This is a genomic window from Peribacillus alkalitolerans (genome assembly GCF_010882125.1).
Taxonomy (GTDB): Bacteria; Bacillota; Bacilli; order Bacillales; family DSM-1321; genus Bacillus_BN; species Bacillus_BN alkalitolerans.
Map to the genome: position 1 here is coordinate 296,535 of NZ_JAAGVZ010000003.1, position 57,671 is coordinate 354,205.

General features: G+C 38.4%; 57 protein-coding genes (1 of these 57 only partly in view). 17 read left to right on the forward strand and 40 right to left on the reverse strand.

Annotated elements, in window-relative coordinates:
- Positions 1-815 precede the first annotated feature (815 nt).
- The 9 genes from G3O09_RS05785 to G3O09_RS05825 all read right to left on the reverse strand — a co-directional run bounded on the left by G3O09_RS05785 (position 816) and on the right by G3O09_RS05825 (position 11,328).
- The gene (locus G3O09_RS05785; protein WP_163100526.1) at positions 816-2,147 is read right to left on the reverse strand and encodes a polysaccharide biosynthesis protein; all 1,332 of its coding nucleotides are present in this window, start codon (positions 2,145-2,147) and stop codon (positions 816-818) included.
- 365 nt (positions 2,148-2,512) lie between these two features.
- A complete protein-coding gene (locus tag G3O09_RS05790) occupies positions 2,513-4,468 on the reverse strand; it encodes a polysaccharide deacetylase family protein (protein ID WP_163100527.1) in 1,956 nt (651 codons plus the stop codon).
- On the reverse strand, positions 4,465-5,460 hold the full coding sequence (locus G3O09_RS05795; protein ID WP_163100528.1) for a phosphotransferase family protein: 996 nt from the start codon (positions 5,458-5,460) through the stop codon (positions 4,465-4,467). The genes G3O09_RS05790 and G3O09_RS05795 overlap by 4 nt, the downstream gene beginning before the upstream one ends.
- Before the next feature lie 48 nt (positions 5,461-5,508).
- Complete coding sequence (locus G3O09_RS05800; RefSeq protein WP_163100529.1) at positions 5,509-6,642, reverse strand: glycosyltransferase family 4 protein; 1,134 nt, start codon at positions 6,640-6,642, stop codon at positions 5,509-5,511.
- A 2-nt stretch (positions 6,643-6,644) separates the two neighbouring features.
- The gene (locus G3O09_RS05805; RefSeq protein ID WP_163100530.1) at positions 6,645-7,298 is read right to left on the reverse strand and encodes a hypothetical protein; all 654 of its coding nucleotides are present in this window, start codon (positions 7,296-7,298) and stop codon (positions 6,645-6,647) included.
- An 84-nt stretch (positions 7,299-7,382) separates the two neighbouring features.
- Positions 7,383-8,006: a hypothetical protein gene (locus G3O09_RS05810; protein ID WP_163100531.1), complete on the reverse strand. Its 624-nt coding sequence runs from the start codon at positions 8,004-8,006 to the stop codon at positions 7,383-7,385.
- 503 nt (positions 8,007-8,509) lie between these two features.
- A complete protein-coding gene (locus G3O09_RS05815) occupies positions 8,510-9,304 on the reverse strand; it encodes an ABC transporter ATP-binding protein (RefSeq protein ID WP_163100532.1) in 795 nt (264 codons plus the stop codon).
- 3 nt (positions 9,305-9,307) lie between these two features.
- On the reverse strand, positions 9,308-10,300 hold the full coding sequence (locus tag G3O09_RS05820; protein WP_163100533.1) for an ABC transporter permease: 993 nt from the start codon (positions 10,298-10,300) through the stop codon (positions 9,308-9,310).
- Between the two features lie 23 nt (positions 10,301-10,323).
- A complete protein-coding gene (locus G3O09_RS05825; protein ID WP_163100534.1) occupies positions 10,324-11,328 on the reverse strand; it encodes an ABC transporter substrate-binding protein in 1,005 nt (334 codons plus the stop codon).
- A 538-nt stretch (positions 11,329-11,866) separates the two neighbouring features.
- Here G3O09_RS05825 and G3O09_RS05830 point away from each other — a divergent pair.
- Genes G3O09_RS05830 through G3O09_RS05840 form a run of 3 tightly spaced genes read left to right on the forward strand, consistent with a single transcriptional unit; the run spans position 11,867 to position 13,811 of the window.
- Positions 11,867-12,424, forward strand: coding sequence for a bifunctional transcriptional activator/DNA repair enzyme AdaA (locus G3O09_RS05830; RefSeq protein WP_163100535.1), 558 nt, complete (start codon positions 11,867-11,869; stop codon positions 12,422-12,424).
- A gap of 9 nt (positions 12,425-12,433) precedes the next feature.
- Positions 12,434-13,345 (forward strand): DNA-3-methyladenine glycosylase family protein, encoded by a 912-nt coding sequence (locus tag G3O09_RS05835; protein WP_163100536.1) that lies wholly within the window; start codon positions 12,434-12,436, stop codon positions 13,343-13,345.
- Positions 13,338-13,811, forward strand: coding sequence for a methylated-DNA--[protein]-cysteine S-methyltransferase (locus G3O09_RS05840; RefSeq protein WP_163100537.1), 474 nt, complete (start codon positions 13,338-13,340; stop codon positions 13,809-13,811). The genes G3O09_RS05835 and G3O09_RS05840 overlap by 8 nt, the downstream gene beginning before the upstream one ends.
- A 52-nt stretch (positions 13,812-13,863) precedes the next feature.
- Here G3O09_RS05840 and G3O09_RS05845 read toward each other — a convergent pair whose 3' ends face one another.
- The 3 genes from G3O09_RS05845 to G3O09_RS05855 form a co-directional block, all read right to left on the reverse strand.
- A complete protein-coding gene (locus tag G3O09_RS05845; RefSeq protein ID WP_163100538.1) occupies positions 13,864-14,580 on the reverse strand; it encodes a BsuPI-related putative proteinase inhibitor in 717 nt (238 codons plus the stop codon).
- A gap of 111 nt (positions 14,581-14,691) precedes the next feature.
- Positions 14,692-15,204 carry a hypothetical protein gene (locus G3O09_RS05850; RefSeq protein WP_163100539.1) on the reverse strand — a complete coding sequence of 171 codons (513 nt, stop codon included), beginning with the start codon at positions 15,202-15,204 and terminating at the stop codon, positions 14,692-14,694.
- On the reverse strand, positions 15,176-15,667 hold the full coding sequence (locus G3O09_RS05855) for a hypothetical protein (RefSeq protein WP_163100540.1): 492 nt from the start codon (positions 15,665-15,667) through the stop codon (positions 15,176-15,178). Before G3O09_RS05855 ends, G3O09_RS05850 begins: the two co-directional genes overlap by 29 nt.
- A gap of 637 nt (positions 15,668-16,304) precedes the next feature.
- Here G3O09_RS05855 and G3O09_RS05860 point away from each other — a divergent pair.
- Entirely contained in the window at positions 16,305-16,754 is a 450-nt protein-coding gene (locus G3O09_RS05860; protein ID WP_163100541.1) for a GNAT family N-acetyltransferase, read from the forward strand.
- Between the two features lie 181 nt (positions 16,755-16,935).
- Here G3O09_RS05860 and G3O09_RS05865 read toward each other — a convergent pair whose 3' ends face one another.
- Entirely contained in the window at positions 16,936-17,886 is a 951-nt protein-coding gene (locus G3O09_RS05865) for an NAD(P)H-dependent flavin oxidoreductase (protein ID WP_163100542.1), read from the reverse strand.
- A gap of 73 nt (positions 17,887-17,959) precedes the next feature.
- Here G3O09_RS05865 and G3O09_RS05870 point away from each other — a divergent pair, with 73 nt between their 5' ends.
- Both G3O09_RS05870 and G3O09_RS05875 read left to right on the forward strand, forming a co-directional pair.
- Positions 17,960-18,481: a gamma carbonic anhydrase family protein gene (locus G3O09_RS05870; protein WP_163100543.1), complete on the forward strand. Its 522-nt coding sequence runs from the start codon at positions 17,960-17,962 to the stop codon at positions 18,479-18,481.
- Positions 18,482-18,548: 67 nt separating this feature from the next.
- A complete protein-coding gene (locus tag G3O09_RS05875) occupies positions 18,549-19,052 on the forward strand; it encodes a DinB family protein (protein ID WP_163100544.1) in 504 nt (167 codons plus the stop codon).
- A gap of 45 nt (positions 19,053-19,097) precedes the next feature.
- Here G3O09_RS05875 and G3O09_RS05880 read toward each other — a convergent pair whose 3' ends face one another.
- The 14 genes from G3O09_RS05880 to G3O09_RS05945 all read right to left on the reverse strand — a co-directional run bounded on the left by G3O09_RS05880 (position 19,098) and on the right by G3O09_RS05945 (position 32,614).
- Positions 19,098-20,333, reverse strand: a complete 1,236-nt coding sequence (locus tag G3O09_RS05880; RefSeq protein WP_163100545.1) for a sensor histidine kinase — start codon at positions 20,331-20,333, stop codon at positions 19,098-19,100.
- A 169-nt stretch (positions 20,334-20,502) separates the two neighbouring features.
- Positions 20,503-21,375, reverse strand: coding sequence for a phenylacetic acid degradation operon negative regulatory protein PaaX (gene paaX, locus G3O09_RS05885; protein WP_163100546.1), 873 nt, complete (start codon positions 21,373-21,375; stop codon positions 20,503-20,505).
- Positions 21,376-21,687: 312 nt separating this feature from the next.
- Positions 21,688-22,464: an enoyl-CoA hydratase-related protein gene (locus G3O09_RS05890; RefSeq protein ID WP_163100547.1), complete on the reverse strand. Its 777-nt coding sequence runs from the start codon at positions 22,462-22,464 to the stop codon at positions 21,688-21,690.
- 1 nt (position 22,465) lies between these two features.
- Positions 22,466-23,674, reverse strand: a complete 1,209-nt coding sequence (locus G3O09_RS05895) for a thiolase family protein (RefSeq protein ID WP_163100548.1) — start codon at positions 23,672-23,674, stop codon at positions 22,466-22,468.
- 1 nt (position 23,675) lies between these two features.
- Positions 23,676-24,539, reverse strand: coding sequence for a 3-hydroxyacyl-CoA dehydrogenase (locus G3O09_RS05900; protein ID WP_163100549.1), 864 nt, complete (start codon positions 24,537-24,539; stop codon positions 23,676-23,678).
- 146 nt (positions 24,540-24,685) lie between these two features.
- A complete protein-coding gene (locus G3O09_RS05905; RefSeq protein WP_163100550.1) occupies positions 24,686-26,203 on the reverse strand; it encodes an aldehyde dehydrogenase family protein in 1,518 nt (505 codons plus the stop codon).
- Positions 26,204-26,226: 23 nt separating this feature from the next.
- The gene (locus tag G3O09_RS05910) at positions 26,227-27,000 is read right to left on the reverse strand and encodes an enoyl-CoA hydratase-related protein (RefSeq protein WP_163100551.1); all 774 of its coding nucleotides are present in this window, start codon (positions 26,998-27,000) and stop codon (positions 26,227-26,229) included.
- 125 nt (positions 27,001-27,125) lie between these two features.
- Positions 27,126-27,905: an enoyl-CoA hydratase/isomerase family protein gene (locus tag G3O09_RS05915; RefSeq protein ID WP_163100552.1), complete on the reverse strand. Its 780-nt coding sequence runs from the start codon at positions 27,903-27,905 to the stop codon at positions 27,126-27,128.
- Positions 27,898-28,206, reverse strand: coding sequence for an EthD family reductase (locus tag G3O09_RS05920; protein WP_163100553.1), 309 nt, complete (start codon positions 28,204-28,206; stop codon positions 27,898-27,900). Before G3O09_RS05920 ends, G3O09_RS05915 begins: the two co-directional genes overlap by 8 nt.
- A gap of 328 nt (positions 28,207-28,534) precedes the next feature.
- Positions 28,535-29,044, reverse strand: coding sequence for a 1,2-phenylacetyl-CoA epoxidase subunit PaaD (paaD, locus tag G3O09_RS05925; protein WP_163100554.1), 510 nt, complete (start codon positions 29,042-29,044; stop codon positions 28,535-28,537).
- Positions 29,045-29,073: 29 nt separating this feature from the next.
- On the reverse strand, positions 29,074-29,877 hold the full coding sequence (gene paaC, locus G3O09_RS05930; RefSeq protein WP_163100555.1) for a 1,2-phenylacetyl-CoA epoxidase subunit PaaC: 804 nt from the start codon (positions 29,875-29,877) through the stop codon (positions 29,074-29,076).
- On the reverse strand, positions 29,874-30,215 hold the full coding sequence (gene paaB, locus G3O09_RS05935; RefSeq protein ID WP_163100556.1) for a 1,2-phenylacetyl-CoA epoxidase subunit PaaB: 342 nt from the start codon (positions 30,213-30,215) through the stop codon (positions 29,874-29,876). Before paaB ends, paaC begins: the two co-directional genes overlap by 4 nt.
- Before the next feature lie 25 nt (positions 30,216-30,240).
- Positions 30,241-31,152 carry a 1,2-phenylacetyl-CoA epoxidase subunit PaaA gene (gene paaA, locus G3O09_RS05940; protein ID WP_163100611.1) on the reverse strand — a complete coding sequence of 304 codons (912 nt, stop codon included), beginning with the start codon at positions 31,150-31,152 and terminating at the stop codon, positions 30,241-30,243.
- A gap of 133 nt (positions 31,153-31,285) precedes the next feature.
- The gene (locus G3O09_RS05945) at positions 31,286-32,614 is read right to left on the reverse strand and encodes a phenylacetate--CoA ligase family protein (RefSeq protein WP_163100557.1); all 1,329 of its coding nucleotides are present in this window, start codon (positions 32,612-32,614) and stop codon (positions 31,286-31,288) included.
- Positions 32,615-32,813: 199 nt separating this feature from the next.
- Between G3O09_RS05945 and G3O09_RS05950 the strand changes: the two genes are divergently transcribed.
- Positions 32,814-33,284, forward strand: coding sequence for a GNAT family N-acetyltransferase (locus G3O09_RS05950; RefSeq protein WP_163100558.1), 471 nt, complete (start codon positions 32,814-32,816; stop codon positions 33,282-33,284).
- A 40-nt stretch (positions 33,285-33,324) separates the two neighbouring features.
- Here the strand turns inward: G3O09_RS05950 and G3O09_RS05955 are convergent, their stop codons facing one another.
- The 5 genes from G3O09_RS05955 to G3O09_RS05975 form a co-directional block, all read right to left on the reverse strand.
- The gene (locus G3O09_RS05955; RefSeq protein WP_163100559.1) at positions 33,325-34,134 is read right to left on the reverse strand and encodes a PP2C family serine/threonine-protein phosphatase; all 810 of its coding nucleotides are present in this window, start codon (positions 34,132-34,134) and stop codon (positions 33,325-33,327) included.
- Between the two features lie 168 nt (positions 34,135-34,302).
- The gene (locus tag G3O09_RS05960; protein ID WP_163100560.1) at positions 34,303-34,695 is read right to left on the reverse strand and encodes a Gmad2 immunoglobulin-like domain-containing protein; all 393 of its coding nucleotides are present in this window, start codon (positions 34,693-34,695) and stop codon (positions 34,303-34,305) included.
- Positions 34,696-34,720: 25 nt separating this feature from the next.
- Entirely contained in the window at positions 34,721-35,386 is a 666-nt protein-coding gene (locus G3O09_RS05965; protein WP_163100612.1) for a DUF2642 domain-containing protein, read from the reverse strand.
- A 21-nt stretch (positions 35,387-35,407) separates the two neighbouring features.
- A complete protein-coding gene (locus G3O09_RS05970) occupies positions 35,408-36,763 on the reverse strand; it encodes an arsenic transporter (RefSeq protein ID WP_163100561.1) in 1,356 nt (451 codons plus the stop codon).
- Between the two features lie 605 nt (positions 36,764-37,368).
- Positions 37,369-38,829 (reverse strand): PAS domain-containing sensor histidine kinase, encoded by a 1,461-nt coding sequence (locus tag G3O09_RS05975; RefSeq protein ID WP_163100562.1) that lies wholly within the window; start codon positions 38,827-38,829, stop codon positions 37,369-37,371.
- A 159-nt stretch (positions 38,830-38,988) separates the two neighbouring features.
- Here G3O09_RS05975 and G3O09_RS05980 point away from each other — a divergent pair, with 159 nt between their 5' ends.
- Together G3O09_RS05980 and G3O09_RS05985 are read left to right on the forward strand one after the other, a co-directional pair.
- Positions 38,989-39,339, forward strand: a complete 351-nt coding sequence (locus tag G3O09_RS05980; RefSeq protein ID WP_163100563.1) for an ASCH domain-containing protein — start codon at positions 38,989-38,991, stop codon at positions 39,337-39,339.
- Between the two features lie 2 nt (positions 39,340-39,341).
- Positions 39,342-39,782 (forward strand): hypothetical protein, encoded by a 441-nt coding sequence (locus G3O09_RS05985; protein ID WP_163100564.1) that lies wholly within the window; start codon positions 39,342-39,344, stop codon positions 39,780-39,782.
- Positions 39,783-39,807: 25 nt separating this feature from the next.
- Here the strand turns inward: G3O09_RS05985 and G3O09_RS05990 are convergent, their stop codons facing one another.
- Together G3O09_RS05990 and G3O09_RS05995 are read right to left on the reverse strand one after the other, a co-directional pair.
- The gene (locus G3O09_RS05990) at positions 39,808-40,185 is read right to left on the reverse strand and encodes a YbaN family protein (protein ID WP_205439612.1); all 378 of its coding nucleotides are present in this window, start codon (positions 40,183-40,185) and stop codon (positions 39,808-39,810) included.
- Positions 40,186-40,228: 43 nt separating this feature from the next.
- Positions 40,229-41,758 carry an MDR family MFS transporter gene (locus G3O09_RS05995; RefSeq protein WP_163100565.1) on the reverse strand — a complete coding sequence of 510 codons (1,530 nt, stop codon included), beginning with the start codon at positions 41,756-41,758 and terminating at the stop codon, positions 40,229-40,231.
- A gap of 702 nt (positions 41,759-42,460) precedes the next feature.
- On the opposite strand from G3O09_RS05995, the gene G3O09_RS22885 reads away from it, so the two are divergent.
- On the forward strand, positions 42,461-42,949 hold the full coding sequence (locus tag G3O09_RS22885) for a hypothetical protein (protein WP_420850332.1): 489 nt from the start codon (positions 42,461-42,463) through the stop codon (positions 42,947-42,949).
- 565 nt (positions 42,950-43,514) lie between these two features.
- On the opposite strand, the gene G3O09_RS06005 is transcribed toward G3O09_RS22885, so the two are convergent.
- The 5 genes from G3O09_RS06005 to G3O09_RS06025 form a co-directional block, all read right to left on the reverse strand.
- Positions 43,515-44,795, reverse strand: a complete 1,281-nt coding sequence (locus G3O09_RS06005; protein ID WP_163100566.1) for a purine/pyrimidine permease — start codon at positions 44,793-44,795, stop codon at positions 43,515-43,517.
- Positions 44,792-45,679, reverse strand: a complete 888-nt coding sequence (locus G3O09_RS06010) for a DMT family transporter (protein ID WP_163100567.1) — start codon at positions 45,677-45,679, stop codon at positions 44,792-44,794. Before G3O09_RS06010 ends, G3O09_RS06005 begins: the two co-directional genes overlap by 4 nt.
- Positions 45,680-45,752: 73 nt before the next feature.
- Positions 45,753-46,979 (reverse strand): amidohydrolase, encoded by a 1,227-nt coding sequence (locus G3O09_RS06015; RefSeq protein WP_163100568.1) that lies wholly within the window; start codon positions 46,977-46,979, stop codon positions 45,753-45,755.
- Positions 46,980-46,996: 17 nt separating this feature from the next.
- Positions 46,997-48,232, reverse strand: a complete 1,236-nt coding sequence (locus G3O09_RS06020; protein ID WP_163100569.1) for an amidohydrolase — start codon at positions 48,230-48,232, stop codon at positions 46,997-46,999.
- Positions 48,233-48,361: 129 nt separating this feature from the next.
- The gene (locus G3O09_RS06025) at positions 48,362-49,936 is read right to left on the reverse strand and encodes a glutathione ABC transporter substrate-binding protein (RefSeq protein WP_163100570.1); all 1,575 of its coding nucleotides are present in this window, start codon (positions 49,934-49,936) and stop codon (positions 48,362-48,364) included.
- Positions 49,937-50,149: 213 nt separating this feature from the next.
- On the opposite strand from G3O09_RS06025, the gene G3O09_RS06030 reads away from it, so the two are divergent.
- From G3O09_RS06030 to G3O09_RS06060, 7 genes are all read left to right on the forward strand, one after another.
- Complete coding sequence (locus G3O09_RS06030; RefSeq protein ID WP_163100571.1) at positions 50,150-51,049, forward strand: ABC transporter permease; 900 nt, start codon at positions 50,150-50,152, stop codon at positions 51,047-51,049.
- A gap of 17 nt (positions 51,050-51,066) precedes the next feature.
- Positions 51,067-51,987, forward strand: coding sequence for a nickel ABC transporter permease (gene nikB / locus G3O09_RS06035; protein WP_163100572.1), 921 nt, complete (start codon positions 51,067-51,069; stop codon positions 51,985-51,987).
- A 12-nt stretch (positions 51,988-51,999) separates the two neighbouring features.
- A complete protein-coding gene (locus tag G3O09_RS06040) occupies positions 52,000-52,998 on the forward strand; it encodes an ABC transporter ATP-binding protein (RefSeq protein ID WP_163100573.1) in 999 nt (332 codons plus the stop codon).
- Positions 52,999-53,010: 12 nt separating this feature from the next.
- On the forward strand, positions 53,011-54,003 hold the full coding sequence (locus G3O09_RS06045) for an ABC transporter ATP-binding protein (protein WP_163100574.1): 993 nt from the start codon (positions 53,011-53,013) through the stop codon (positions 54,001-54,003).
- Between the two features lie 100 nt (positions 54,004-54,103).
- Entirely contained in the window at positions 54,104-54,913 is an 810-nt protein-coding gene (locus G3O09_RS06050; protein ID WP_163100575.1) for a sensor histidine kinase, read from the forward strand.
- Complete coding sequence (locus G3O09_RS06055; RefSeq protein ID WP_163100576.1) at positions 54,891-55,595, forward strand: response regulator transcription factor; 705 nt, start codon at positions 54,891-54,893, stop codon at positions 55,593-55,595. Before G3O09_RS06050 ends, G3O09_RS06055 begins: the two co-directional genes overlap by 23 nt.
- Positions 55,582-56,904: a sodium:solute symporter family transporter gene (locus G3O09_RS06060; RefSeq protein ID WP_163100577.1), complete on the forward strand. Its 1,323-nt coding sequence runs from the start codon at positions 55,582-55,584 to the stop codon at positions 56,902-56,904. The genes G3O09_RS06055 and G3O09_RS06060 overlap by 14 nt, the downstream gene beginning before the upstream one ends.
- 34 nt (positions 56,905-56,938) lie before the next feature.
- Here the strand turns inward: G3O09_RS06060 and G3O09_RS06065 are convergent, their stop codons facing one another.
- Positions 56,939-57,671 carry the 3' portion of an APC family permease gene (locus G3O09_RS06065; protein ID WP_163100578.1) on the reverse strand. Its footprint extends 605 nt past the window's final position, so 733 of the gene's 1,338 nt are visible here — the last part of the coding sequence; its start codon lies off the right edge, out of view; its stop codon occupies positions 56,939-56,941.

Here is a 57,671-nt window from a genome sequence, read left to right on the forward strand (position 1 = left end):
ACACTCCACCTCTTATAACTCTCACTCTTCACACCTGCTGGATTCCAAGTTTAATAGCGCCGCCATTTTATCCACGACTAAACCCATTTATCCTTCACTCACCACCGGATATCCTGCACTTTCGAAGGTTTTACCCTGCACTTTTGAAAATTTATCCTACACTTTTTACGAATTCATTAAATTTATCCATCACTTGACCTTCGATATCCACTATTTATTCATTTTATCCTCCACTTAAATTACGTTATCGGTCACTTTCCCCAGATTTCAAACACTCCACCTTATTATTCCATCACATAGAAGGTCACTTCTCTGCACGCACATATCCCATCTATAAAAAGATTTCCCACCCAAACCAAACGAGGTACGACCATTCAAGAATTTGATATCACTTTAGAAAATCAAAATGGTCATTATTACAAAAGTCCAAACCCACATTAGTATGTTTCAACGGACTGGGAGGGAGTTCCATAGATCGCTTCACACTTGATCTTTCTATTTGATAGTCCTGGACATGGAAAATCATCTCCATTAAAGAATGAAGATGATTACCTTTTTTCCAATCGGTTTTATCCATTATTAAATCAATTTTTTAAAGAGCCTTTTTCCAAAGCCTATCCTTTTATCGTTGTATCTGTGCTTTTATGACTCTCCACTTTGCCTGCAAATTTGGATATAGCCAGGGAAATCGGTATCACCCAAAAAAACATTTAAGATGTATCGATCATTCCCATCCCGAATTCAAATCATTTGATTCAATTGAACGCCTCAATTAGAGTTGCACGTGAAAATAAAAATTGGTTCGAATCGAGGAATTAGTAAGCTTCATTTCTAGTATCCCTTAACCAAATCGAAATCCCTAGCTTATTGCAAATCGTAAAATAGTGCATCAGCGCGAGCAATACCGCCCCCATGTTCATACCAAGGATAATTCCTTGCATATTTAATGATGCTTGGGAACCTAAGAAGTACATCATTGCGAAGGAAATGACGTGGGACCAGACCACGTGAAAAAATGCATCTTTAACCATACCCAGTCCGATTAAATAAGCCTGCATCGGGATGATGAAAAAGTGAAACAAGAAATAAGGCCATAGCAGTTTTAGATAAAGAGCGGCTGCAGATGATGAGAAAAAAAGAGCCGTTAACGGTTCCGCGAACACATACATAATGAAAACCGCAGGGACTCCATATATCAACGTAAACCACATAGAGTGCTGTAAAAGAGTGGTAAGTTTTCGAGTGTCATTCTTTGAATATGAATCGGAAACATTCGGAATCAGCATGACCATTAACGAATGGGCAATAAATGTTGGGAAGAATCCAATTGTCATGGCTACCCCCATTAACATCCCAAAGTGTTCGGTTGCCGCCACGGCTCCAAATCCTGCAGCTATTAGGGCGGATTGAATCAAAAATGGCTGGATGGCATTAGTGATTGCATGGAAAATACGGACTCCCACAGTCGGAAGTGAAACCGCAAGTAGCTTTTGGCGTGCATGATCACCAGTCATAAACAACGTATTTTTAGCCTTTCTCATCGTTTGCATATGAATGATGAATAAGCTAATCAAATATAAGAACACAATAAGCTCGCTACCAACGAATGCACACAAAGCAATCAGCAATGACTTTTCTTGGTTAAATTGGAAAAAATTAAAGATAAAAAAGAGCATGCCGAACTGAAAAACCTTCCTGAGGAAGTTTGAAAAGGCGATTTTCCCCATTTGCTGCACACCCATGAAGTAACCCCTTGCAATAGATGAGAATGCCGCAATGGGAATCAGGCCAATGATTAACCATTTTACATACGGATTAAACTCATCCAATACGGAAGAAAATGAAAATACGAGTGTAGCTATCACCATGATGATCAGCATGACCACTCTTGCTAGCTTAATAGCGTGTTGCAACAAGTTATAATGAAGCTGCTGTTTGTTTTCAGCAATGAACTTCGAAATCGAAATCGGCAACTCCAAGCTAGCCAAAATAAAGACTAAGAAAATAATTGGTAAAATGGACATATATAGGCCCATCCCCTCTTCTCCTAGCTCTCTGGCAAGAATCATATTTACAAAGAATTCTACACATTCGCTAAAAAATGCAGCCACGACTAGCAAGATGGTCCCTCTAAAAAAGGATGTCATACTGCCTCCCCCTAATAACTATTTCCATGACATAAAAAGGTTCACTTTAAAAGGATATGAGACAAGTCTTTAGATTATTTTTAATTACGTAATTTAAATAGAAGGAAAGTTAAAATAAGAAATGGAGATAAATATTATCCTGTCACAGTTTCCTATCTTACAAGTGAGATAAAGGGAGGCAGTCTAATAGCTGACGGGAATGAAACATAGGGAGTGAAGTTTTTCAAAATTGAAGGACTTAGTCCTTTAATTCGAAACCTAATTAAACAATATTTTCAATAATAAAAAGGCTTGTAGAAACGTTTCTACAAGCCTTTTCCAAGAACTTTTTGCCTATCTTAGTTAGCCTACAATGTGAAAATATTTTATGCTAAGTCAACCCCTAAACTAAGGGAAACTGTAGGTGAGGTTACCTTTTTGGTCAATGAAAATCCATGTCCGAATATGGGATTACGGGAAAGATCCCATTTTGAATCAGCACTATTAGATTGGACCCAAGTAAAGTTGTCTCCATTCTTAAAGCCACGTTTTTCTGTCTTAGAATATGGGACTACTTTGGACCGTCCTTCTCTCAACAAGCGAAGGTAATCTGGAGATAATCCAAAATCAATGGATAGAGGGAGTATATTAGAAGGAATATTTTCATAACGAACTTGAACCTGTCTTTCTCCTTTTTTGAGAGAAAAACGCTTGATCATGCCAAAGGCAGCACTGTTCTTTTGATTGTTGACGAGTACTATTTCAACTTGTTCACTTTCTTTAATATCTATAGATGCCACTTTATAAGAATCGTGTTCAAAACCGACATCTGCCAAAGCTCCTGGATGGTTAATGGGAATATCCATAAAATCGTTTAGCTCTGATAACCAATTCCAATCATCTGTTGGATTACCAATCACTAGGGCACCTTTATCGTCAGAAAAAGAAAACATGTAGACGATCCGTCCTCCATATTGAGGTGTAATCACGAGTGCACAGGCTTCATTTCGCAAAATGAGTTCCTCATATCCATCGCCATCTATATCTTCAACATACGCCCAAATTCCCTGATGAGGATTGTTATCTTGTTCCCATTCCACGGCTTTTAGCAATACATGTGATGCACGTGCATGACTTGCCAGTGTACATGCCCATGGTGCTGGAGAACCAATGATAGAATTTCCTTTTGTTACAACACTTAAGTCAGTGTGAATACTGTTAGGGGCATCATGCCAACCTGTTTCATACGTGCAAGCTAGTAGATGTTTTCGTGCTAACTCAAGTAATGGGGATTCTTTTTTCATGCGGGAAGAGAGGTCTAGCAGTTTCGACCAGGTATTATTTATCATCTCCTGATAAGGTAACCATTTTTCGGAAGTGGCCCACCCCATGTAATCTTCACCTGCTCCGAAATCTTTCTCCAATTCTTTATACGTACCTGGACCTAATGGAATTGGAGAACGGATATTGCTGGACATTAACCACTCCTGAAGAAAAACCGGTTTCACATCGTTCCTCTTGATAAGCCACTTTAAAAAGCAACGATATTGCTCGATTGCCATACCATTCCATGGAGGAATTGCAGCTGCCTTTTCCATGTCATCACCATAAATAGCAATCACGTCCCTACCATTTTGAACTTCTTTAAGAAGTTGATCCATAAGCACATTAAGGTTTTGTTCATTTTCAGGATGATCAAACAAGAGATTCAACCGTATGTCAATGGACAATGGCAGGCCTATTAGATCTTTCCCATCCTGGATATAATAAGCTTCAAACATTTCTGGATTGAATGTATGCTCTTTATCAAATCTGTCTCTTGCAGCTTTCGGTAAAAACAAGCGATCATCTACTAGAGTATATTTATAGCCACCATTATCAAGCTTGTTATCTGTAAGAATATCTACTAACTGTTCGGTATTCCAAACACGTTCTGGGACCCAGAAGCCTGAAATATCTGAAGGAGGTACATCAAGCCACTTATTGATTAACCTTAGCTCTTCTTGGATTTGATAATAATTATGTTCTTGATCAAATAATGTCATGATATTTTGTGCGTAAGTAGACCCAATAATTTCGATTAAACCTGACTCTCGTAAATCAGCAATCTCTTTTAGAAACAGAGGATCGTACCATGCACAGGCTTCAATTAGAGTTCCACTAACATGTAGATGAAAGGGAACATCATATTGAGCATGTAAATCAAGAATTGCCCGCAAACCACTAGAAGCATCTGTCGGTCCTAATATGGTAGCTAAATCTGTCCGATTATCGTACCCATTTGTAATCAAAAATTGATTAGCATGATGGACAATGGCGAGAGGAACGAAAGGCTTACTCAACTAAAACCTCTCCCTTGCAGGGAAAGCTCACATTCACCCAAAAATGCATCAACAATATCAAGCTTTCCTGTGTTGAGTACACATAATTCATAGTGTAGACTTTCAAACAATGATCTCGCACGATACAAATAAAATCGTTTATAATATTCTCCTTTCATGTGTTCAGGAAAATCATTTAGATATGTTTCGAGAAAACTGATTACAAAAGGTTGGTATTGATAGAAATTACCTTCTTTTAAAATTCCCCTAATCTGTACTTGGCATGAGAGATAGGCAACATCCCAGGCTGGGTCACCGAAAAAATGGTGATCGAAATCAATTGCTGTCACATGCTTTTCGTCCACAAATAAATTCTTTAAATGGAAATCACCGTGTAGCATGACTGGTTGGACATTCCAAGGTTTTGCTGATTCTTCTTGCAAACTAATATATAAAGCTTTTAATCTATTTTCCTTTTCTGGCAAAAGGAGTGCAAGATCCTTATAGAATCTGGTTAAATCTACTTTGCCCCTTGTCTGCTTCATTTCTCTTAGCATCGTCGCAGGAATGTCATGTAGATGCTTTAGCCAACTAGCAACACGTGAAGCAATTTGTATGTTTTCCGTGCTTTCTCCCAAATAGTCATTCAGTGCCTTACCAGGTGCTTTTGACATAAGGAGAAAACTATAAGATTCAATATAAGCGATAGGTCGAATGATAGTATAAGCAGGTTCATTGGCCATCCCATTGGCCCATAAATATTTTAATACTTGATAACTTGCAATTCCTTTTTCCTGATCAGAATAGATCTTCCCAATTAAAAATTCTTCTTCCTTTTTTCCCTCTTCATTTAAATAGGTTACTTGATATTCCAAAATCCATTTTCGCAATTTAGCAGTAGAAGATGTAAGAATAACTGATAGTACCTGTCTATTTTCTTGTCTAAAACAATCATCGTAAACGTAAGCAATTTCTTCCATTGAGGGAAGCGAAGGGTTATTATTATTTGACATATTTCCACCCTCTTTATTTTTAACATTTATTTAACTGTAAAAAGTTTATTAAGATCCTGCTAGTTTTAAATATAAGGACTTAGTTTCATTCGCAATATTCGACCATGATAGTTGAAGTACTTCCTTTGCCCCTTCTTCTCCAAGTGCTTTCCTCTTCTCCGGATCATTAAGCAATTGGATGATAGACTTTGCTAGTTCGTGGGGTTGTCCTGGCTCCACGTATTCAACATGTTCGACAACTTCCCCTGCCCCAGTTGTGGTTGTTATGATGGTAGGTAAACCTGAAGCCATCGCTTCTAACACGGTAATCCCGAATGGTTCTGAAACAGCCGGTAACACAAAAAGGAACGCGTTTTTATAGCAATCAAGCATTTGATCCCCATACACACCGCCTGTAAACTCAACACGGTTGGAAATTTTCCATCTCTTAGCAAGACGACGCAAACGCTTTAACAAATCTCCATCTCCTGCAATCATAAAGCGGATATCTTGACGTTCATCAAGAACTATTCTTGCAGCTTTTAAAAAATCCTCAGGTCCTTTTTGACCAGTTACCCTTCCCAGAAACAAAATGTGACCATCTGTTCTTTCGTAATCACGGTCCCTCATAACTTCAAAGGATGTGGTGTTAATTCCGTTATATATAACTGTAATATTATCTGGGTTTGCATTGTAATGAAGAACTAGATTTTGTTTCATCCGTTTTGATACAGTAATGGTATGGTCCGCATTCATCAAAGCCTCTTGCTCAATAGCTAATATACCAGGGTGAACTGGATTTCCTGCTGCACGGTCATATTCTGTGGAATGTACGGTCCAGACGAGCGGTATATTGTATTTCTTAGAAAGCTGCAATGCCGCAAAAACCCCCATCCAGTCATGCGCATGAATGATAGCTATGCCCTCTGGATTAAACGTTTCTTCAAGACGGTTCTTAAATTCCTTTACCATATCCCAAATTGCACTTCCATGATAAGAATTCGATTTGCTCGAATGATGAGTCATAACATTTTGCAACGTCATCCCATCAGGAATATCGAATTTTTCTGTTGATAGAGCAGGGAGATAAAAGTCGACGCTAACTCCAATTTTTGTCAAGGCTTGTACAAGTTGTTGACAATGAATACCCAGTCCTCCCGAAAATTGAGGTGGATATTCCCAACTGATCATTGCAACCTTCACTTTTACTCTCCCTCCTTCTTTTTAGGTCTTTTTGCTTTTGAAACTCCTTCACTAAATTCAGGATGTGCCTCCCATTGCTGAAACAAGGTTGGATTAATCTCTTTTACGAAAGCTAAGAATGCATCCACTTGTGTCCCCATCCCTTTAATCAACCTCTTTGGCAACACATTTCCTAAAGTGAATTTATGCCGTAGATTTGTAATCTTAAAGCTGCCATCGGGTAACATATAGATATATTCCAAAGAATGATCAATGCGTTTGTAACCTACAGCTTTAAAATCTTCAAGTAATTGAAGAAGCTTGTTTGTTAATTCTTTGGTAATAGGATGTTTTGTTAAATGCTCTGCAACTGTAGGTGCTTGAATATGTTCCATCACTACATAAGCTGGACTCCAACCGTATATTTTAGGAGTAAGCCCTAACTTATCCCCTAATTGATAAGCTAGAACCTCTTCCTCCGCCTCCCCAATTTCTTTGTAATATCGTACACAACGATGATCATCAATTTTAAAGGTAGCTCCTTTTTTGTCTAAACTAATTAAAGGTAAATCTGTAGGATTGTCCACCATCACATCTTTTGATTCACGTTTTGTGACCTTGATTTTACTAATTTCAGAAATAATTACTTGTTGATCTATATTAGATCCCATATTCATTTTAATAACCTGCCTTTCTATTAATAGTGATTTAGACCCTATCTAGTAGATAGGAAAATTAGAAGGAAAAACTATAAACAAGCATTAAACTTCTTGTCTTACTCTTTCCATCACTGCTCCAAAATCCGGGTGGTTCACCCAGATGTTGTACCAATCTGGACTTAATTCCTTTGAAAATTTAAGGAAATCCTCAGCATACTTCCCCATATCCCTAAGTAGTTTGTCTACTAAATAAACTGGTTTTTCTTTAATGATACTTACCACATCAATGATTTTTAATGTTTCACCAGGTAGTACGAAAATGTGTCGGCCGGGATGGTCGAATCTGTTATATCCTGCAACTTTGAAAGAATCTAATAAATCTATGATTTTTTTGCTTAATTCTTTTGTAAGGGGGGTTTGCTGTAAATATTCATATAAAGAAGGCGCGTTAAAATATTCCATAACAATAAATCGATCTCCCCAAAAATATAGATTTGGACAGATGCCTACTTTTTGCCCTAATTGCAATGCATGAAGTTCATCCTGATAATCCTTGTCATTGCTGTAAATTTTGACACATCGTTGGTTGTCAATTTGAAAAACTGCTCCCTGGTGTCCTTTCCCTACAAGTCTAAATCTGGATTGATTGTCGACTTCAACACTGCCAGATATGCGCCATACACGGATTTGATCAAGCTTGTCCAACAGTTCTTTCTCTAGTTTCATGCTTAGCCTCTCCTTTTGTAAATTTTTTGTAAATCAATAGATTTCTAAATAAGATATGTAAGATGAGTTGGTAGTGTGTTAGACAAACTATCTATTTTCGAGGTTTTTCTATTATTTTTTCCAAGTAAATTGAGATATTGATAGACGTAATAGGAGAAGACTTAATATAGAGTTTGTATTAGTAAATTACCTTCTAATTTGGAAATCAATAATAAAGGTATAACTATATCCTCTTAAGAAAAGGCTCATTTATGTATAAGCAAACGGTTAATAAACAGGTTGCTTGGAGCGGAAGGTGCGAGACTCCTGAGGGAGCAGCGGGACAGGTGAGACCCCACAGGCGCAAAGCGCCGAGGAGGCTCACCGCCCGCCCCGCGGAAAGCGAGCATCTTGGAGCTGCAATCAACCATTCCATTGTTAAATAGCAACAAAGTTTACGAAAACAGCCTAAGAAAAAAAGAAGGATGAGCTGTAAAAAAAGCTCATCCTTCTTCTCTTATTAATTATGATAGCAACGCACGATCACTCGTCATCTGCGTTCCTCGTATTTGTTGGAATTCTTGTAGAAGCTGTTTAACGGTCAATTGCTTCTTCTTCACTTCATCAACCTGCAAAATGATTTGGCCTTTATCCATCATGATTAGTCTATTACCAAGGTCAATGGCTTGCTGCATATTGTGGGTCACCATCAATGTAGTTAGATTATATTTTTCTACTATTTCCTTGGTCAGTCTAGTAATCAGTTCTGCCCTTGACGGATCTAGAGCGGCTGTATGTTCATCCAATAATAGAATAGCAGGTTCCGTAAACGTGGCCATCAATAGAGACAGTGCTTGACGTTCCCCACCAGATAACAAACCTACTTTTGCATTGAGTCGATTTTCCAAACCGAGATGGAGCGTTTCAAGTACTTCCTTGAAATACTCCCGTCTACTCTTGGTTACGCCTCTTCTTAACGTCCGGGTTTTATTCCGTGAATAGGCCATCGCCAAGTTCTCTTCGATTGTCATTGTCGGAGCTGTTCCAGCCATTGGGTCTTGGAATACCCGACCAATCATCTTCGAACGCTTATACTCCGACATCAAAGTCACATTCGTATCGTCGATTGTTATGGATCCTATATCTGGAAGCATCACGCCTGAAATCATGTTCATTAAAGTGGATTTCCCTGCACCATTACTTCCTATGATGGTGACAAAATCACCCTGTTTTAAGGATAAATGAATATGATCCAAGGCTACTTTTTCATCTGGAGTACCTTCATTAAATATTTTATGAATCCCATTTAAATGCAACATGTTTTATGCCTCCTTCCCATTTGGCACGATTGGAAGAGAGTTCATTTCTTTTAATCGTTGCGTTTTTCGCTTTTTCTCACGGTAACTATCCATTAATTTTGGGATGATGAGTGCACATATAACAATGGTGGCCGTAATCAGCTTCATATCGCCAGTTTCCAGAAATTCGACTCTTAAAGCAAGCGCTACAACGATTCGATAAATGATGGCTCCTCCAATAACGGCAAGCGTTACACGGGCAATCGTTTTAGTTCCAAAAATCGCTTCACCGATGATGACCGATGCCAAGCCAATGACAATCATCCCGATACCCATTCCAACGTCAGCGAATCCACCATATTGAGCAACTAGGGCCCCAGAGAAAGCGACTAGTGCATTTGAAATCCCCAAGCCAAGTATCACGAGGATATTCGTATTGGCGGACAAGCTTCGAATCATCCGTTTATTATCGCCTGTAGCTCGTATCGCTAGTCCGATTTCGGTTTTCAAAAACAGGTCAATAATCAACTTGATAGCGAAGGTTACAAAGAACATTGTTATTAATATACTAAATGTTTTTGGTGCAATTCCTAATGGTGACAATACAGAACTTAAAAAAGGATCTAAGCCCGTTTTTTCAAAGAAATCTCGGATACTTGTAAACATTGTATCTGAGTTCAATAATGGTACATTGGATTTACCCATGATTCTTAAATTAATCGAATACAAGGCAATCATCATTAAAATCCCTGATAATAATGCATTGATTTTTCCAAACGTATGAAGAACTCCTGTTAAACACCCTGCTACAAATCCGGCAATCATAGCAAGCAAAGTTGCGGCTAATGGATTGACTCCATTCATGATTAATGTGGCAGCGACGGAAGCTCCAGTTACGAAGCTCCCATCCACTGTTAAGTCAGGAAAATCCAAGACCCTGAAAGATAAATACACCCCAAGTGCCATGATGGCATAGATTATTCCTGATTCAAACGCTACATATATCGCAGTCGGCACGATGTATCCTCCTCTTCTATCCTTTACTCACCTGTATAAAACTCACCGATTTCTGACCAGCTATCTTCCACTTTCAGACCTTGCTTTTCAGCTGCATCTTTATTGATCATCAGCTTTAAGCTTTGAGGAAGCGCAACTGGAATTTCAGAAGCCTTTTTCTTACCTTTCAAAATTTCAACAGCCATTAATCCTGTTTCGTATCCAAGATCCATATAACTAAATCCACTTGCAGCTACAGCACCTTTTTTCATTGAATCTAGCTCACCAACAAATAATGGGAGCTTGTTATCGTTTGCTACACCAATGACAGATTCTAATGCAGAAACTACTGTATTATCTGTAGGAACATAAATAGTATCGACGCGGTCGATTAAAGACTCAGCAGCTTGTTTAACCTCTGCTGAAGTGGATACTGAAACCTCAACGATGGAAGCACCAGCCTCTTCAGCCACTTTTTTTACTTCCTCTACTTGTACTACTGAGTTTTGTTCACCAGAGTTAAAAATCACACCGATTTTCTTAGCTTTGACTTGGTCCACCATAAAATCAACCGTTTTAGAAATAGCTTCCGGATGGCTGTCTGTTGTTCCTGTAATGTTGTCACCTGGCTTATCCAACGCTTCAACCAATTCAGCACCAACAGGATCCGTCACGGATGTGAACACAATCGGGATATCCTTCGTTGCATTCAATGCACTTTGTGCGCTAGGTGTGGAGTTCGCAAAAATTAAATCGACTCCATCGCTTACAAAGTTGGATGCAATAGTGGCGTTGTTGTTTGGATCTCCTTGTGCTATTTGGACATCGAATTTAACATTGTCCCCTTCTTTAAAACCATTTTCCGCCAGAGCTTTCTTAAACCCTTCGAATGCTGCGTCCAACGATGGATGCTCAACAATCTGAGTAACCCCAATTGTATAAACCTTGTCCTTCTTATCACCAGATGAAGTGTTGGAGCTTCCACAACCACTTAGAACAAGAGCCCCTGCCATTAATAGAGATGATACAACACCCAATTTCCTTTTCATAAAAATCCCCCTAATTATGTAAAAATAGTATTCATACCAACTGTGAAATAGGTTATCTAGTAATCCCTAAGCCATTAATATGAGTATGTAACGTGTAATGCAAATATGATTATAATGAGGACTATCGTAAATTTAACGTAATGTTAACACGAATATTCCAAAAATTCAATCTAATAATTTTCTCACTAAAACGCTTTACTGCAATAAAGTTGATGTTGTATTACAAAAATACATACGGTTCCTTTTCTGAAAGGCACTTGATTTTAGTAGCACTTGAATACAAAAAGATACCGTGAGGATAGATAGGAAACTGAGACTTTTATAAAGAATATTAATCAACATGAGCAATATAGAAAAAATGGGAAATAGTGCCCCTTTTTTCGTTCACAGTATTAAGACCATAATAGCAAGAAACAAGACGAAATCATGTCATTCGCTTGATAAAGTGGTCTATACAATATTGTACTTTGCAGCTACTCCTTTACTCTTTTCTAATAGAGGTACTAAGGACATTTGATAAAGAAAGGCAGGAAGTAAAATGGCGGAATTACTTCTTTCTTTTGAAGAAATGTGGGAAAAAATAATGGCTTGTGACAGTTCATATGATGGTTTATTCTTTACAGCTGTCAAAACAACAAAAATTTACTGTCGACCTTCCTGCAAATCTAGGAAACCGAAAAAAATAAATGTGGACTTCTATTCGACTATCGAGGAGGTCGAAAGGGCTGGTTTTCGAGCATGCAAAAGATGCCAGCCAAATTCGGATCATCCTCCTCAAATGGAAATAGTCAAAGAAGTGATGTCATTTTTGGTTCAAAATTATAAACAGAAGTTAGTTTTACAGGACATTGCCCATCATGTAGGTGTAAGTTCCTATTATTTGGAGCGTTTATTTAAACAATTGACATCAGAAACCCCACGTACTTATTTGGAAAAAGTCCGTATCGATAAAGGGGCTCACCTTCTTAAGAACACGGAATTACCTGTCCTCGAGATTTGCTATGAGGTTGGTTTTCAAAGCCCTTCAAGTTTTTATTCAGCATTTCGAAAAAACAAACATTGTTCTCCAAGTGTATATAGAAAACTTAAAGAATAGAGGGTAACTATGCTTTTAGAAGATCAGCAAGTGATTGACAAACAATGGTATATTAAATTGGTACCTCCTGCAGAATTTAGTTTCTCAGAGTGTTTAACATTTCTAGGTCGGTCATCACAAGAGATTTTGCACGTGCTGATGGACGATGCCTTTTATAAATTAATTAAGGTTCATGATGAATCTATCCTAATAAAGGTCTTCAGAGAGGAACATTATTTAAGAATAGAATTTCCTGCAACGATCCCGAATCAGGAGTTTCGGCTCCTAGCTGCACAATATGTGTGGGAATTATTGGATTTAAGTCAGGATTTACAATCGTTCTATAAAGTCGCAAGGAAGGACCCGATACTCTCTCCTTTGATCAAAAAACATTTTGGTTTACGCATCATTGGGATTCCTGATTTATTCGAAGCATTATGCTGGGCGATCATGGGTCAACAAATCAATTTATCCTTTGCCTACACGTTAAAAAGAAGATTCGTGGAGAACTTTGGTGAAAAATTCACTTATAAAGATGAATCGTATTGGCTGTTTCCTACACCTGAAAAAATAGCTCAGCTCGACATTTCTGAACTGACCTGCCTGCAATTTACTTCTAGAAAAGCGGAATATATCCTTGGCATAGCAAAATTGATGGCAGAAGGCACGTTAACTAAAGAAGAGTTATGTCATACTGACGCCCAACAATTATTACTGAACATACGAGGGGTAGGCAAATGGACTGCCGATTATGTACGGATGAAATGTTTATTAGACCCCTCCGCTTTTCCAATCGCTGATGTAGGGCTTCACAATGCGATAAAGGCACAAGTAGGATTGGACAAAAAACCAACCATAGAAGAAATCGAAGAAATGGCTTTCAATTGGAAGGGTTGGGAAGGTTACGCTACCTTTTACTTATGGAGGTCACTATATGATTGAGGAATATAAAGCATATTATAATTCCCCTATAGGGATTTTAGAAATTATCGGGACAAATCAAGGGGTCTCATCCATCCTTTTTTGCGAAGAGGAAAGACCATTAGAAAACAATCTACCACCTGTAATGGTAGATTGCTTGAATCAAATGGAGGAATATTTTAAAGGGAAACGGAAGGAGTTTACCTTTAAATACACGATTCATGGAACTCCATTTCAACAACGAGTTTGGGATCAGCTTTGTAATATTCCCTATGGTGAAACAAGTACGTATAAAGTTATTTCCGAGAAAATTGGGAATGTAAAAGCATTACGAGCAGTAGGAAATGCAAACGGAAAAAACAAATTAAGCATTGTCGTCCCTTGCCATCGGATCATTGGATCCAACGGAACCTTAACAGGCTACGCTGGAGGGTTATGGAGAAAAGAATGGTTACTTAAGCATGAAAAAGAAATAATGGAAGTTTAGGTTGTTTTTAAAGGGAGTCCATTTCAAAATTGGACTCCCTTTCACATTCAACCTATTGAATTTCCACAGACTGAACTTCTTTCTGCCCATCACGGTCCACATAAAAAATCTTAATCTTCGTATCTTTAGCAAGATTATCAAATTCAGATTTAACTACTTCAGCTAATCTGTATGTTTCAGATTGCCCTTGTTCATTGACTACTTCTATTGAGTTTAAATCCTGGAGTCCAACGAACGTTACGACCGTTTCCTGAACATTTAATTTCCCTTGGTTCGACCCTACCCAATGAAAATCAACCTTTGCTTTTAAATCTTTCGCTTCAGATGCAGTCGACCATACCTCAAGAGTGTATTTCCCAGATGGAACATTGATTAGATTTTCCTCTAGTGCTAATTCCATTTCTAAAGTATCCCCTGGTTTTAGCACCTTTTCTTCTACCATAAGGGTGAACATTTTATCCGCTGAATAGGTATATACGACAGATCCTTTTTCATCTTTAAGTTGGTAATCAAAATATTGGCTACTATTCATTGTCAGGGTTACATCTTCCGTCTTATTATTTTGAATGGTAAATTTTGTACCGACCTTTTTATCATTCGGATTTTCCACACTTAAGACTAATTCTCCATTTACAATCCCCACATCATCCTTAGCAGGGTCACTACTACCATTTGCTTTATCACTGCTAATTGCCGTCCCACAACCGACTAATGATGCTACTATTAATGTTGTCGATACTAACCCTATCACCTTTTTAAAGTAGTTCATATCGTTGCACCTCGTATTTTTATTTTGTGTTCCTTATACTAATTGACTTCTTCCATTCAAAAAAGTTACAGGGTAAGTTGACTTAAATTCTCTAACAAAAAAAGCAGCGCATCAATGTACGCTACTTCTATTTCTTAATATAACGATTACATGGTAAAACAAAATCGTGGAAATTTGAGAAGCCACATAAAAAACATAAGCTTGAGTTAATGTAAAATCTTTATATTTAAATAAGTGAAAGTGGTGAGTCATCCTTTCAAAACCTATAGCCAAGAACGAACACACCAAAATATAAAATACCAACTTAATTCCTTTAAATTTGAAATGAGTGTAAATATATATAAAAAAGTACCCAAAAGGTGCATATATGGAATAAGCTAATAAATCAAACAGTTCAAAGGCTGGACCATCAAACACATCATAATAATCTTTATCCGGTGCAGAAAGAAATTTATCAATAAGTCGTGCGCTTGTTGTGGGAAACAATAGAAGCAAAATAGTAATGCTTGGTGGAAATTTTTTAGGTGTCCAAATAATGAGCGTACCCATAACTAAAAGCAAGATAATCACAAACCATTCGTTTTCATCGAATGATTTAGGAAGTGGTAGTGCCTTCATGGTCATCCACCCCCTCTTTAATTAACACATTACGGTACTTCCTATGTAAGAATGACAGAAATAGAAAGGTACAGGTATACAAAAATGGCGAAAATGCATACCACTTACCTTTGTAATCTACAGCATTAAATACCATACACAAAACATTGATTGAAACTATTGAACCAACATATAGACAAATACTTAATATATGATTTTTTATATTCCTCTTTCGTTTTGCAAAGAGTGAAAAAACCATTAATACTACAAATGTTTTACCAACTATCTCTACAATTTTGAAAGTGGCTTGATGCTTATCATGAACCTTCCACCATTCAAGGTTATCCCCGAATATAGAAATATAACTACAAAAAATAAAACCGGTTACTAAAGCCATAAAAACTTGTTCTAAGCCTGAGATATGTTTAGGAAAAGAAAAATAAAATACTCCTAGAAGTAAGGTAAAGGAAATAAGGACAGTTTCAGTCATTACTTAGCCTCCTCTCTTTTTAAGATGGATGTAATGACAGTCATTTATTCTTATAAAGCTAGAATAAGAATATATATTAAATGCATAATAAAGCAAAAAGGAATTTTTATGGTAATTCTTTTCATTTCCATTATTCTTTTGAATTTTATTGCCTTTAAATCGAATAAGCGGCTGAACGCCAATCAAGTCGTACATATTTGGACCTTTACCATCGCATTTCAATTATGCTTTGATATGTTTGTCGAATTTAAATTCGGGTCATATTGGTACTTTAATAAAGGAGTAGATTGGGCAGAAATTTTCCCACGATCTATTATAGTGCCGCCAGTCAACATGATGTTTTTGAATTGGTACCCTTTCCATTCTTCATTTTCCCAAAAAATTTTTTATTATTTTTGCTGGACGGTTGCTCTCTTACTATATGAATTCATTACTCTACTACCTGAACCTTTGGGATACTTTCACTATGGGTGGTGGAAGATGTGGCATTCAGCTTTACTCGATCCGATTCTGCTTTTAATTTTAGTAACCTTTTATAAATGGATATGCAAATTGGAGAAAACTGTCTAAAACTACACTGTATTTTCTGAAAACATGAGATAATAATTTCAAGTTTATATCGAAAAGGGGGATATACTTGAAATTTAGTACTGAACGATTAGAAATTATAGCCTGTACAAATGATAATACGACAAACCTAAGGTCTCAATATGAGCTGGGACCACATATTGAAATGCATCTTAAAGAAGTTCAACTGGATCCTACAACTTTAGGATGGGGGGTCTGGTTAGTTTTGCTTCGAGATTCTAAAGAGGTAATTGGAGACATCGGATTTAAAGGTAAACCTAACCATCTTGGGAAAGTAGAGATAGGATATGGGATTACTCCATCTGCACAACAAAAGGGCTATGCAACTGAAGCTGTGAATGGTCTGATTCATCATGCGTTTTCAACTGGTAAGGTGGATAAGGTAGTAGCGGAGTGTTTACATAATAATGTTGCTTCTATAAAAGTCTTGGAAAAAGTGGGGATGTTAAGAACAGGCACGGATGATGAAATGTTGTATTGGGAATTAATAAAGCAGTAAATTACAGAAAGAAACCGCTTGATTGATTCCAAGCGGTTTTTTGATTATATTCAGCTTTGTTTTAATTGGTTGATTATGTAGAATTCACCTAAATTCCTTCCATCCTCCATTACTGCTTTGACCTCATCGGATGCAAATGAACTAAATTTCATCTATCCACTTCGTAAATGGGGGTAAAATTTTATTGGATCATCCCCGATACAACCGATAGTCTATCTTTCGCTTCTTTCATCATGCTCTTCAGCAATTCCTCAACGGAAGGAACATTTCGTATCAATCCTGCAATTTGGCCTCCGTTAACAAATCCATCCTCCATATTCCCATAGATGGCTCCGTTTACATGATAGTATTCTGTGGTCATTTCAGCATACTCTTGTACATCCATGCCCTCTTTTTCCTTTTCTAACACTTTTTCAATATATGGAGTGGGTAAAAGTCTCCTGATTTTCCCTACGGACCTACCTACAACGACTGTTCCGTGATCGTTGCACTCAAGCATTTTTTGCTTATAGCTTTCATGAAAAGGAGCTTCTTTTGTGGCAATGAATCGGGTCCCCATTTGTACCCCACTTGCCCCTAGCATCAATGCAGCAGCCAAGCCGTGTCCATCACCAATCCCACCAGCAGCGATAACGGGAATTGATACCCCTTTGGCAACTTGTGGGATCAGTGCAAATGTAGTTGTTTCTAAATGTGAGTTAATACCAGCCGCTTCGTACCCTTCCGCCACCACTATATCAGCGCCTGCAGCTTCTGCTTTTTGTGCATGTAAAACGGTTGCAATGACACACAAGATCTTGACGCCATTCTCTTTTAAAATCGGAATCATCGGTGCCGGATTCCCTGCTGAATAAGAAACTACCTTTATTTGATGTTTTAAAACTAGCGCGACAAGCTCTTTTACATGCGGATTGACACTGATTGCTATATTAACTCCGAAAGGTCGATTCGTTAGCTTCTTCGTTTCAACAATTATATTTTCTACTTCATCTGGAGTCATCGTACCTGCTCCAATCATTCCTAATCCACCAGCATTAGAAACTGCAGCAGCTAACGGTGCATTCGATATATTTCCCATTCCACCTTGAATGATTGGATATAAGATTCCTAATAATTTTGTAATTTGATTCACACAAAACTCCCCCTCCGTTATAATAATGTTATACTATTTTCAAGATTCAGACAATGAAGAAAGTGGGGATATTATGAAATATGCTTTTCAAAATAAACAACCGAATGTCGATGAAACTGTATTTCTTGCACCTGGCAGCTGTGTGATTGGTGAGGTGACGATTGGCAGGGAATCAAGTGTATGGTTCAATGCCGTCTTGCGTGGGGATGAAGGCCCCATCACGATTGGTGAGAAGTGCAGCATTCAAGATAATGTTACATGCCATTTATATGAAGGCTCTCCCCTTGTAATTGAAGACGAAGTCACGATAGGGCACAACGCAATCCTCCATGGTTGCACGATTGGTAAACGAAGCATCATTGGAATGGGATCCACAATCCTAGACGGAGCTGTGATAGGTGAGGAATGTATCATTGGCGCTAATTCATTGATTCCTCCTGGAAAAAAGATCCCCCCTCGTTCTTTGGTAGTCGGGGCACCTGGAAAAGTGGTTCGTGAAATTACCGAGGAAGATATCAAATTAATCCAATTATCCATCGATACATATGTGGATAAAGGGAAGCAATACAAAAGTTCATTAAAGCCAATGTCATAAAAGATTTTATTGAGAAATATATAGAAAAAGGATTGAATTAGAAATGGATTAGGAGGTCTTACATAACATGTTTCAAACAATCGATAGTTTTTTAAAGGCGTGGGAATACGAAGCAAGGCAAACTCAGAAAGTTCTAGATACACTAACTGATGATTCTCTCAATCAAGCAATTACCTCTGAAAATTGGACGCTGGGTCGTATAGGCTGGCACATTGTCACAGCTATTCACATTATTGCTTCCCCAACAGGTTTAGAATTTGAAGGTCAAGGAAAGGATTGGCCTGTCCCAGAATCAGCCCAGTTTATCGCAAGAAAATACCAACAAGCAAGCGAATCCTTTGTAAATGCGATCAAAACCCAATGGACAAACGAACACCTGCAAAATACAACACACTTTTTTGGACAGAACATGTCCAATGGAGTAATTATGCAATTTTTCATCAATCATCAAATTCATCATCGTGGTCAAATGACTGTTCTCATGCGACAAGCAGGCTTGCCTGTCCCAGGTCTCTACGGTCCATCTAAAGAAGAATGGGCTAAGTATGGGATGGAAGCGCCGCAATTGTAGGTTCTATCAAGAAAAACACTTAGCCTGAATGCTAAGTGTTTTTCTTTACACTGGTATAGTAATGTTAAAGGTTGTTCCTTTTCCTTTTACGCTTTCCACTTCAATGCTTCCTTTTACTTTATGAATCGTGCTATATACCAAAAGCATCCCTAGACCCGTTCCTTCTTTTTTTGTAGAATAATACGGTCTGCCTAATTGCTGAATTTCTTCCTTGGTCATTCCGATTCCATTATCTTTTATTTTTATCTGGATGCTTTTTTTGTACTCAGAGACCTCAATCCTTAAAATACCACCCTTTTCTTTCATCGCTTCAATCCCATTTTTGTACAAATTCGTCAAACACTGTTGAATCTGATTTTTATCGTAAGTTGTATTGAATGAATTCGCGAATCTATATTGAATCTGTACCCCATGCATGTTGGCATAAGGAATCATAATATTTTTCACATATTCTGTTTCTTCCTGAAAGTTTGAATAAACCATGTTCTCACATTGAGGCTTTGCAAATTCTAGAAAATCACTAACAATCCCCTCTGCTCTTTTCAATTCCTGTAAGGCAAATTCCACGTATCTTTTTTCCTCTTCATTAATCGTATGAGATTGATTTAATAGCTGTAGAAATCCATGAGTAACAGTAAGTGGATTTCTGATTTCGTGAGAAACGCTGGCTGATAACTCACTTACCACATTCAATCTTTCTGAATGGACAAACGATTTACGTGATTCTACATTATATATTATTTTTTCTATTAAAATCATTATTATGACCATGACCAAGACGTGAGTAGTCATGGCATGGAAAGCCAATTCCCAAAACTCTTTATTTAAAATTTCTATTAAGCTTATTAATGTCACAAGGTAAAGAAGCATCACGAAAAATGAAACGAGAGCCGCACATGTAATTCTAGTCTTTGGATTCATTCGTATGAATGTTTTACTTAGTAGTGGTACCACTGATAAGATAACAGTTGAGAATAGGAATGAATGGAAGACTCCTTCCCCACCAATCAAAAAACGAACTAGATTTAGAATGAAATAAAGTGGGAGGACACCTCTATACCCTCCAAATAATGCCACAATAATAAATGGAACGTACCGCAAATCATAAATAAACCCCACATCCAATCGGATCGGGTATTCCATGCACAGGACCATCGTAATACTTGAAAGAAAAATTTGTAAGTATTTATTGTAATAGGTCTCTCTATTTTCAAAGAAAATTAATAATATCAAAACTGGGATAAGTAGAAAAAGGAAATTTAAAAGTAATGTTTCTATCAAAATAGAGCTTCCTTTCCTATGCTGTTAAAGATTTAAATTAAAGATTAATTACTTAGTACTATACCATGTGGTAAGAATATACATAATTATATGGCTTTTCATATTAAAAAACACGAGAGTAAAGTTCTAGAAATACAAAGAAGACCGAACATATTCGGTCTATTAAATACTAGAGGATAAATGGATGGTCCATTACATCATACTCTTCATCTTTATGGTCCATTTCGTTTCCTTCCTGGAAGACGGACTCAAAGAAATGAAGGGCTGGTTCCGCTAATTCACGATAGTATTCTGTGAATAGGGAGGCAGCATGACCACCCAGCCACTGTTCAGGTAACAATTCTTCAGGCAATCCAGGGTCTACGAACAAAAACTTCCGGTATTCGTGGACTAGCTTCGTTCGCTCAACGAAGCACTCTGCATCAGTCATGGCCCCTTTTTGGATATTGCTTTTGGCGATAATGTATTTCTGACTATATTCAGTAATGAAATCTTTATATTTTTGATTGATTTCTTCCAAATTCCAGCTTTTATCCATAATCCTGCTGTTATCATGCGGCCCATCATAAGAGGCTATAAAGAAATCTACATACTCTTTAATATCATATTTCTCTATTAGATCATCGACCTGCTTTTCAAGCTTATTCGGGGAAATCCACACGCTATTGGACATCGTACCAAAGCCGCTCCACACTAATTCTTTCCTTAGTTCATCACGAATATTACGTATTTCTTCTGGAATGGTATACATCAGCATGCGCCACTTTCCATCCCATTTTTCAGGATTTAGCTTAAAAATCCGATTGGCCGCTTCTTCCATACGCTTAGCTCCGCGGTCCGTTAAAAAATAGTAGCTTTTGTTACCTTTTTTCTCCGCTTGAACCCAGCCTTGCTTGTTCATGCGGGAAATTGCAGCACGCACGGCTTGGTCATTATGACCAAACTCATTCAGCAAACGAATCAAACTACCAATCCAAATCTTATTCCCATAGTGGCGTATATAATCTCCGTACAGAGTAAATATCATTGATCTTGTATTCATTCTTGTCCTATCCTCTTCCATTCTATCTAGTATTTTTATTTTACCAATTTAAAGCGGTATCGTCTCGTTATCATTCTTACAAATTTGAGAATTTCTGATTTTTAAAAAACACAGATTTATCCCAAATTCGACAAGTTGGGAATATAAACATGAAAGTCGGGATTAAATATGTAAAAGTCGGGATTATCACGCTTAAGTTAGGAATATATGAGCACAACTAGGGATAATAACTAAAATAGAATAGGAGAATTGTTTACAACCCACTACTTTACTAAAAAAACCCAAAAGACCAACCTTTTGAGTCCGATAATCTCATTTCCCTGTAAAAACAGGTGCTCTTTTTTCACTAAAAGCTAATAAAGCCTCTTCCCGATCCTTGGTCGGAATCGTTTTTTCATAGGCTTCAGTCTCAATCTGTAATCCTGTTAAAATATCTGTCTGTAAACCTGCTTCTATCGCATACTTTGCTTGCTGAACGGCAATAGGTGCATTTTTCATGATTTCCCCTGCAAGTGATAGACATTCGGGAATCAATGTATCTTTTTTGACAACCTTTGTTAAAATCCCAATTTCATAGGCTTCATGAGCTGTGATTTTGCGTGCTGTCAAGATCAGTTCCTTCGCCTTCGTTTCCCCAATTAACCGTGGCAAACGTTGGGTTCCACCAGCACCTGGTATGATGCCCCAGCTCACTTCCGTCAATCCCATCACAGCTTCCTCAACTGCAATTTTGAAATCACAGGCTAGTAGTAATTCAAAGCCTCCTCCAAACGCATAGCCGTTAATGGCTGCAATCGTGGGTTGAGGTAACAAAGCCACGCCTTGGAATACATCTCGAATCTTTTTCACATTCCGTCTGACCTCAGAAGGGGTCAATGTTTTTCTTTCCTTTAAATCCGCTCCTGCACTGAACGCTTTATCCCCGCTCCCAGTTATTAATACTACACGTACTTCAGGATCGGAATGGATTTCACTGACCAATTCACCCAGCTCTACTAAACTTTCATAATGGAAACAATTCAATGCTTCGGGACGATTCAATGTAACATAAGCCACGTGATCCTTTTTTTCATAGTTCAGAAACCTCATCTTACTCGCTCCCCATATTTTCGATAATAGTAGAGATTCCTTGTCCAACGCCTACACACATCGTAGCCATTCCGAATCGCTCATTTCTTCTTTTCATTTCATATAGTAAGGTGGTCAAAATCCTAGCTCCACTTGCTCCAAGAGGATGTCCGAAAGCGATTGCGCCTCCGTTCACATTCACTCGGTCACTCGTTAGCCCAAGCTCATTGATACATGCCAATGATTGAGAAGCAAATGCTTCATTCAATTCGACTAACCCTATATCTTCAATGGAAAGGTTCGCCCTTCCCAAGGCTTTCTTTGTGGAATAAATTGGGCCTATCCCCATAATTGAAGGCTCCACTCCCGCAATAGCACTTGACACATAACGTGCTAACGGCTTTAAACCTAGTTCATCTGCTTTTTCCTTAGACATCAATAGTAGAGCAGATGAACCATCATTGACTCCTGAAGCGTTCCCAGCAGTAACCGTTCCACCTGGAAACAATGGTCGGAGTGAAGCAAGCTTTTCAATTGTCGTATCAGAACGAGGATGTTCATCATCCTTAATCAAGAATTCTTTCCCTTTTCGGTCCACATACAAGACTGGAACAATCTCCTCATGGAATATTCCTGCCTCAATCGCTCTTTGAGCCTTCTTTTGACTCTCATAAGCAAATTTGTCTTGCTGCTCCCGTGTGATTCCAAATTGCTTAGCGACATTCTCCGCCGTCTCTGGCATGCTATCTGTGCCATACATTTCTTTCAATTTCGGATTAATAAAGCGCCATCCAATCGTCGTATCAACGAGCTCCATATTGCCTCTAGGAAAATCCTGCTCGGGCTTTTTCGTCACAAGGGGTGCACGCGTCATACTTTCCGTTCCACCTGCGATGTAAATGTCACCTTCACCAGCCAAGATCGATCTCGCCGCATAATTCACTGCATCCAAACCTGAACCACATAATCGGTTAAGCGTCGTTCCGCCCACTTCAATCGGCAATCCAGCTAACAAGGCGGACATCCTTGCTACATTGCGATTGTCCTCCCCTGCTCCATTGGCATTCCCAAAGACCACCTCTTCTATCTCTGCAGGATTTACTTCAGGATTCCTAGTGATAAGCGCTCTGATTACCGTAGCACCCAAATCATCCGGACGAACATTCCGTAATGCTCCATTGTACCTTCCAATCGGAGTCCTGACCGCGTCTACAATCACTACTTCTCTCATTTTATTTAGCACCACCTTTATCTCTGTAATCATAAACGCCACGGCCTGACTTTCGTCCCAGTCTGCCTGCTTTCACATATTGCTCCAACAGTGGGGCGGGACGATATTTTTCGCCGAGCTTAGCATGCAAGTAATTGAGATTATTCAATCTTGTATCTAAACCGACTAAATCCCCAAGCTCAAACGGACCCATCGGATAATTGAGGCCAAGGCGGATTGCCTTATCGATCTCTTCTGGAGTCCCTAAGCCCTCTTGCAACATATAGAATGCCTCATTCCCTACTAGCGCTGAAATTCTGCTCGTAACAAATCCAGGGAATTCGTTGACCACAACGGTTTCTTTTTTCATCAAACCAGCCAGTTCCTTCACAGCCTCAACTGTCTCATCACTTGTTTCCAAACCACGTACAATCTCAATCAACGGCATTTTATGGACCGGGTTAAAAAAGTGCATCGCAATTACTCGTTCCGGGCGATTAGTAAAAGAACCTATTTCAGTCGGACTCATCGTGGAAGTATTCGTTGCAAAAAAACAATGACTTGGTGCATTCTGATCCATTTTTTCAAAGACAGCTTTTTTGATCTCTATCTTTTCAGGCACAGCTTCAATAATAAAATCCGCTTCTTTAAAAGCTTCTTCCATGGATGTCGTATATTTCAAACGTCCCTCCGCCAAATGAAAATCGGATTCTGTAAGCTTCCCCCTTGTTACGGCCTTCTGAAAAAGTCCCGAAATCTCATCTTTCGCGTGGGCCAGTTGTTCTTCCTTTATATCAACTAATGTGACATCACATTTCCCAATCGCTGCCACATAAGCGATTCCTCTTCCCATCACACCAGAGCCGATTACTACCAGTCGTTTCAATTTCTACTCCTCCTTGTTTGAAAAAGGGACACAACCCTTCCAGCCTAAATGAAAGAAAGGGTCTGACCCCACACACTATGAAAAAGGTGACCAAACCTTTAGTGTGAATGAGGGCCAACCCTTCGTCTCTTAGTTATTACCCATTCTTATAATCCAAATGGATTTAAAGGTCGCCCTCCGTAATAGGAAATGACGCTTTTTGTTTCACAGTATAAATCCAGTGTTTCAACACAAAGCTCTCTGCCAAATCCTGATTGCTTATAGCCTCCGAACGGTGTTCCCGGGAATGCAGAAAACGGACAGTTGACCATTACTATTCCCGCTTGGATTCCCTTCGAAATGCGAGTCGCCCGAGCATGGTCTTTCGTCCAGACCGCAGAACCCAAACCATATTCGGTATCATTGGCAAGCTTTAAGGCTTCCTTTTCATCCTTGAATTTCATGACAACCACAACTGGTCCAAAGATTTCTTCCCTGACAGCCTTCGTGTTATGATTCACGTTAGTAATGATAGTTGGCTCATACCAGAATCCATTTTCATAGCCTTCCAATTTCGCTACTGTTCCGCCCGTTTCAATATTGGCTCCATCCGCTTTTGCCGATTCGACATAGGCATGGATGATATTAAGCTGATCCTGGTTGATGATTGCCCCAACATGAGTGCCTTTATCGAAAGGATTGCCTAGCTTAAGCTTCTTCGTTTTTTCGATGAACTTTTCCATGAATTCATCGTAAATTTCTTCTTGCACATACAATCTTGAACGTGCTTCACAAGACTGACCCGAATTATAGAAAATTCCAAAGAGTGAACCATCTACAGCGGCATCGATATCTGCGTCCTCAAACACAATGCTTGGGGATTTTCCACCTAGCTCTAAAGTCACACGCTTTAAAGTACTTGATGCGCGTTCCATAATTTTTCTTCCAATCGGTGTAGATCCTGTGAAAGCAATCTTATCGACCGCAACATGTTCCACTAAATAGTTTCCTACCTCTGAACCAGCTCCAGGTACAATATTCACTACACCTTCAGGTACGCCTGCTTCGATACAGATTTCCCCAAGTACTATTGCTGTTAAGGGTGTCAGTGTCGCTGGTTTTACCACGACTGAACAACCTACGGCAATCGCAGGAGCAATTTTCCAAGCTGCCATCATCAGTGGATAATTCCAAGGAATGATTTGTGCACAAACCCCAACGGGTTCTTTTTCCGTGTGGTTTTGGAAAGCTCCAGGCATGCTATTGACACTTCCACGGTGGCTTACAATTGCACCTGCATAAAATTCAAAGTCCTCTATGGCTTGCATCACTTGCCCTTGGGCAGCGGACAATGATTTACCTGTATCGAGAATCTCTAATTCTACTAACTCATTAAACCTTGAACGCATAATGCTCGCGATTTTATTCAAGGTCCTGGAACGCTTATTGATGGGAAAGTGCCGCCATTTGCCGAAATCAAATGCGTTTCGGGCGGCTTGAACTGCACGTTCCGCGTCCTCAATATTGGCTTTGGCCACATCAGCGATTTTTTCACCTGTAGCTGGATTGTACGTAACGAACGTCTCATTGCTGCTGCTTTCCATTCGCTGCCCGTTAATGATCAATTGGTAGCGGTCTCTCTTCGTTTCAAACTGCTCTAGTTTTGGGTCTCTAACCGTCGACATAGTAATCTCCTTTTCTACGAGACTTATTGTCCAGTGAATACGGAAGGTCTTTTTTCGATAAATGCTTGAACTCCTTCACGATGATCGTGAGTTAAGCCAGCCATTCTTTGACCGTACGCCTCTTTTTGTAAAAATTCATCCAGTGACATTTCATAACTTGCATTCAATTGGCTTTTAATTAATCCAATTGCTTTCGTCGGCATGCTAGCTAACCGTCTAGAAAAGTCGGAAACCGACTCATGCCATTCTTCATCTGTACTGATTTTTGTCACGAGCCCAATTCGATTCGCCTCTTCTGCAGAGACCTTTTCACCAAACACTGCGAGCTCAAGCGCTTTGGCATGCCCAACAATTTTGGGTAAATAATATAAGTTCCCTGAGTCAGGAATCAATCCAACATGAATGAATGCCTGGACTAACTTTGCCTTCTCATGCATAATTCTGAAATCACAAGCTAATGCCAAGCTTAAACCAGACCCTGCTGCCACTCCATTGATCGCGGCAATCACTGGTTTTTGGAGCTTCGATAGCTGAATCATGACTGGGGTATATCTCGTACGAAGCACTTCCCCATGATCCAAACCTTCTCCAACTCCCCCAAGATCCTCACCTGAAGAAAAGGCTCTACCTTCCCCCGTTATGACAAGACATCTAACACTCTCATCCCGATCCACCGTTTTCAATGCATGAAGCATTTCTCTATGCATCGCTTCAGTAAAAGCATTCAATTTATCGGGACGATTCAACGTTAATGTGGCAACAGAATCATTCACTTCGTATTTAATCGTTTCGTACAATGTATGTACCCCCTTGTAGACCCTGCCTCTATAAATCCTTTAGTCTGACCCCACTCACAATCTCATCTCTTAGCGTTAAAGGGACTTTGCCTTTGCATCCTTACTTGTGTAGTGGGACCTAGCCCCTATTTACCTCTAAATTGAGGTTTTCTCTTTTCTTTAAAGGCTAACATGCCCTCCTTTTGATCTTCCGATGAAAAAAGGAGGTAAAAATTCTTTCTTTCGAATTGCATTCCTTCTAAAGTGGTCGAATCAACTGCCTTTTGAACGGATTCCTTTATCAAACGAAGCGATAATGGAGGCTTAGTCGCTAAGTTCTCTGCAAAGCGAACTGTTTCTTCCATTAATAGATTAGAAGGAATCGTGTCACAGACTACACCGTAATGAAGGGCTTCTTTCGCTGAAAAGCGATCCCCTGTCATCAGCCAGCGCAACGCTCTCGTACGACCTACCAACTTAGTCAATCGCTGCGTCCCGCCCGCACCTGGCATGACTCCCAAATTAACCTCTGGAAATCCAAATTCTGCATCTTCCGCAGCAAACAGTAAATCACAACACAGTGCAAGCTCAAATCCGCCACCTAGGGCAAAACCATGAACCGCTCCAATGATGGGTTTTTTAATGGCTCCTAGACGGTCCCAATCCGTAAATTGGTTGAGGAGCTCCATTCCGATTGGATCGGTATTCACCATTTCGTCAATGTCCGCTCCTGCTGCGAATGCCCTTCCATTCCCAGACAATACAATCACACGTATGTACTCGTCTCGATCGTAGCCCTCCATAGCCTCTACAATCTCAGCCACCATTCCTCGATTGATGGCGTTCAGTACTTTCGGACGATTCAACGCAATGAACCCAACGGAACCTTCTACTTTTGTTTCAATGAACTGGAATTCTTTACTCATTCACTTCTTCACCGATCATCAACGTAACTAGATCGCCTGCGAAAGACATTAAATCCTTTCCAGAAGCTCTACCTTCATCGGATTTCATCGCAGCTTTTAATGCTTCATGGCTCTCATAATACATTTCACACATGATATAGTATTTGCCCTCGCCACCCATTGGGCTTCCTACTACTCTTGTAACCTCCATTTTTTGCAGTCCTGGAATTTTAGCCGTGATTGGGGCATGATGACCAAAATAGTGTTGATCAAAAGCTTCCTTATTTTCTGGGTGCTTGTAAAGCGCGATTAATTTAACCATGTAAAATCTCTCCTTTTAGATAAAAAATATTTTTAGTACATAAGCGTCCACTTTATTTTTGGTTTTCGTATTGATTGTTGTTTTTACGTAATAAAGTTTGCCCGATGATCACAACTCCAGGCACTTGCTTTCCGCGGGGAGGAATGGGAGCCTCTTCGGTGTTACCACCTGTGGGGTCTCCCACTTTCCTCTTTTTCCCGCAGGAGTCAAGTATCCTCCGCTACAATCAACTCAGGCAGGTATAGTTAAATTGCGCTAAAAAAGCAACAAACTTTACGAAAACAACCACATTATTAAAACTGCTTAGGTCATGGACGCTAAATTCCCATTACATTAGCGTTGAAATAGGCTTCATTGCTTCAAACGGGTTCTTGCAGGTTTTACAGTACAGGATGCTTCTACATGCTGTTGGTCCAAATATATTCTCCATCGTCGTATATGATGAATCACAATATGGACAAAGTACATGCCATTCCCCTGTTTCGCTCACTTGTTTTGGTGGAGGAGCGATCCCGAACTCTTTGAGTCTTTCACGGCCAATTTCTGAGACACGGTCGGACGTCCAAGGGGGATCAAACACAAACTGGACTTCAACCTCTTCCAACCAATCGAGTGAAGTAACCGCTTTCAAAATATTACTCTTGATAATATCTAAAGCAGGACACCCCATGAAGGTTGGTAGAATGCTAATAACGATACCATTACCAGAAACTTTTATTTCTTCTACCATCCCTAATTCTAAAATGCTGACAGAATCAATTTCTGGATCTTTTACAGATTGTAGCGCCAGTTCTATTTCGGATTGTTGGAGTGCGGTTAATTCCCCGAACCATTTCATACATCATTCATCCCTTTATAAATAGGCTTTTACCAGATAGCTGCTGGATCTGAAGCGTATACTTCACTTAATACTTTCAGAGCATCCTGTAAATCGGGGGTATGTTCTCCCTTTCTACCCTCTCCACTTTCCTTCCCAATGGCAGCAGTGTAAGTAAGTCCGCTTGAAGTAAACATTTGGTTCATGACGGAATGGAAACGTGCAATAAGAACATCTTCTGCCTCAATCAACCCTGCTTCAGACATTTCTTTGCTTAATGCTCCTAATGAAAGGACATCTCCAAAGTCTTTTATAACGATGTTAATCGCTTGTTCCATTCTGGTCCTTGCTTCGCCACCAGCTTCAACCAGTTGCTTGAACCAGATATTCCAGTGCATCTGATGATAATAAAGCTCCATACTTACCTTGACTGCCGTATCAGCAAGAGGCTTATAGGACGATGTTTTTAATGAATTGATTTTGATTTTCTTCGCATGGGAGTAAAAGAAGTGACGGACAACCGCAAATGCCCAATCATATTTCGGCTCCTGCAAGTATGTTCCTGGTCCATTCACTTTCTCAAGAATGATGGCATTCTTACGTTCACTCGCAGGCCTTGCATGCGCAAGGTAATCCATATCCTTTTCCCCAAGCTCTTCCAACAATCGATAATACATCACTGCGTGCCCCATCGTATCTTGATTGATGGACGAATAGGCTACATCTTCTTCAATATGCGGAGCTAATCCAAGCCATTCAGACCCTCGATATGCTAGGATAAAATCATCGTCTGCAAGCTGATATAATAATTCTATTAATGCTAGTTTACTAGTTTGCTCTAATTGCTCCGTCATTTTTCGATTTTCCCTCCCCACGAGAGGATTTCTTGTTCGTCCAGCATCTCTTGCTCATAATGGCGCCATTTTTTCTTTAAATAGCCATATCCTTTTGTATTCCGATAATCTTTATTATCGAGCCTTGCTAATGACTGCCTTTCTTCAGGCGTCATTTTTCTAACATCCGATCGCTTCACCACCCAAATATCAGCCACAGGTTCTCTCCTCATGAAATTCTCCTGTGCCAAAACAAGTGCCAGCTCTTGATTAGGTGCCAATAAACTGAACTGGTATTGCATGGGAGCCGTATCAGAACGCCTACTAAAAACCTCATATTCTTCATAAAAATTACTCAAGGAAGGTCCTCCTTTCAACCAAAAGTTAGACTACGTCATTTTTCCCGCTTAACGCTTCGCGAACCCAAGCATTGTTTTCATAAGCTAGCTCTCTTAATCTCAATCGATCCTTTGACTTCGGTCCTCGATTTTTAATGATTTCTTTAAAGCGCTTCCAGTCTGGCTGTTGGTAAACCCACATCTTTTGTTCATTGTCAAAATGCATCGTAGGATCGGGGATCGTCAAGCCAAGGGAAAGAATTCTCGGAACATACTTGGTGAAAAAGTCTTGGCGTAACTCTTCATTTGACTTTGATCGGATTCGATACCTCGCAGTCACATCCTGTTTGGACGTTCCCGTCGCAGTTGCATCTCCTGGACCGAAAAACATCAACAAAGCTTCCCACCATCGGTTGATGGAATCTTGGATCAATGCTTTTTGTTCAGTCGTTCCTTCTGCAAGGGCCATTATGATTGCTTCCCCGTGTTGGGCATGGAACACTTCTTCCGCACAAATACGTTTCAACGCTCGGGCATATGGGCCATAAGAGGCATCTAGCATATTGGTTTGTGTGATGATTGCTGCACCATCCACCAACCAACCGATTAATCCTGCATCTCCCCAAGTAGGAGCTTCCATATGAAAGACATTATGAAACTTCAAATCTCCTGATAATAAATCTTCCAAAATATCACCACGAGATTTCCCAACTGGTTTTAATAAATCTTCTGCCACACGTAGGAGTAGCTGTCCGTGCCCCATTTCGTCTTGTACTTTCGCCATAATTCCTAATTTCCGCTTTAAAGAAGGTGCTTTTGGCACCCACTCTTTTTCAGGTAGAGCACCCATAATCTCACTAATTCCATGCATGGAAATGAGCTTAATCAGTACATTTCTATACTCATCTGGCATCCAATCATCCGCTTCGATTTTTTCACCGGCTTGGATTCGTTCCATGAATTTCTTATGCTTTTCTTCTAGTGTTATTGTTTCAAGCTCTGACACATTCTACACCACCTTAACATATAACGTTAATTTAACGTAATTATATTATAATGTTATACAACATTCAACGGAATGTTCTGACTATTTATGGATTTGTCGTGCTAAATTTTCGATGGTCCAAAATCCTAACAGCTTTCCCTTCTGACCTAGGGATCGATTTTGGAGGACAAACCTTGACATCTATAGAAATGAGGAGATGACTTTTTAATGTATGTTGAATTTCCCTTGAAAGAAACTGGATTTGATCATGGTCCAGGTTTTTACCTAGCTCCATAAATAGATCCTCCTTCACTTCAATATGAAGTTCCACAGTATCGAGCGTACCAATCCGCTTGACATGCAATTGGTAGTGAGGAACAATTTCATTTGAACTCAGTAGATAATGCTCGATTTCCGATGGAAAAACATTTACACCACGAACAATCAACATATCATCGATTCGTCCTTTGATACGAGACATTCTTGTCGTTGTCCTGCCGCAGGCGCACACCTCCCTAGAAAGGGAAGCAATATCTCCAGTTCTATAACGAATGATAGGCAGGGCTTCCTTTGTAAGGCTTGTGAAAACGAGTTCCCCTTCCTCACCATCCGGGAGGGGCAGAAGCGTAATGGGATCAATGACTTCTACATAAAAATGATCTTCCGCAACATGCAGGCCATTTTGAGCTTCATGGCATTCCATTGAAACGCCCGGTCCTAAAATTTCACTCAAACCATAAATATCGCAGGCTTTGATGCCTAACTTTTTCTCTAATAAGGCACGCATTTCTTCCGACCAAGGCTCCGCCCCAAAGATACCAAACTTCAATGAATTTTCACTTAAATCAATACCCATATGCTCCATCCGTTCAGTGATCGTCAGAATATAAGAAGGTGTACCACAAATGACCGAAGGCTTAAAGTCTTGTATCAGTGCTATCTGGCGATCAGTGTTTCCCCCTGAAACAGGGACGGTAGCCATGCCTAGTTTTTCACTACCATAATGGAGACCCAATCCTCCGGTAAATAGTCCATACCCATACGCATTATGTAACACTTCTCCCTTATTTCCGCCTGCCATTGAAATGGCACGGGCTACGAGATTCCCCCACATATCGATGTCCTTTTGGGTATATCCGACAACGGTTGGTTTTCCGCTCGTACCTGAAGAAGCATGAATTCGTACTACCTCACTTTGTTCAACAGCAAATAATCCAAACGGATACTGCCCCCTTAAATCTTTCTTTGTAGTAAATGGCAGATTTTTAATATCATCTAGTTTCTGAATATCTTGTGGAATGATGCCTGCCTCATTCCACTGTTTCCGATAAAACGGGACTTGTTCATACACAGTGTTAACTGTAGCCAATATCCTTTTAAATTGCAGCCTCTCCATCTTTTCCCTACTGTAGGTTTCTTCCTCATGTAAAATCATATTCTCACCCCATTTTTATATGACGATAATATTGCGTATAAAAATAATATGTAATATTACTAACATATTTACCTTTTATTTTCTGAAAAGTCAAATAATAAATATGAGATAGAACTTATTACAAATGTAAAGAAAGCCTTGATGGGAATTTATGTTAGTATTTTAAAGCGGTCAGTAATAATTGTATGAGGTGAATAATATGGAGATTCGATTGGAGAAAGCAACCAAATCTGATGCAGAAGTAATTTTGGATATACAAAAAAAAGCATTTATGCCTTTGCTGGAAAAATATCAAGATTACGAAACTAGTCCAGCTAATGAAAATATTGAAAGAGTCATTTCAAGGATTATCAATCCTAAAGGAGGATTTTATAAAATAGTAGTTAACCACACTATCGTAGGGGCTATTTGTGTTTTTTGGAAGGAAGAAGCACAATTTTGGATCAGTCCGATGTTTATTTTGCCCCAATATCAAGGGCAGAAAATAGCCCAACAAGCCATTTACTATCTAGAGGAAATGTTTCCTCATGCCACTATTTGGGAATTAGCGACACTACTGGAGGAACAACGAAATTGTTACCTTTACGAAAAATTGGGATTCAAACAGACTGGTGTGACTAAGAAGATCAATGATCAAACAACCCTAGTTTATTATAAAAAGATTTGTTAACAAAAAAGCGTCCGGATCATTAAATCCGAACGTTTAACTTTTATTCATCACTTGGTCGGCTCACTTCTTGGAAAATATTAATCTTCCAAGAAACAATGGTGGTACTATCCCTGACGTTTCGACTTTGTATTTCTGCTAACAACGCCTTTACACTTGCATCATTCTCTGAATTTGAGAACACTTCACCTAAATCTTTTGGGTTGGAATAAGGTTCGCCTGGACATTCAATGAGTCCATCAGTGGTAAGGAAGATATGATTTACCCCTTTTCTTAACTCCCTCACACCACTGCTATAACAAGGTACAACCTGTTCAAACGTATTTACTTGTCCTATCCACTCATAGAATTGTCTTTGGTTCAATTGATACTGACTAAGAGCAGCTAGCTCCGGATGAAATAGATATAAAAGGCAATCTCCAACCGAAAACCACCAAACGTATTTGTCTTTCCTTACGACAATTAAACAAGCCGTTTCACCCTTAATCTTACGGCAAACAGAAAGAAATTCATCATTCTGAAAGATTTCTAGGACCAACTTTTCCATGCTCTTGAAAACACTTTGTAGAGGATGGGATAGAATCCTTTGTATGTCGGATTTTTTCTGTACAAATTGTTCAACTACTAATTCGGCACTCTTAGCGGTGTTGTGTGCATCAAGAATCATCGCAAATTCCCATGAACCTTCTTCACCTTTCCACACTAAGCAACCGTCTTCATTCTTATATTGGCCCGCTTCAGAGCTTCCTCCATAACGACCAATGACCATATCGCTTAGACAATGAATATGTGGCATATCAACAAAATGTTGTTGGCTGCCAACCCAAATCAACTCGTCCAACACTTTATTCATTTTGATCATTCTCTAAAATAGTCTGAATACTTCCAGAATGTTTATTGCAAATGAAGCAAACTTCCATCATAATCATCCTCTATTGAAATTTTTAGAAAATTATAATATAAAAGCATCTTTATTGGAATAAATTTCTAAATAAAAAAGAGAAGTAACTAAACACTTCTCTTAATGATTAGTAAGTGGTATCTTCAATACATCGATTTTGGACCCGTCTTTCGCTGAATAAACAAACAGCTCAAGTTCTGTACCCTTTAGTTCCTTTTCAATTATTATCTCAAAGTCCCCCCACGCAGGAGCGCCATCAGTTTGATAAAAGTCCTGTTTGACAATCGTACTATCCTTTATGATTGCGTATTGAAAATTCCCTTCAAACACTCTTGCTTTTCCAGTAACGACAAGGTGGTCTTCCTCTTCCTTGATCATAACTTCTTTAAAAGCATCATTTTCGTATCGTTTCTCTTCTTTTGAAATTGGTTCAGAAGTATTGTCCTGTTGCCCGCATGAAGTTAAAGTAACTAATATTGCTATTAGTACAGATAGGAATAATGATTTGTTCATCGGTTGAATCCCCCCTTCTAAAATATTATGTCATATGAACTGATTTAATATGGGAAAGCTTCAAAAATACTGTATCTCCATTCGCAATCGCCAATTCAACTAAGTTATTATTCACGCTTATTAATTTTCCGATTTTCATGGGATCGCTACCGGCATCAAAAACGACTAGTTTTCCTACTTCTCTTTTTAATTGTTCCTCTAATGAACGCTGTATAGGGACGCTTGTTGGATGGACAGGAAGGCTTTCATTACTCAAAGAATATGGCGTGACGGTTTGATTGTAAGGGGTCAGCCACTTCAAATGGCTCATGGAAATGAACATCGTTTTATAAACAGGTGAGTAGAAAACAAAGTAATCATTTAATACACTCGTAATATATCCGTGAAAAGTTAGGTTTCCAGTTACGTAAATTTCAGCAAAAGTACCCTTAGCATTTGTTAATATTTTCCGGTATGAAATAGCGTCCATATCATCAGGAATTTCTGATTCAGTCGGACTGCTCACAAACTCATTTTTATCTTTAACCAGTTGAATTCGATGAACATGCAACATAGGAATATAGATAAACTGTTGACCATTGTATAAAACTAGTATATCTTGGCCTAAATCAATCAGGACCCCCTTGAAGGTGGTTTTTCCCGATAATAAAATACAAACTTGTTGTCCCATTAACGTATTGATATTGCTCACCATAATCTCCTCCTTGTGAATTTAACTAAAAACCATCTGTACCCAATAGAACAATAATATCAAAGTTACAACTGTTGTTAATGGGATAACTACAATTGAAACGCTTAAATAATCTTTCCACGATACATCAATCTTATTTTGCCGCAGAATGTGCATCCAAATTAGCGATGCCAGTGTTCCAATTGGTAATAACAAGGATCCCATGTCACTACCGATGATATTGGCAAGATAGATGGTCTTTAAAGTGATTGGATCCAGACCCATTTCAGTTAATGTAATGGTTCCTATCATTAATGCAGGATGGTTGTTAAAGATGTTAGATAAAATGGATACAAGTCCTCCCATAATTACACTTGCATAAAATAATCCTTGGTTTACTATTGGCTCACATAACTCTACGAGAAAAGTGGTTAACCCAACATTATGGAGCCCATAAATAATCACGTACATTGAAAAGGCAAAGATTAAAATATGCCAGGGAGTCTTCTTCAATATATCCACAGGATTGGTTCGTAAATGGTACCATCTCCATACCAGTAACGCTAAAGAACCAAGTACCGCAACTAGTTCAATAGGGATCGAGAGGTATGAGGCTACAAATAACAAGCAACGCATGATAAACACAAACAGCAAAACTTTCAACATAAATTGAGTCCGTTTACGTTTCGTTTCAACAGAAATACTACTCTTTAACGGATGAAAGTTTTTAACAAAAAACATTTCTTCTATATCATATGACGAATTAGGCAATTTTTTCGGTAATTTATTCTTTACAACCATAAACATTAACCAGCTCATAAACAACAATCCGAGTGTAGCTGGTACGAACATCATAGCTGTATGCATATATAGCGTCATATCAACAATTTCTAAAGCTATTAAATTTACTATATTACTTACTCCGATTGGAGCACTTGAAGCAGTTGCAATTAAAGCTCCACTTAGTAAATATGGAATTTGTTCTTGTGGTCTTAAACGAAGGTTTTTTAAAAGCATGATTAAGATGGGGGTAGTAATTAAAATGCTTCCATCATTATTAAATAAAAGTGTCATCAAAAAACATAATAATTGTATATTCCAATATAATCGATAGCCCGATCCTTTAGACAAAACGGCCAATCTAGCTGCTGACCAATGAAAAAAACCGAAGCTTTCTAATATGACCGCCATAACGATCGTACTTATGATAGTTATTGAAGCTCCCCCAATTTTACTGATAATATCCATTATATCTCCACGTGATACAATGCCTGTCAGTAAGATTAACCCAGCACCGATAGACGCTGGCCAAGCTTCATTTATTCCTTTTGGTCTCCAAAATATCACCAACATCGTCATTGTGAAAACCAATAATGTCATTCCAATTTCGAAAGTCATTACCATGCTCCTTTCTTTTGGTTTAATACATTTATCCCTGCATGTCCGATTCCCTATATACATATTCGCCCCACTAAAATAGGGAGTGGATACATGTCCATTTCGGGTAAAATGTATGTTTGTCCATTAAGGGCAGGAGTTACCTCGAGACAAATGGCCAATAAAAAACATCCCTTTCAAACAAGAAAGGGATGTTGGGATATTCACTTACACGGAATCTGACAACTTGGACATGGAAAGTTGCTTAAGGATGATTTATAAAGCTTAATGAACAGGTTTTTAAGTTGATTATTCAAGGACACTGGTTGATTGGAGCGGAAGGCGCTTGACTCCTGGGGGATTAGCGTTACAGGCGAGACCCCGCAGGAGCGGTAGCGACGAGGAGGCTCTGCGAACGCCCCCCGGAAAGCAAGTGCCTGGAGCGGAAATCAACCTTTTCGCCTACCATACATATCAAAAATGACAAAAGGTATTGAGAGAGCGCTCTCGATACCTTTTGTCGACAATCTGAAAGGACTTTCATTTAAGAAAGTCCTTTTATAGTAGCAATTTAAAGAATTGATTTTGTATTTTATAGAAATAGGCTTAGCACCCTTCGTCATCAATTATAAAACATCCAATCGAACCGATACAGATGTGCCTATACCAAGCTGACTTTCTATCGTCATTGAACCATTATGTTCCTGGATGATTTTATTGCTGACCGTCAATCCTAAACCAATTCCTTTGTCTTTCGTTGTATAAAAAGGGGTTCCCAAATATCTTAACAGGTCTTCTTCTATTCCTATTCCCTCATCCTTAAATGTAATCAATACCCCTTTGTTTTCCAACTTTTGGACCCTTATTTCAACAGTACCTCCGTTCGGCATCGATTCAATCGCATTTTTAAGGAAATTGACAAAAACCTGCTTCAGTTGGTGTGGGCTACATAATAAATCTACATCTTCTATTAAATCTTCTAAAATAATTTGGACATTATGTAATAAAGCTTGTGGATGAAGAACATTAATCGTGCTATGTAGAATGGAAAATAATTTTTCTCTTTCAAAAAGAATCGCCTGTGGTTTGGCCAGTGACATGAATTCGTTTACAATCATATCGATTCGATCAAGTTCATTCATGATAATGGACAAGTATTGATCTTGCTTGTGCGGATCTGGATTACTTCGTAAAAGCTTTGAAAATCCTTTTAAAGAAGTCAAAGGATTCCTAATCTCATGTGCAACACCAGCTGCAAGTTGTCCAATGATCGAGAGCCGATCTAAATTACGAAGGGCAGCATCATTTTTGACTCGATCGGAAATATTTCTTCCTACCGTCACAAAGGCCTCCATCTCTTTTTGTTCATTATAGATAGGCGAAATATTGGACTCCAGATAAATGACATCATTATTAGATGTCCTTACCTTATTTTGAATCAGCTGAGGCTCTTCAGTCTTTAGTAATTTTTGAAAGGTCCAATCAAAATGCTCCTCTTCACCAGGCACCATAATTTCATGAATTTTTTTCCCAACTAATTCCTCTGGAGAATATCCCATCACTTTTTCGTGAGAAGGAGAAGCGTATATAATCGTTTTCTCTTTCGAAAATACCTTGATCATATCGGAGGTATTTTCCGTTATGAGTTTATAAAGTTCACGGATTTTTTCTAATTCCCTTTCCATTTGCTTTAGTTCTGTAATATCTCTAAAAATAGCAATAATCGCTATGATTTCTCCATTTGAATTCCGGAATGGCGAATAGGATACCGCAATATCAAGTGTAGTCCCATCCTTATGAAATCGCTGGGTAATCATATTCGAATACACTTTCCCTTGCTTTACAGATTCAATTATTTCATTTACGATACTAGGATTAGAAAATTCATTAAATCTTTTACCTAGTATTTCTTCTGAAGTGTATCCAAAAATCTTCGTATACATTGGATTCACCCGAATGAACCGATTTTCCAAATCAACGAAAGCAAACCCGTCTGCTGTACAATTAAGAAATAAATCGAATAACTCATCAGAATTATATAAAAATGATTCATTTTCTTTTCCTATGTTCGGGAATCTATTAGACATCGTGCTCTCTCCCAACTTTTCATATATCTTTTGTCTCTATTTTACAGAATTTTTAGATAAAAGATATATTTAATTTACTTTTTTTGAATAGCTTTTTTTTAGAATGAAAAAGTATGATACAGTAAAATAGAATTTTAATTATTGAAGGGAGATTTAAAAATGAGTAATCAAGAAGCACAAAATACTTTACCACCTAAAACATGTTCCATAGAACGTCTAGTAACGATGCCAGAAGATGTACAAAAAGTGTTGGAAGGCAAAAAAACAGCAACACGCAGAAACGGAAGATATGCTGATGTAGGCGAAATCATGGTTTTAGAGGATAAAAAATTCATCGTGGACCGTGTCTATTCACAGTCTTTAGGAGAGTTAACAGATGAACATGCACAACATGAAGGCTTTAATACTGTAGAAGAGTATAAAGAATCAATCCTATCCTATCATCCAGGTATGCCTTGGCTGCCGCAAATGAGAGTTTGGGTGCATGAATTCAGTCCTGTAAGTGAATAAAAATGGATGTATTGTACCGCATATTAATATTTATCCATGTACTAAGTGTGGTGGTTTCCATTGGGCCGTTCTTCATTCTACTTCCTATCGTAAAAAAGTTACGCTTGGCTAAAGAAGAAGAAATACACCCACACCTCGAAACATTCCGATTCGTCGTCCGGCTTACCAAACACGCTGGCCATGTATTGGTTGGATCAGGTATATTACTCGTGGTATACGGCCCGTGGACTTGGAGTACACCTTGGATCGTCATGACATTGCTTATCATGTTTGGCTCCCTATTCTTTTTGGCAAGAGCTTTTTCACCAAAACTAAGGAAGTATCAAGAAGAAATACATAATCGAGAAGAAATAGCGGGAAAACTAAATCGTTCTATATGGATCTACATCATCCTCCTAATTGCCATGCTTTGGTTCATGGTTGTGAAACCTGTTTTATGGTGATGGAAAAAACAAAACCTTGTCTATATTAAGACAAGGTTTTGATTTTAGTAAAGAAATAATAATATTTATAAATCACAATAAAGATTAACGCTATCCGTATAACTATACTGTCCATCAAGATGAAAGCAATCGCGATCATCGCATCGGCAAAGAGCAAGATTGAAAGCTTCTGTCTTATGGACATACTTCTCTTTTTCACAAAGCTCTCCAAATGCTTTTTATACAGTGAAGTCCCTTTAAACCACTTCTCGAACCGCTCTGATCCTTTTACAAAACAAAAAGATGCTAATAGGAATAGCGGAGTAGTCGGTAATACCGGTAATCCAATTCCTAAAATTCCTAGTACAAGCGATATTAACCCCACTAAGATATAAATGAATTTAATGATTTTTTGGATGATCATTGCCCCCTGACTAAAACTGGCAATCGCAAGATTTTTAAAAGTCCTACTTTTCTTCCATCGCCTGTTGATGCTCAACCGAATTACTTAAGTGATCCTTCGTCATTAGGCTAGCTGCAATAAATGCCAAGGCAGTAGGAATGAGAGCCCACATAAACGTATATGTGATGGACGAAGATAATGCAGCTGTTATTTTATCCAATATTGGAGCTGGAATTTGTGCACGGGCTTCAGGCGCCAACAGAACTCTTGGATCATTCAAAGCAGGGTTATCAGTCATGCTCTCTCCCATTCCAGCAAAAATATTCTCTAGTTTAGAAGTGAATTCGTTCCGTTGGATAATTCCAAAAACAGTAATTCCTAGAGTCATTCCCAAAGAACGGATAAACGAGACAGTAGAGTTCACAGAACCACGCTGAGAAGGATGGAAATGATGGATAGCAGCATTGCTTAAGACAGAAAAAGTAGCCCCTATGCCTAGTCCTACTATGATCATATACAGAGTTACTAACAAACGTCCTGAATCCGGTTTTAAAGTCGTCAACAAGACCATGCCCACAGACAGAATGATAGTAAATAGAATCATAATTTTTCGGTAACTCCATTTATTCATCAGGAACCCACCAGTGGTCGCAGAGACTACTGATCCCAACATCATCGGAAGCAACACTAATCCTGAATTTGTCGCTGTTCCTCCAAGTACTCCTTGAATGTAAATCGGAATATAGACAGATGCAGTAATAAACGCCATACCACTTAGTAATCCTAAAGCATTACTTGTGGTAAACAAGCGGTTTTTGAACATAGGGAAGGAGATAATCGGATCCGTTACTTTCCTTTCAATCCATATAAACGCTAAAAACAATACTGAAAACACTGCAAACAATCCAATAATAACTACTGAATCCCAATCGTACTCATTTCCACCTAACTCCAAAGCAAACATTAGACTGACCACAGCAATAACAAGCGTTATAGCACCCCACCAGTCAATTTTTTGCTTAGAGTGAACTAGAGATTCTTTATAGAAAAATGCAATAAAGATAAATGCTAACAAGCCAAGAGGAATATTCACATAAAAGACCCAATGCCAGCTGATGTAGTCTGTAATATAAGCTCCTAATAACGGACCGAATATACTCGATAAACCGAATACAGCACCGAATAATCCACCCAGTTTCCCACGTTGTTCAACAGGAACCGTATCAAACATAATCGTAAATGCGATTGGAATGAGTGCTCCTCCCCCAATTCCTTGGATAGCACGGTAAATACTAAGCTGAGTAATACTTTCTGCAGTACCGCATAAAATCGAGCCTATTAAGAACACAATTAATCCGAAAATAAAAAACTTTTTCCTACCGAACATATCAGATAATTTTCCGAAAATCGGCATACCTGCCATTTCAGCAACCATGTAAGCTGAAGTGACCCATACAAACTTATCTAAACCACCTAATTCACCTACAATCGTCCCCATGGCAGTAGCAACAATGGTATTATCCATCGATGCCATTAAAATGCCCAATAAGAGACCTGTAAGCACGAGCCCTTGTTTGCTTTGTTTTGTATTCACAATTAGATAATTCCTTTCCTCTATTATATTTTTCAAATAATTGGCCATTAACGAAACATTGTTACGTTAAATGTTGAAAACAAGAAATAACTGATGAATAGCAGATAAAGTGTCCTGTTTCTTAATTAAATTTCCTATTTTTTAAGCTTTGTTAAACAAGCCTGTTGAATGGCAACTAGAGGCAATTTCTTACCGTGCGCGGTATTGTAGCCTCATTAAGCTCACTCCGCGACGGTGTGTTCACCCTTTACCCACTTTTCATCAGGACATTGAAAATATATGATTACTTAAATTTAACATAACAATGTTTTGTTATAAAGAAAAAAATAATTTTATCAATCCCAAAATTAATTATCTCCAAATTCAAACCAAAACAAGACTATAAGATAATACTTGAAATAGGACATAAAAAAGAAGCTAGCCTTATTGCAGCTTCTAAATTAGTATAGCCACTATAGAATTACAATCCCCTTAAATGATTCGATACAGTCAAATGGACCTCATCCTCTTCAGTCCATTTGCCGTCAAAATTCTCTCGAAGCGTGTAAGTTTTTAATGGGGTGGAATAAAAAAATACATTGTTTATTCTTTTTTTAATTTCATAGGATTGTCTCTGGGCATCCGCCCTTACACTCCGCCTACTTTTTCATATTTTGTTAGAGTATTCATCCCGACTAAGAAATTACAGAGGAGGATTCCGTGATGAACCCATTTCAATATAACCCTGGACATGTGCAACAGCCAGCTTCCCCTTATGCACTATATCCTTACAATTCGAATAGTCAACAGCTAGAGCTTTATCGACAACAACAAGAATATTATCAACAGCAACAAGATTACTATCAACAGCAACAAGAACTCTATCAGCAACAACAAGAATTTTATCAGCAACCAGAATCGTTTGATGAGCTAGATTATTATGAAGAACAATCCGAGATTGACAGACAACCTAACCTAGAAAGAAGAATTCGTGAACTTGAAAGAGAAAACCAACTGCAGCAACAAGAACTAAGACGCTTAAGTCAGGAATTAAACCGCCAAAACCAGGAAATCGGGCGTCTGAACCGAGAAGTTAACCGACTCAACCAAGTTGACGAACGCCACACTCGCCGCTTAAACCGATTAAACCAAAGGCTGCGTGCGGTTGAAAACAGATTGAATATTCCGTTCTATGCTGAGGATGGGTTTTAATAAAGAAGCAGGAGTCAATTCCTGCTTCTTTGTTTTTTTAGATTGAATCTCGGTTGTATGTGTTCAATGGACTTTTTATAAGACTAGAGATTCTAAAGTAATGGAAAAAAGAGGTAAAGGATATGTGAGTCGAAGTGATGGAAAAATGGATCTACGAGTGGATAACGATAGCTTTGTGATCGATAAACTTTTCGAAATCGTAAAAAGTGAAGGATAAATTTTCAAAAGTGAAGGATAAAATCCTCGAAAGTGGCGGATAACCGGGGGTGAGCGAAAGTTATATGGATTAAGACGTAGATAAAATGACGTCTCTTGCAATCTAGAATTTTCTGCTGAATTGGAATGTGAAGTGTAAATCCGAATTAGTGAAGGATATCTAGTCTGAAACGTGGATAAAGATATCTAACAAATGCATATCCGGCCAAACAATTGAAAATCTAATGAAAGAGAAGGATATGAAGGCCTAAACGATCCTTTTAGTTTGAGATTAATTACCGAAGCCTAAAACTTCTCCTTCAAATTAAATAAGCAGGAGAGACTTCCTCCTGCTTTTGACATGTTATTATCAAGACTTCCAAACCTGCTCAAAGATAATGGCTATCATCGTTCCTACAAGCAAACCGTTCCCAAGAATATACTGTAATAGGACAGGTAAACCATTGATCGTCCCATCTGGCAGGGACATGAGCCCTATTCCCATGAGAAGTGCTACTCCTAGTATGGTAATTCTCCTTTGATTCAAAGGCTCTTTAGTAATATTGTTCATGGAAATTCCAATCATTTGTATCAGTGTTGCTAATAATGCTGCACTAGCGACATAAACTGGTAGTTCTGCTAATAATTGAACAATTACCGGAAAGAAAGATATGAAAGACAAAAGACCACATGCAATAAGAAAAGGCACGATTCTATATTGTTTAGTCATTTGTACAAATCCTGCTGTTACCGGAAGTGGTACTACCCCGATTGTTGAAAAGGAGGAGGAAAGTATATGAGAAATGCCGCCTGCCCAAGATCCTCGATTCAACTTCGTGGGTGCAAAAGATTTAGATGGTAAGGAATCGTCCATAGCATGTATGGCTGCAATGGTATTCGATATCAAAATTAAAGTAAATAAGAGAGCTGTAATGACCATACCTACGTTCCATTCAGGCAGCCCCCATGCAAAGATCTCTGGAGTTTTTATGAAGGCTCCCCTAGAAGAATACACGCCACTTTCTCTACCAACTAGAATCAAGGACAACAACCATCCAGCACCTATTCCAATCAATACTGCATAGCTTTTTAACCAACCCCTTCCCCCAGTTGAAAGGAGAACAACCAATAAGAAGACTGAAAAAGAAATGAGAGGTACTTCATAGGATATCGGCGGTTTAGCAATGCTTTTTCCAATCATCCCTTCTATAAAAACTCCACTCAATTGAATGGCTAGAATTAATAAGAATGTTCCGGTAACCAGTGGAGTAAATAGGAATAGAAGACGCTGAACCATTCCAGAAAGACCTAAAAGTAACAGAAGTACACCTGCAATCATCATCCCCCCTTCTAAAATTTGAAGGGTCTCTGATCCTGTTCCTCCTTGCGAAAAAGATATATCCGCTAATATAACGAAAACACTTACCCAAGAACCCGCTGGTCCATCAGCAATAGGATATCCGTGACCAAATTTCCCTTGAATAAACGAACTGATTCCTACTATAAAGAACGTCCTTTGCATTAAAGAAGAAATGTCTTCTCCAGATAAACCGAAAACATGGCCGATCACAATAGGTAGCGCAATTGAGTTCGCTAATAAAAAGACGAACCATTGTATGACTTGCAAAGAAGTAGATTGGTGATTTTTCATTGTTGGACTCCTCTAAAAAATACTTTCTTTTCTCTTGTTGATAAAAACACGCCAATTAATATGAATATGGCTCCCACAACTTGTGTTAATAATATTGGTTTTTGGAGCAAAAAAAATCCAGAAACCATGGCAATAAAAGGCTCCAAATTTGAAAGCATAGAAGCTTTGAAAGCTTGAATATTTTTTATTTGGTAGTTCCATATCAGATTGCAGACTCCATGAACAATTATTCCAGAAATAATAAGCAATAGCCATAAATCAATTCTATTACTCACTCTAAATGCCTGATCAGTCCAAATAAAAGGAACAGAAACCAAAAAACCAATAACATTGGAATAAACCGTTAAAATAAGTGGATCGATTCGTAAAGTCAAAAATCTTGTCATGATAATCATGATGGAAAAAGTCACCATTGTGAGGGTAATCCACCAAAGACCTGAATCCAATGAAAGAACTCCAGTTTTTGCACTTGTTACTACATAGACTCCACTTATGGCTAACCCCAGTCCAAAAATCGTTGATAAATTGATTCTTTCTTTTAAAAATAGAAAGGCTAATATACTAGTAAATACAGGAGTGGTCGCTAAAATAATTGCTGATGTGGTGGAATCGGCTGTTTCTAGTCCAATAAAAAATGACCATTGGTTGATAAAAATACCTATTATCCCTAGTAATCCCACATATCCCCAATCTCTCTTAGTTAGTGAGAAGAAAATTGTTTTTTCCTTAATGAATAGAAAAAAAAGTAAAAATACTGTTATAAAAAGCAATCGTATAGATGTGACAACCGCAGGAGAAAAATCTTGCACTAATATTTTCCCTATAACAAAATTACTTCCCCAGATGGTGACACATAGGATGAGCCAACCGTAAACCTTTTTCATTTTTACCTCCACTTAAAGAAAACACGAAATACAGAATAGAAGCCCAACAAAACTGCGGGCTTCTTAGCACATGTTAATGATTTGAACCGGCAACTACTTTTCCTCTAAAAATAACAGTCTCTCGTTTTGGTAATCTCGCAACCGCTTCAGCTGAGCATGCCGCTTCTACTAATACAATATTTGCTTCATGACCTTCCAATGGCCATACAACTTCCCCTTGCTCGTTTAAAGGAGTAATTCCACCTGTAGCCCATTTTAATGAATGAGCTAATGTTTTTTCATCTTTCCGGTTAAAACGATCACAGTATCGATTGGACTTCTCCAAAACATCGCCGTTTCCAAACGGACTCCATGAATCATAGAAACCATCACAGCCTAAGTAAACTGCTACTCCTTTTTGATCTAAAAGCTCAACTGGTGGAATGTTTCTATTTATAGGTATGGTAGACATTATGGACATGCCTACTTCTCGTAAGGTTTCAGCTAATTCTGCAGTTTGTTCAACAGGCACATCTCCTAAACTAAAAGCATGTGACATGGCAGTTTTATGATACCACTTTGCTTCCCGAACCATTTCTGCGAATTTATCAATTGTATAAAAACCGACATGACCTGCATCATGGAGATGAATATCGATTCCAGCATCAAATTCAGTCGCTAGATTCAGTACTTCATATAAAGATTTTTCAATATTTTTATCAATCCCCGCAGGATCTAATCCACCAACAATATGTGCCCCTGAACGCATCGCTTCCTTCATTAAGGTTCCCATGTCATCACGAAGCAACCCATGTTGAGGGAAAGCGACAATTTCGTATGTAAGCTTATCTGAATATTGCTCTAGAGCTTCACGAACTCCTTCAAGGTTTTTTAACCCTATATAAGGGTCAATATTGACATGTGTCCGGATATGGGTCGATCCATTTGATAATAGTTGATCAATCATTGCACTTGCACGTTGTTTCGTAGTAGGTGCTAGTTCATTTAATTCCATCGCTTCATACTGAAGTCTTTGCTCAAGATTTCTTACAGGTTTGCATGATTTCCAATCGAGGGAAAGATATGTTTTATCTAAGTGGTTATGCATTTCTTTGAATGTTGGTAAACCTAATAGACCCTTTGCATCCAGTATTTTTTCATTTGAAGGAATAGTAATATAGGGATGTGCATGTTTTTCCACTACTATTCCTTCTTGAATTTTTACATCAAAGCACTCTGTTACTGTCTCTATTGATCCGTCTTCAAACTTCTTAATCCCTGTCTCTAACCGGACGTTTCTTAACCACAACACACTACTCATTTCATATCCCTCTCTCTTTAAGATATAGGCATTCTTTCTGAAAGCTTAGATTCTACTTTTTTCCCTTTATAGTAAACACTGCTTACTTCCGCTCTTCGTGCAACGGCTTCTGCAGAACAGGATGCATCCACTAGAATCATAGATGCTTCATCTCCTACCTTCGGCCAATTGCGCTCTCCTTGTTCATTAAGTAAAGTAATGCCACCATTCCCATATTTCACAATAGAAGCTAAAGATTTTTCATCCATTTGACGGAATCGCTCGGCTAAAAGCGACATTTTATTCATAGTATTCCCTGTTCCAAATGGAGACCAATGATCGGTAATACTGTCATGACCAAGTGATACCCTCATCCCAAGACGATCTAGAGTTGGGATTGGAATGGTAGTTCGAGTAATAGGAACAGTCGTGGTTACATCTATATCAAGATCAGTTAAAAGCGAGACCATTTCCTTTAATGCTTCAGGTTCTAAATCAGCCAGTGCACTTCCGTGGCTTATTGTGGCTTTTCCTATTAATCCTGCTTCTTTTGTATTATGAGCCATCCTTTCAAAGGTGAAAGCACCGAGTGAATTTGGATCATGGAGGTGAATATCTACACCTTTCCCTGATTCGACTGCAATATCAAATATCGTATATAACGACTTCTCGATATTTCGATCAATCGTTGCCGGGTCGACACCTCCTACTAAAGTAGCCCCATTTTTCATGGCATCACGAACGAGCTGGATGGAATCACTTCTTAATAAGCCATGCTGTGGAAATGCCACAATTTCATAAGATAAGGAGTCTTTATATTTTTCTAATGCATGAACGGTCGCCTCTAAATTTTTTAGTCCAATGACAGGGTCAACATTACAATGAGTTCTAATATGGGTGTGCCCATTTCGGAGCAGTAACTCAATCATTTTTTCTGCTCGTTCTTGTACAAATGGCAATTGTTGAGGCAATATCGTTTGTTCTTCTTCAATTCTTGATTGGACTCCCTTTGGTGCTGGCTTGACAGCTTTCCAAGGTCCTCCGTAATAGGTTTTATCAATATGAATATGCATATCTCGTAACGATGGCATCACTAATTTCCCTTCACCATCTACCGAGTTGATACCATCATTTGGTTCCATCTGGGCTACTTCTACAATGACTCCTCCCTCAACTTTGAGATGGGCAAGTTCCGTTTTCGTTCTAATTACTTGCCCTTCTTCCTCCACAAATCCAGTCTCTATTAAAATATTCTTTATCCAGAATGTGTTCATAGATTGTTCCTCCCTTTAAAAATTTGTTAAAAGCCTAATTAATTCAGATTTTCATAGAAAAGTATGGATAATGGAGGGTACTAGAGAAGAATTTATCTTCATAGAGTACCCCTTTATCCATATTATTAATTACTTAATTGTTACTTCATTAATCATTAGGTAGTTTGCTGCATTCAACCAGAAACCTTCTACACTTTTCGTATGGGCTGCCAAGTGCTCATAATTACGGATTGGAATATAAACTGCATCATCCATTTCCTTCTGCAACAGCTGCTCATAAATGGTCTTTCTTACTTCAGGATCCTGCTCTTGTCTTGCTTGTTCGATCATTTTATCTACATCAGGATTGCTATAGTAGAAATGGTTACCAGGTGCTCCAAGTGAAGCTGTATGGAACAAGCTGTATTGGTTGTAATCACCGTCACCTGTTGCGTTCCCCCATCCACCTATGAATAAATCATGGTCACCTTTATCAATAGCATCAATGTATGCGCCATACTCTAATACTTGAATCTTAATGTCAACACCAATGCCTTTTAGCTGTGATTGGATGACCTCTGCCATACTGATTCTCTCTTTACGGTCACTTGTTAATAGAGTTAGAGATAAACCGTCTTCATAACCTGCTTCTTTTAAAAGCTCTTTTGCTTGGTTCACATCATAATCATATGGTTTTACATTCTCGCTATAACCGAATACTTTTGGACTCATCGCTGAATTTGCAAGAGTACCAACATTGTTATATATCCCGCTTATAATAGCCTCCCGTTCAATCGCATGACTGATCGCTTGACGAACTTTCACATTATCCACAGGTTTCTTCTTCACATTGAATCCAACGTATTCAACTGCAAGACCTTCAGCTCGATATATGCCCATGCCTTTAGAAGCTTCAATTCGATCTAATTCCGCAACAGGCACTTGGTCTGTAATATGTGCCTCCCCTGTTTCAAGCATCGCTAGTCTAGTAGAGTCTTCCGGTACGACTTTAAATACTACCCCATCAATTGAAGGTGCTTTCCCCCAATAAGTATCATTCTTTTTCAAGCTAATTTCTTGACCAGTTTTCCATGCATCAAAAACAAATGGACCAGTACCAATTGGATGCTGTGATAATCCTTCAGGATTTTCATCGATTGCTTTAGGGCTTAGAATGCTACCTTCTTGACTGGCTAAAATAGAAAGAAGTGGAGCATACGGATATTTCAAAACAAATTGTACTGTAGTATCATCCATTACTTTTGTTTCTTTGATCATAGAGAACTTTTCAGCTTGTGGTGAGCCAGTAGCTGGATTTGTCACACGATCAAAGGTCTTCTTAACAGCTTCAGCATTGAATGGGGCTCCATCATGGAAAGAGATTCCCTCTTGAAGCTTGAACTCCCAGGTAACATCATCTAGTTGCTTCCATACTGTTGCTAACTTTGGTTGAATCTCCATATTCTTATCAGGAGCAACTAATGTTTCATATACCTTTTGGTAGACCACGTTTGCAGATGGAATATCGGTAATAAAATGAGGATCTAATTTAGTTGCATCAGAAAGACGAGTAACAATAAGTGTCCCACCTTTCTTTTCGCTTGAGCTTCCTTCGCTTGTACTCTCTTCTTTTGTTGAGGCAGTTGAACATCCCTGTAATACGAGCATTACAATTGCCCATATGAGGAATCCTTTCATCCAACGTTTTGTTACATTCTTACTCATGTTTTATCCCCCTTTTTTAATTGTGATCCTTCATGCTGCATCTCATGGAGCCTTGCTTATTTGAATTATAAAAAAATCCCGAACTTAATATTTTCAGAATATTTACTATATTTTTAACTATTTTTACTTGTTGTTTTAAAAATATTTACATTCTCCCAAGACCTGTTAATTTGAGTATTAAAAATCAAGGATTTATTCAAAGGAGGAGTTTACATGGAATTGGAAGTAAAAAAGGCAGATGCCTTTCCCTTACGTTCACCGTCCAACCCAAAACTTGAAAAATGGAAAAGCTTTATTTCGACTATCAGTCAAAATAAAGCTGCCATGGTAGGTGCATGCATTGTTGCCTTTTATATGTTAATTGCTCTTTTCGCACCAATCTTAGCCCCTTATGATCCATATGAAATTAATTTACCTAACAAACTGCAGCCTCCTTCATTTGAACATTGGATGGGAACTGATGACAAAGGAAGAGATATTTTAAGTCGAATTATCTATGGTTCACGATTGTCGATGGGGGTGGGCTTTGCTTCCGTATTTTTTGGAGCGATGTTTGGAATAACGATGGGGTTAATTGCAGGATATTACGGAAAATGGGTTGATTCTATCATTAGTAGAATTCTAGATGTCATGCTCGCTTTCCCAGGAATACTTCTTGCCCTAGCTATTATTAGTGCACTAGGTCCAAGCTTAATAAATGTAACCATTGCTGTTGGAGCTTTTTCTGTTCCTCTCTTTGCTAGAATCGTACGTGGCTCGACATTAGAAGTGAAGAAATTGGAATACATTGATGCGATTCGTTCTTTAGGAGCGAACGACGCTACCATTATTTTCAAGCATATTTTACCGAATATTATGTCTCCTATTATCGTTCAAGGAACCTTACGTTTAGCAACAGCTATTCTTTCAGCGGCTGGACTATCTTTCTTAGGTCTTGGTGCACAGCCCCCTTCATCTGAATGGGGAACGATGCTTAGTAGCGGAAGAGACTTTTTATTTAGCGCTCCCCATATGGCTTTATTCCCTGGCTTAACCATTTCAGTATTAGTCCTAGGCTTTAATATTTTCGGAGATGGGTTACGAGATGCTCTTGATCCACGGATGAAAAAATAACGATTGGAGGAAATCACATGTTCATCTTCATTTTCAAACGATTGCTACAATTAATTCCTGTCATGATTGGAGTTACATTTGTTGTATTTTTCATTATGCAGCTTGTCCCAGGTGACCCTGCTGTCATTCTAGCTGGTGAAGGAGCATCAAAAGAAACGATTGAACAACTGAGAGAGCAACTAGGCTTAAACGAACCACTTTTCGCTCAGTACTTGGATTATATGAAGAATATTTTATCTGGGGATTTCGGCGTTTCTTTAAAGAACAATCAGCCTGTCCTGGATGAAATTATGACCCGATTACCGATTACGATTGAACTGGCTTTTTGGAGTATAGTTATTACCGTTGTAATTGGGATGGGAGCTGGAATTATCTCTGCAATCAAACCTTATTCCTTTTCTGATATTGGAGTTATGTTCGTTGCATTAATTGGAATTTCCTTGCCAAGCTTTTGGTTCGGACTGATGCTTATGTATATTTTCTCGGTAAAACTACAGATCCTTCCTGTTGCAGGATGGGATAGCTGGAAGCACATTATCTTACCTGCACTGACTCTCGGTGCTGGTGGAGCAGCCATTGTCGCACGGATGACAAGGTCAAGTATGTTAGAGGTTATTCGCCAGGATTATGTTCGAACAGCCCGAGCAAAAGGACTTCAAGAACGAGTGATCATTTATAAACACGCATTACGTAATGCTCTTATCCCTGTCATCACAGTTGTAGGTCTACAGTTTGGCGCATTGCTAGGAGGAACGGTATTGACCGAATCTGTTTTTGCCATCAATGGTCTTGGCAGATTAATCGTTGAATCTATTAGAATGAGAGATTTACCTATGGTACAGGGTGGTGTGCTGATTGCATCGATTATATTCGTGCTTGTCAATTTACTAGTGGATGTATTGTATCGTTTCTTCAACAAACGAATTGAGTTGAACTAGGAGGTTTTATGCATGAGAGATAAAGAAGTTGTCCTAGAAGTCAAAGGATTAAAAACCTACTTCTTTTCCAAAAAAGGAACGAGTAAGGCTGTCGATGGTATTGATTTCGTCCTTCACAAAGGAGAAACTTTAGGAATTGTTGGGGAATCTGGATGCGGCAAAAGTATGACTTCTCTTTCTATATTACGATTAGTTCCATCCCCCCCCGGACAAATTGTCGATGGATCTATTAATTTTAAAGGACAAGATCTATTATCATTACCAGAAAAAGAAATGCGAAGAATACGCGGAAATGAAATTTCGATGATTTTCCAAGAACCAATGACCTCATTGAATCCTGTCATTAGTGTTGGAGAGCAAATTTCCGAAGCAATTCGCCTTCATCAAAAATTGGGGAAAAAGGAAGCTTGGGTAAAAGCAGTTGAAATGTTGAAATTAGTTGGTATTCCTTCACCTGAAAAACGAGCTAAACAAGAGCCCTTTCAGTTAAGCGGCGGAATGAGACAGAGGGTTATGATCGCCATGGCTCTCGCTTGTAACCCAGAAGTCCTTATTGCTGATGAACCCACTACCGCGCTTGATGTAACTATACAAGCACAGATACTGGAATTGATAAAAGATCTTCAAAAGAAATTAGGTATGGGTGTGATGCTCATCACCCACGATCTTGGAGTCGTTGCAGAAACTTGTGACCAAGTTGCGGTCATGTATGCTGGTAAAGTTGTAGAATACGCTTCAAAAGAAGCCCTATTTACCAACCCAAAGCATCCTTATACCCGAGGTTTACTAGATTCCCTGCCAAAAATTCATGAGGATCAGGAAGAGTTAATTACCATTAAAGGGAACATTCCAAGTCCATATGAAAAGGTAATAGGTTGCCATTTTGCCTCTCGATGCCCGCTTGCATCAGATATATGTAGAGAGAAAGAACCGGACCTAATCAAAAGCGAAGATGGCTCCAGTGTCCGTTGTTGGGTACACACAGAAAATTGGATTGAACAAGTGGTCTAAGGAGTGGAAACTATGAAAACGATAATTGAAAAATCAGAAACTCCAGTTCTATTAACGGTGGAACATTTAAAACAGTATTTTCCTATAAAGGATTCTTCTCTTTTTAAGCCAAAATCATTTGTTAAAGCAGTTGATGATATCTCATTTAAGATTTTCGAAGGTGAAACACTCAGTATTGTGGGTGAATCAGGATGCGGTAAATCAACAACCGGACGTGCCATTCTCCGTCTAGATGAACCAACAGCAGGAAATATCATATTCGATGGGAAAAATCTAGTTACGTTGAATAAAAAAGACCTTCGATCGGTTCGAGGAGATTTACAAGTTATTTTCCAGGATCCATTCGCATCATTAAATCCAAGACAGACGATTAAGCAAATATTAAATGAAGCAATGGCGATTCAAAAGGTGTTACCAAGAGAAAAACGAAAAGAGAGAATGCTTGAATTATTAGGTTATGTTGGCCTTCCACAAGATGCGCTAGACCGGTACCCACATGAATTTAGCGGTGGACAACGACAACGAATCGGAATTGCACGTGCACTTGCCGTTAATCCTAAATTAATCATATGTGATGAAGCAGTTTCAGCACTTGATGTTTCCATCCAAGCTCAAATCTTAAACCTGTTAAAGAAGCTTCAGAAGGAAATGAAGCTAACCTTCCTATTCATCTCACATGATTTAAGCGTGGTCCGACATATTTCAGACCGAGTAATGGTCATGTACTTAGGAAAAATAGTCGAGATTGCTGATAAGAAAGACTTGTTTGATTCACCCCGACACCCTTATACAAAAGCCTTACTTTCAGCAATTCCTGTCCCTGATATTACCGTTAGAAAAGAAAAGATATTATTAAGTGGGGATGTACCATCACCTATCAATCCACCAGCAGGATGCCGTTTTCACACTCGTTGTCCCTATGTTACAGAACGTTGTAGAAAAGAGGAGCCGGAACTAAGACAGGTTGGAGCATCCCACCAAATTAGCTGTCATTTAGAAATATAATCCTATTCTCAAATAATTTTAAATTTTATAATATAATAGAAGGATATATTGCAGGAGAAGGGTACTTCCCTTCTTCTCTTGATTAAAGGAGTGGACTGACATGCATACATTCGAAAGCTTTTCACTATATGTGCTGTTGTGTGTGCTCGCTCCACTGATAGGTGCATTTACACTATTATTTTTAATTATTTTCGAAAAACGCATTGACTTACTTCAAAACCAAACTAGGAAAATGGCATTAGAACAAGACCTTCAAAAAGCTTTATATAACCAGCTCAACCAACAAATCCAGCCTCATTTTTTCTTTAATACATTAAATATTATATTGAGTTTAGCTAGACTCGATCGTAAAAAAGATCTTATCCGTTCTATAGAAGTGTTATCTAAATTTCTAAAATTCAAATACCGATCGCTTGAATCTTTGATTCCCATCGAGGAAGAACTGAAGTATACGGAATATTATTTAGAAATACAAAAATTGAGATTTGGAGACCGACTTTCCTATCATATAAATGTTCCAACATCATTAATGTGTGAAACAATCATTCCCTTTTTGATACAGACATTGGTTGAAAATGCCTTTAAGCACTCTTTTGAAAGATATGCCATAAAAGCACGATTAAAGATTGAGATATTTGAAGAAGACAATAAAATTCACTTAAATGTATGGAACAGCTCGTTAAGTGAACGAGAGGAACTATTAAATAGTGAAGGTGGAGTAGGATTAGAAAATATTAAACAACGATTGGAGCTTTTATACTCTCCTGAAGACATCTCCTTACAAATCGTTCATGAGTTAGAGAGTACTTCTGTTCTCGCCAAATGGCCACGTAAGAAGAAAAATGACCCTTCCCATAAAGCAAGAATTGAAAGTGAGGGATTTATCCATGAACATTCTATTAGTAGATGATGAACCGCTCGAATTGGAACAACTAGAATATTTAATCCATCTTAAACATCCGAATTGGAACATTTTCAAAGCCTTTGATGCTTCAAAGGCAATACGAATTGTAGCAAATAATGAAATCCATCTTGTCTTTTTAGATATTCATTTACCTGGAAAAAACGGTTTAGAATTAGGAATGGAATTGCGGAGGCTTTACCCAAACATGGAGTTTGTTATATTAACTGCGTACCAAAATTTTGAATATGCAAGGACATCAATCAAGCTTAAAGTAGTGGACTATATAACCAAACCCTTAATTGAAGAGGATTTAAGAAATGTACTTAAAAAGTATGAACATATTGAGCATTATTCAGACTCTATTAAACAAGCTCTTTCCATCATCCAGAAAGAATATAAAGAAAAAATTTCTTTAACCTATCTTGCCTCTAAAATCCATACCAATCCCTCCTATTTAAGTCGAAAGTTCCAAGATGAAGTGGGAATTGGTTTTTCCGATTATGTAAATCAATATCGCATTCAAGTAGCTCAAGAAATGTTAAAGGTCCATCCTGATTGGAATATCTTTTCCATTGCAGAGGAGTGTGGGTTTAATAGTCAGCACTACTTTAGCCAACTTTTCCGTAAACTAACCGGTAAGTCACCTAGAGATTTTCGCCAAGAGGGGATAAACAGTGAAAAAGCTTAAATATGGCCACTATATACATGGAGGCATTCAATTAACAGTTGGATTTGGTATTGTACATTTACTTTCTAGATGGATTACGGGGAATACCATCCTTTCCTCTCCCGAATCGCTAATTAAATACGGGATAACTGGTGGAATCGGCTATTCCTTAATGGGTGCATTTGCCCTCATCTTATTTGGATTTGTAGCTAAATATGTACGAAAGCACTACCCTAATTTGGAGACGATTGGAGACATACTACGAGAGAAATTGAATCCTAGAGGCTATTGGTACATGATTGGCTTGCTACTGTTTACAAGTCTGGACTCAATGTTTGTACAAGCAATGGGGGCAGCCATTTTATTTCATATGATTTTCCCTGTTCCACTATCCATCACGCTTCTATTCTTCTTTGCTTTTTGTTTTATTCTCTCTGGTCTCGGTGGGATGATTAGGATGCATCAGCTAGCTGGACTACATGTAACTTTAATTTTTGCGACTGCCATCATATTACCTGTTTATTTTTTCATTCAAGAAGGCGTTCTCCCAATCTACCAAGGAATTAAATTGTACCATCCATATTTACTCTATTATAAAAATTACGACTCTATATACTTTATTGTTACTGCTGCCCTAATTGGATTTGGTCAAGTACTCATTGACCGTGCAACCTGGCAAAGGCTATATATGTTCAAAAAAGAAAGAGTCCAACTAACATTCACTCTTTCTGGTATTATATGGGCTACCATTCCCATTGCCCTTTCATCCATGCTAATGATTGCCATCTTTAGTGGAAGCTTTGATGATAAACAAGCCCTCTTATACTTATTAATTCATAAAATTAATTCTAGCTTTTTGTTTATATTATTTATCCTATTTTGTATTAGTGCATTAACATCTACCTTAAATGCAGAGCTGCATTCTACTAGTGTATTAGTTGTCAAAAATATTATTAAAGAAATCTTTCCAAAAACAACCGTTCGTAAATTACTCCTCTATTCTTATAGTGTGAATGCTCTTTTTTGTATTGGTTTATTTATGATAGTAATGATTCTATCTCCGACTTTACTGGAACTATTATTTTTCTTTGGAGGTATTTACGCCTCTATCATTACACCTATGTTAGTCATTCTTTATAGCAAAGGGAAGGTTTCGTCGGTTATTCCATTCTTTTCCCTCTTCGGATTAATAACTAGTTTCCTATTTAAAGTACAAATTGGGAGCCTTTCTTCTATTTGGCTAAGCTTTTCAATATCCACAATATTATGCCTATTCTATGTTCTTACCAAAAAAATAAAAAAAAATAAACCGACCGAGATATTTTCATAATCGGTCGGTTTTGATTATTGATTTGATTCAGCCCTTAGGCTGATTTTTTTTGTTTTAGATTGGTATTTCGGGACTCTTTTGTCAAGATCCAATAAACAGGAAGACCTAAGATTCCTATCACAATTGAAATTAATGAATCAATCGGGCTATCAATTAAAGTATTAACGATAATATAAATGGAACCAATAATTGCAATAATGGGTGTTATCGGATAAAGAGGAACTTTATAAGTACTTGCTTCCGGATTACTTTTACGTAAACGGAAAACCGCATAAAATGCTAGTCCATAAAAGATAAAAACTGAAAATACGGCTAGATTTGAAAGTTTATCAGGATTCGTTAACAACATCATCACAATTGCGATGGCAATCTGTAAAAGAGTGGCATTCATTGGAGTTTTAAATCTTGAATGCACTTTTGATAGACTCTTTGATCCTGGTAAAAGACCATCTTCTGCCATGGCGAATGGAATCCTTGGGAAGGTGAAAATTTTACCATTTAAGCAACCGAAAATCGATATCATAATTCCGATAGCGATTATTTTTGCACCTACATCCCCAAATAAAATGGTCGCCGCTGCTGTTGCTGCATTCGGTCCTAATTCTACAATTTGGTCTGCAGGCAATACATGAAGAATCGCCACATTGACAGATAGGTAAGCTACCATAACGATTAAAATACCTGTAATGATTGCTCTCGGCAAAGTCTTTGCCGGATTTTTCATTTCACCAGCCATAAACCCAACATTGATCCAGCCATCATACGCC

Coding starts and splice junctions, on each gene's coding strand:
- G3O09_RS05785 (WP_163100526.1), bottom strand. CDS start 2,147: ATGACATCCTTTTTTAGAGGGACCATCTTGCTAGTCGTGGCTGCATTT.
- G3O09_RS05795 (WP_163100528.1), bottom strand. CDS start 5,460: ATGTCAAATAATAATAACCCTTCGCTTCCCTCAATGGAAGAAATTGCT.
- G3O09_RS05805 (WP_163100530.1), bottom strand. CDS start 7,298: ATGAATATGGGATCTAATATAGATCAACAAGTAATTATTTCTGAAATT.
- G3O09_RS05810 (WP_163100531.1), bottom strand. CDS start 8,006: ATGAAACTAGAGAAAGAACTGTTGGACAAGCTTGATCAAATCCGTGTA.
- G3O09_RS05815 (WP_163100532.1), bottom strand. CDS start 9,304: ATGTTGCATTTAAATGGGATTCATAAAATATTTAATGAAGGTACTCCA.
- G3O09_RS05825 (WP_163100534.1), bottom strand. CDS start 11,328: ATGAAAAGGAAATTGGGTGTTGTATCATCTCTATTAATGGCAGGGGCT.
- G3O09_RS05830 (WP_163100535.1), top strand. CDS start 11,867: ATGGCGGAATTACTTCTTTCTTTTGAAGAAATGTGGGAAAAAATAATG.
- G3O09_RS05835 (WP_163100536.1), top strand. CDS start 12,434: ATGCTTTTAGAAGATCAGCAAGTGATTGACAAACAATGGTATATTAAA.
- G3O09_RS05840 (WP_163100537.1), top strand. CDS start 13,338: ATGATTGAGGAATATAAAGCATATTATAATTCCCCTATAGGGATTTTA.
- G3O09_RS05845 (WP_163100538.1), bottom strand. CDS start 14,580: ATGAACTACTTTAAAAAGGTGATAGGGTTAGTATCGACAACATTAATA.
- G3O09_RS05850 (WP_163100539.1), bottom strand. CDS start 15,204: ATGACCATGAAGGCACTACCACTTCCTAAATCATTCGATGAAAACGAA.
- G3O09_RS05855 (WP_163100540.1), bottom strand. CDS start 15,667: ATGACTGAAACTGTCCTTATTTCCTTTACCTTACTTCTAGGAGTATTT.
- G3O09_RS05870 (WP_163100543.1), top strand. CDS start 17,960: ATGAAATATGCTTTTCAAAATAAACAACCGAATGTCGATGAAACTGTA.
- G3O09_RS05875 (WP_163100544.1), top strand. CDS start 18,549: ATGTTTCAAACAATCGATAGTTTTTTAAAGGCGTGGGAATACGAAGCA.
- paaX (WP_163100546.1), bottom strand. CDS start 21,375: ATGAATACAAGATCAATGATATTTACTCTGTACGGAGATTATATACGC.
- G3O09_RS05890 (WP_163100547.1), bottom strand. CDS start 22,464: ATGAGGTTTCTGAACTATGAAAAAAAGGATCACGTGGCTTATGTTACA.
- G3O09_RS05895 (WP_163100548.1), bottom strand. CDS start 23,674: ATGAGAGAAGTAGTGATTGTAGACGCGGTCAGGACTCCGATTGGAAGG.
- G3O09_RS05905 (WP_163100550.1), bottom strand. CDS start 26,203: ATGTCGACGGTTAGAGACCCAAAACTAGAGCAGTTTGAAACGAAGAGA.
- G3O09_RS05915 (WP_163100552.1), bottom strand. CDS start 27,905: ATGAGTAAAGAATTCCAGTTCATTGAAACAAAAGTAGAAGGTTCCGTT.
- G3O09_RS05920 (WP_163100553.1), bottom strand. CDS start 28,206: ATGGTTAAATTAATCGCGCTTTACAAGCACCCAGAAAATAAGGAAGCT.
- paaD (WP_163100554.1), bottom strand. CDS start 29,044: ATGAAATGGTTCGGGGAATTAACCGCACTCCAACAATCCGAAATAGAA.
- paaC (WP_163100555.1), bottom strand. CDS start 29,877: ATGACGGAGCAATTAGAGCAAACTAGTAAACTAGCATTAATAGAATTA.
- paaA (WP_163100611.1), bottom strand. CDS start 31,152: ATGGAACGAATCCAAGCCGGTGAAAAAATCGAAGCGGATGATTGGATG.
- G3O09_RS05945 (WP_163100557.1), bottom strand. CDS start 32,614: ATGATTTTACATGAGGAAGAAACCTACAGTAGGGAAAAGATGGAGAGG.
- G3O09_RS05950 (WP_163100558.1), top strand. CDS start 32,814: ATGGAGATTCGATTGGAGAAAGCAACCAAATCTGATGCAGAAGTAATT.
- G3O09_RS05955 (WP_163100559.1), bottom strand. CDS start 34,134: ATGAATAAAGTGTTGGACGAGTTGATTTGGGTTGGCAGCCAACAACAT.
- G3O09_RS05960 (WP_163100560.1), bottom strand. CDS start 34,695: ATGAACAAATCATTATTCCTATCTGTACTAATAGCAATATTAGTTACT.
- G3O09_RS05970 (WP_163100561.1), bottom strand. CDS start 36,763: ATGACTTTCGAAATTGGAATGACATTATTGGTTTTCACAATGACGATG.
- G3O09_RS05975 (WP_163100562.1), bottom strand. CDS start 38,829: ATGTCTAATAGATTCCCGAACATAGGAAAAGAAAATGAATCATTTTTA.
- G3O09_RS05980 (WP_163100563.1), top strand. CDS start 38,989: ATGAGTAATCAAGAAGCACAAAATACTTTACCACCTAAAACATGTTCC.
- G3O09_RS05985 (WP_163100564.1), top strand. CDS start 39,342: ATGGATGTATTGTACCGCATATTAATATTTATCCATGTACTAAGTGTG.
- G3O09_RS05990 (WP_205439612.1), bottom strand. CDS start 40,185: ATGATCATCCAAAAAATCATTAAATTCATTTATATCTTAGTGGGGTTA.
- G3O09_RS22885 (WP_420850332.1), top strand. CDS start 42,461: ATGAACCCATTTCAATATAACCCTGGACATGTGCAACAGCCAGCTTCC.
- G3O09_RS06005 (WP_163100566.1), bottom strand. CDS start 44,795: ATGAAAAATCACCAATCTACTTCTTTGCAAGTCATACAATGGTTCGTC.
- G3O09_RS06010 (WP_163100567.1), bottom strand. CDS start 45,679: ATGAAAAAGGTTTACGGTTGGCTCATCCTATGTGTCACCATCTGGGGA.
- G3O09_RS06015 (WP_163100568.1), bottom strand. CDS start 46,979: ATGAGTAGTGTGTTGTGGTTAAGAAACGTCCGGTTAGAGACAGGGATT.
- G3O09_RS06020 (WP_163100569.1), bottom strand. CDS start 48,232: ATGAACACATTCTGGATAAAGAATATTTTAATAGAGACTGGATTTGTG.
- G3O09_RS06025 (WP_163100570.1), bottom strand. CDS start 49,936: ATGAGTAAGAATGTAACAAAACGTTGGATGAAAGGATTCCTCATATGG.
- G3O09_RS06030 (WP_163100571.1), top strand. CDS start 50,150: ATGGAATTGGAAGTAAAAAAGGCAGATGCCTTTCCCTTACGTTCACCG.
- nikB (WP_163100572.1), top strand. CDS start 51,067: ATGTTCATCTTCATTTTCAAACGATTGCTACAATTAATTCCTGTCATG.
- G3O09_RS06040 (WP_163100573.1), top strand. CDS start 52,000: ATGAGAGATAAAGAAGTTGTCCTAGAAGTCAAAGGATTAAAAACCTAC.
- G3O09_RS06045 (WP_163100574.1), top strand. CDS start 53,011: ATGAAAACGATAATTGAAAAATCAGAAACTCCAGTTCTATTAACGGTG.
- G3O09_RS06050 (WP_163100575.1), top strand. CDS start 54,104: ATGCATACATTCGAAAGCTTTTCACTATATGTGCTGTTGTGTGTGCTC.
- G3O09_RS06055 (WP_163100576.1), top strand. CDS start 54,891: ATGAACATTCTATTAGTAGATGATGAACCGCTCGAATTGGAACAACTA.